The organism is Anabaena sp. FACHB-595 (genome assembly GCF_048568275.1).
Taxonomy (GTDB): domain Bacteria; phylum Cyanobacteriota; class Cyanobacteriia; order Cyanobacteriales; family Nostocaceae; genus Trichormus.
Genome location: NZ_CP183476.1, coordinates 1 through 57671, shown reverse-complemented (window position 1 = coordinate 57671; position 57671 = coordinate 1). Strand labels below are relative to the sequence as shown.

Annotated in this window: 49 protein-coding genes and 1 pseudogene (1 of these 50 running past the window's edge); 33 read left to right on the top strand and 17 right to left on the bottom strand. The window is 41.5% G+C overall.

From position 1 onward, the window contains the following. The 13 genes from ACN222_RS29980 to ACN222_RS29920 form a co-directional block, all read left to right on the top strand. Positions 1-1377: the 3' portion of a hypothetical protein gene (locus ACN222_RS29980; RefSeq protein ID WP_044520331.1), read on the top strand. 801 nt of this gene lie to the left of the window's left edge; the window shows 1377 of its 2178 coding nt (coding positions 802-2178); its start codon lies beyond the left edge, outside the window; the stop codon is at positions 1375-1377. 1114 nt (positions 1378-2491) lie between these two features. Next, positions 2492-2986, top strand: a complete 495-nt coding sequence (locus tag ACN222_RS29975; RefSeq protein WP_010994105.1) for a hypothetical protein — start codon at positions 2492-2494, stop codon at positions 2984-2986. Positions 2987-3321: 335 nt separating this feature from the next. Further along, a complete protein-coding gene (locus ACN222_RS29970; protein ID WP_010994104.1) occupies positions 3322-6378 on the top strand; it encodes a helicase HerA domain-containing protein in 3057 nt (1018 codons plus the stop codon). Next, positions 6375-6935: a hypothetical protein gene (locus ACN222_RS29965; protein ID WP_010994103.1), complete on the top strand. Its 561-nt coding sequence runs from the start codon at positions 6375-6377 to the stop codon at positions 6933-6935. Before ACN222_RS29970 ends, ACN222_RS29965 begins: the two co-directional genes overlap by 4 nt. After that, positions 6874-7632: a hypothetical protein gene (locus ACN222_RS29960; protein WP_044520330.1), complete on the top strand. Its 759-nt coding sequence runs from the start codon at positions 6874-6876 to the stop codon at positions 7630-7632. Before ACN222_RS29965 ends, ACN222_RS29960 begins: the two co-directional genes overlap by 62 nt. After that, positions 7622-8674, top strand: coding sequence for a type IV secretion system protein (locus ACN222_RS29955; RefSeq protein ID WP_044520329.1), 1053 nt, complete (start codon positions 7622-7624; stop codon positions 8672-8674). Before ACN222_RS29960 ends, ACN222_RS29955 begins: the two co-directional genes overlap by 11 nt. Then, positions 8671-9387, top strand: coding sequence for a hypothetical protein (locus tag ACN222_RS29950; protein ID WP_044520328.1), 717 nt, complete (start codon positions 8671-8673; stop codon positions 9385-9387). Before ACN222_RS29955 ends, ACN222_RS29950 begins: the two co-directional genes overlap by 4 nt. Before the next feature lie 4 nt (positions 9388-9391). Next, positions 9392-10933 (top strand): TrbI/VirB10 family protein, encoded by a 1542-nt coding sequence (locus ACN222_RS29945; RefSeq protein WP_010994098.1) that lies wholly within the window; start codon positions 9392-9394, stop codon positions 10931-10933. After that, entirely contained in the window at positions 10930-11907 is a 978-nt protein-coding gene (locus tag ACN222_RS29940) for a hypothetical protein (RefSeq protein WP_010994097.1), read from the top strand. The genes ACN222_RS29945 and ACN222_RS29940 overlap by 4 nt, the downstream gene beginning before the upstream one ends. Further along, positions 11907-13106 (top strand): hypothetical protein, encoded by a 1200-nt coding sequence (locus ACN222_RS29935; protein ID WP_084789059.1) that lies wholly within the window; start codon positions 11907-11909, stop codon positions 13104-13106. Before ACN222_RS29940 ends, ACN222_RS29935 begins: the two co-directional genes overlap by 1 nt. 2 nt (positions 13107-13108) lie before the next feature. Continuing rightward, complete coding sequence (locus ACN222_RS29930; protein ID WP_010994095.1) at positions 13109-14881, top strand: type IV secretory system conjugative DNA transfer family protein; 1773 nt, start codon at positions 13109-13111, stop codon at positions 14879-14881. A 10-nt stretch (positions 14882-14891) separates the two neighbouring features. After that, a complete protein-coding gene (locus ACN222_RS29925) occupies positions 14892-15293 on the top strand; it encodes a hypothetical protein (RefSeq protein ID WP_010994094.1) in 402 nt (133 codons plus the stop codon). After that, positions 15286-16683, top strand: coding sequence for a hypothetical protein (locus tag ACN222_RS29920; RefSeq protein ID WP_044520325.1), 1398 nt, complete (start codon positions 15286-15288; stop codon positions 16681-16683). Before ACN222_RS29925 ends, ACN222_RS29920 begins: the two co-directional genes overlap by 8 nt. Positions 16684-16962: 279 nt before the next feature. On the opposite strand, the gene mobF is transcribed toward ACN222_RS29920, so the two are convergent. Both mobF and ACN222_RS29910 read right to left on the bottom strand, forming a co-directional pair. Next, positions 16963-21462: a MobF family relaxase gene (mobF, locus tag ACN222_RS29915; RefSeq protein WP_010994092.1), complete on the bottom strand. Its 4500-nt coding sequence runs from the start codon at positions 21460-21462 to the stop codon at positions 16963-16965. Continuing rightward, entirely contained in the window at positions 21456-21983 is a 528-nt protein-coding gene (locus tag ACN222_RS29910; protein ID WP_010994091.1) for a hypothetical protein, read from the bottom strand. The genes mobF and ACN222_RS29910 overlap by 7 nt, the downstream gene beginning before the upstream one ends. 407 nt (positions 21984-22390) lie before the next feature. Here ACN222_RS29910 and ACN222_RS29905 point away from each other — a divergent pair, with 407 nt between their 5' ends. From ACN222_RS29905 to ACN222_RS29890, 4 genes are all read left to right on the top strand, one after another. After that, positions 22391-23509 (top strand): ParM/StbA family protein, encoded by a 1119-nt coding sequence (locus tag ACN222_RS29905; protein ID WP_010994090.1) that lies wholly within the window; start codon positions 22391-22393, stop codon positions 23507-23509. Further along, positions 23502-23954, top strand: a complete 453-nt coding sequence (locus ACN222_RS29900; protein ID WP_049942296.1) for a hypothetical protein — start codon at positions 23502-23504, stop codon at positions 23952-23954. Before ACN222_RS29905 ends, ACN222_RS29900 begins: the two co-directional genes overlap by 8 nt. A gap of 10 nt (positions 23955-23964) precedes the next feature. Then, the gene (locus ACN222_RS29895) at positions 23965-24744 is read left to right on the top strand and encodes a hypothetical protein (RefSeq protein ID WP_010994088.1); all 780 of its coding nucleotides are present in this window, start codon (positions 23965-23967) and stop codon (positions 24742-24744) included. 80 nt (positions 24745-24824) lie between these two features. Beyond that, the gene (locus ACN222_RS29890; RefSeq protein WP_044520324.1) at positions 24825-25154 is read left to right on the top strand and encodes a hypothetical protein; all 330 of its coding nucleotides are present in this window, start codon (positions 24825-24827) and stop codon (positions 25152-25154) included. A 109-nt stretch (positions 25155-25263) separates the two neighbouring features. Here ACN222_RS29890 and ACN222_RS29885 read toward each other — a convergent pair whose 3' ends face one another. Then, on the bottom strand, positions 25264-26016 hold the full coding sequence (locus ACN222_RS29885) for an antirestriction protein ArdA (RefSeq protein WP_010994087.1): 753 nt from the start codon (positions 26014-26016) through the stop codon (positions 25264-25266). 305 nt (positions 26017-26321) lie between these two features. On the opposite strand from ACN222_RS29885, the gene ACN222_RS29880 reads away from it, so the two are divergent. Genes ACN222_RS29880 through ACN222_RS29855 form a run of 6 tightly spaced genes read left to right on the top strand, consistent with a single transcriptional unit; the run spans position 26322 to position 28763 of the window. After that, positions 26322-26519, top strand: coding sequence for a hypothetical protein (locus ACN222_RS29880; protein WP_010994086.1), 198 nt, complete (start codon positions 26322-26324; stop codon positions 26517-26519). A gap of 9 nt (positions 26520-26528) precedes the next feature. Further along, a complete protein-coding gene (locus tag ACN222_RS29875) occupies positions 26529-26687 on the top strand; it encodes a hypothetical protein (RefSeq protein ID WP_158629528.1) in 159 nt (52 codons plus the stop codon). A gap of 58 nt (positions 26688-26745) precedes the next feature. After that, positions 26746-27000 carry a hypothetical protein gene (locus ACN222_RS29870; protein WP_010994085.1) on the top strand — a complete coding sequence of 85 codons (255 nt, stop codon included), beginning with the start codon at positions 26746-26748 and terminating at the stop codon, positions 26998-27000. After that, complete coding sequence (locus ACN222_RS29865; protein ID WP_419756920.1) at positions 26997-27146, top strand: hypothetical protein; 150 nt, start codon at positions 26997-26999, stop codon at positions 27144-27146. Before ACN222_RS29870 ends, ACN222_RS29865 begins: the two co-directional genes overlap by 4 nt. Positions 27147-27181: 35 nt before the next feature. Next, entirely contained in the window at positions 27182-28390 is a 1209-nt protein-coding gene (locus ACN222_RS29860; RefSeq protein ID WP_010994068.1) for an RNA-guided endonuclease InsQ/TnpB family protein, read from the top strand. A gap of 34 nt (positions 28391-28424) precedes the next feature. Next, complete coding sequence (locus tag ACN222_RS29855; RefSeq protein WP_419756919.1) at positions 28425-28763, top strand: type II toxin-antitoxin system VapC family toxin; 339 nt, start codon at positions 28425-28427, stop codon at positions 28761-28763. A gap of 66 nt (positions 28764-28829) precedes the next feature. On the opposite strand, the gene ACN222_RS29850 is transcribed toward ACN222_RS29855, so the two are convergent. Beyond that, positions 28830-29255 (bottom strand): hypothetical protein, encoded by a 426-nt coding sequence (locus tag ACN222_RS29850; RefSeq protein ID WP_010994083.1) that lies wholly within the window; start codon positions 29253-29255, stop codon positions 28830-28832. 165 nt (positions 29256-29420) lie between these two features. On the opposite strand from ACN222_RS29850, the gene ACN222_RS29845 reads away from it, so the two are divergent. The 5 genes from ACN222_RS29845 (at position 29421) to ACN222_RS29825 (ending at position 39690) form a co-directional block, all read left to right on the top strand. Continuing rightward, entirely contained in the window at positions 29421-30089 is a 669-nt protein-coding gene (locus tag ACN222_RS29845) for a hypothetical protein (RefSeq protein ID WP_044520323.1), read from the top strand. A gap of 630 nt (positions 30090-30719) precedes the next feature. Continuing rightward, entirely contained in the window at positions 30720-31928 is a 1209-nt protein-coding gene (locus ACN222_RS29840) for an RNA-guided endonuclease InsQ/TnpB family protein (RefSeq protein ID WP_010994068.1), read from the top strand. A 51-nt stretch (positions 31929-31979) separates the two neighbouring features. Continuing rightward, positions 31980-35012 carry a pentapeptide repeat-containing protein gene (locus ACN222_RS29835; RefSeq protein ID WP_419756918.1) on the top strand — a complete coding sequence of 1011 codons (3033 nt, stop codon included), beginning with the start codon at positions 31980-31982 and terminating at the stop codon, positions 35010-35012. A 295-nt stretch (positions 35013-35307) separates the two neighbouring features. Further along, on the top strand, positions 35308-35901 hold the full coding sequence (locus ACN222_RS29830) for a hypothetical protein (protein ID WP_149028795.1): 594 nt from the start codon (positions 35308-35310) through the stop codon (positions 35899-35901). 1467 nt (positions 35902-37368) lie between these two features. Then, the gene (locus ACN222_RS29825) at positions 37369-39690 is read left to right on the top strand and encodes a linolenate 9R-lipoxygenase (protein WP_010994078.1); all 2322 of its coding nucleotides are present in this window, start codon (positions 37369-37371) and stop codon (positions 39688-39690) included. A gap of 566 nt (positions 39691-40256) precedes the next feature. On the opposite strand, the gene ACN222_RS29820 is transcribed toward ACN222_RS29825, so the two are convergent. The 7 genes from ACN222_RS29820 to ACN222_RS29790 all read right to left on the bottom strand — a co-directional run bounded on the left by ACN222_RS29820 (position 40257) and on the right by ACN222_RS29790 (position 48095). Next, on the bottom strand, positions 40257-41489 hold the full coding sequence (locus tag ACN222_RS29820) for an ISAzo13-like element ISNsp4 family transposase (RefSeq protein WP_010994077.1): 1233 nt from the start codon (positions 41487-41489) through the stop codon (positions 40257-40259). A gap of 52 nt (positions 41490-41541) precedes the next feature. Then, entirely contained in the window at positions 41542-41694 is a 153-nt protein-coding gene (locus ACN222_RS29815; protein WP_231865451.1) for a hypothetical protein, read from the bottom strand. A 38-nt stretch (positions 41695-41732) separates the two neighbouring features. Beyond that, a complete protein-coding gene (locus tag ACN222_RS29810; protein WP_231865450.1) occupies positions 41733-41873 on the bottom strand; it encodes a hypothetical protein in 141 nt (46 codons plus the stop codon). Positions 41874-42234: 361 nt separating this feature from the next. Continuing rightward, positions 42235-42585, bottom strand: coding sequence for a four helix bundle protein (locus tag ACN222_RS29805; protein WP_010994075.1), 351 nt, complete (start codon positions 42583-42585; stop codon positions 42235-42237). 77 nt (positions 42586-42662) lie between these two features. After that, the gene (locus ACN222_RS29800) at positions 42663-44573 is read right to left on the bottom strand and encodes an ISL3 family transposase (protein ID WP_010994074.1); all 1911 of its coding nucleotides are present in this window, start codon (positions 44571-44573) and stop codon (positions 42663-42665) included. A gap of 228 nt (positions 44574-44801) precedes the next feature. Next, positions 44802-47237, bottom strand: a complete 2436-nt coding sequence (locus ACN222_RS29795; RefSeq protein ID WP_010994073.1) for an ATP-binding protein — start codon at positions 47235-47237, stop codon at positions 44802-44804. Positions 47238-47690: 453 nt separating this feature from the next. Further along, a complete protein-coding gene (locus ACN222_RS29790) occupies positions 47691-48095 on the bottom strand; it encodes a DUF4112 domain-containing protein (protein WP_010994072.1) in 405 nt (134 codons plus the stop codon). A gap of 161 nt (positions 48096-48256) precedes the next feature. On the opposite strand from ACN222_RS29790, the gene ACN222_RS29785 reads away from it, so the two are divergent. Beyond that, the gene (locus tag ACN222_RS29785) at positions 48257-48661 is read left to right on the top strand and encodes a nuclease A inhibitor family protein (RefSeq protein ID WP_010994071.1); all 405 of its coding nucleotides are present in this window, start codon (positions 48257-48259) and stop codon (positions 48659-48661) included. Positions 48662-48666: 5 nt separating this feature from the next. Here ACN222_RS29785 and ACN222_RS29780 read toward each other — a convergent pair. After that, positions 48667-49494 (bottom strand): annotated as a pseudogene (locus ACN222_RS29780) (DNA/RNA non-specific endonuclease). A 306-nt stretch (positions 49495-49800) separates the two neighbouring features. On the opposite strand from ACN222_RS29780, the gene ACN222_RS29775 reads away from it, so the two are divergent. Beyond that, entirely contained in the window at positions 49801-51009 is a 1209-nt protein-coding gene (locus ACN222_RS29775; RefSeq protein ID WP_010994068.1) for an RNA-guided endonuclease InsQ/TnpB family protein, read from the top strand. A gap of 383 nt (positions 51010-51392) precedes the next feature. Here ACN222_RS29775 and ACN222_RS29770 read toward each other — a convergent pair whose 3' ends face one another. Genes ACN222_RS29770 through ACN222_RS29755 form a run of 4 tightly spaced genes read right to left on the bottom strand, consistent with a single transcriptional unit; the run spans position 51393 to position 54069 of the window. Further along, the gene (locus tag ACN222_RS29770; RefSeq protein WP_010994066.1) at positions 51393-51653 is read right to left on the bottom strand and encodes a hypothetical protein; all 261 of its coding nucleotides are present in this window, start codon (positions 51651-51653) and stop codon (positions 51393-51395) included. Positions 51654-51689: 36 nt separating this feature from the next. After that, entirely contained in the window at positions 51690-52634 is a 945-nt protein-coding gene (locus ACN222_RS29765) for a ParB/RepB/Spo0J family partition protein (protein WP_010994065.1), read from the bottom strand. Continuing rightward, positions 52634-53386, bottom strand: coding sequence for a ParA family protein (locus ACN222_RS29760; RefSeq protein ID WP_010994064.1), 753 nt, complete (start codon positions 53384-53386; stop codon positions 52634-52636). Before ACN222_RS29760 ends, ACN222_RS29765 begins: the two co-directional genes overlap by 1 nt. A gap of 41 nt (positions 53387-53427) precedes the next feature. After that, positions 53428-54069: a hypothetical protein gene (locus tag ACN222_RS29755; RefSeq protein ID WP_010994063.1), complete on the bottom strand. Its 642-nt coding sequence runs from the start codon at positions 54067-54069 to the stop codon at positions 53428-53430. A gap of 260 nt (positions 54070-54329) precedes the next feature. On the opposite strand from ACN222_RS29755, the gene ACN222_RS29750 reads away from it, so the two are divergent. The 3 genes from ACN222_RS29750 (at position 54330) to ACN222_RS29740 (ending at position 56104) form a co-directional block, all read left to right on the top strand. Continuing rightward, a complete protein-coding gene (locus tag ACN222_RS29750; protein ID WP_010994062.1) occupies positions 54330-54677 on the top strand; it encodes a hypothetical protein in 348 nt (115 codons plus the stop codon). Between the two features lie 155 nt (positions 54678-54832). After that, the gene (locus ACN222_RS29745; RefSeq protein ID WP_010994061.1) at positions 54833-55243 is read left to right on the top strand and encodes a hypothetical protein; all 411 of its coding nucleotides are present in this window, start codon (positions 54833-54835) and stop codon (positions 55241-55243) included. Positions 55244-55249: 6 nt separating this feature from the next. After that, positions 55250-56104: a hypothetical protein gene (locus ACN222_RS29740; RefSeq protein ID WP_010994060.1), complete on the top strand. Its 855-nt coding sequence runs from the start codon at positions 55250-55252 to the stop codon at positions 56102-56104. 67 nt (positions 56105-56171) lie between these two features. On the opposite strand, the gene ACN222_RS29735 is transcribed toward ACN222_RS29740, so the two are convergent. Then, positions 56172-57140 carry a tyrosine-type recombinase/integrase gene (locus ACN222_RS29735; protein ID WP_010994059.1) on the bottom strand — a complete coding sequence of 323 codons (969 nt, stop codon included), beginning with the start codon at positions 57138-57140 and terminating at the stop codon, positions 56172-56174. Positions 57141-57671 lie beyond the last annotated feature (531 nt).

Genomic DNA, 57671 nt, shown 5'->3' with positions numbered 1-57671 from the left:
ACAAACGAACTGCTCAAAGACATAGCGTGTTACGGCATAGTATTTCGCCAATTAAGCGGACAGACATTAGTAGATCATATAGTGATCACAGCCTGTCAATCCCCAGGATATGTAAACTGGTGTCGCCACCAACAAGAAATAGAACAAAGAGCCAGAGAATGGGCAAGGTGCTGTGAAGGATTCTATACCCCCTATGCAGGCATACCGCAAAGAGCAAACAGTTATAAAGAACAATTCGGCAAACTAGATGAGAACAAAGTCATCAACCTGCACCCTAACGAACAAAGGCAGCAAGAGACAATAGAGAGGATTCGTGCGATAGTCGCACAGCTAAAAGAAACTTTAACATTTCCAGAACGGACAAGCGATCGCGCGTTAGCAATAATAGCAGTATCAAAAGCCGAGTATGGCAAAGGAGTAAGCCAAACCACCCTACACAAAGCCATTTACCTACCCCTATGGCATCCCGACCATGAAGAAAAACCCGAAACAAAACAGCGTGTAAATGATTGTCCAGAGAGCAACACAGCGAATTTAATCACCCAAAAATACCCCGAAATACCAGACCCGTGGTTAGAAAAGTCAGACGCTGAAATCCAGACAGAACAAGAGATACAAGAGCAGATAGGGCAAATTTACACACTCCCCCAATATATGAAGGTTTTGTACAGAAGAACAGCTAAAGCGTTGCCATCAGCAACGCCAATAGCTGTTCTTCATCAAGATCAAGAAATTTCTTCCAGCTCTAATTCCAGCTCTAACGATATTTCTAATTCTTCAGGTACCATTTCTGATTCTTCAAAGATTTCAAATCTTACCAATCATAAGCAAAACCAATGGGACTTTTCCGGCGGCGAATCGTTTGATGAAAATAAGCCAAACTTATCAAACGAAGAAGCGATCGCTGGTTTAGGCAATGCCGACGTATTAACAACCGCCAATAGCGATGTTGATAGCGTCTGTGAAAACACTTTACAGAGGGAAGATACTCCAGAAGGCCAACCCTCTGTACCAGTTTCTATATCAACAACCACACAGCCGAACCTCGAAAGTGAAAATTCAGTACCGATTGCTGTAGAAGCGGATGAGCCACTTGAACAACCAACCTTTAGCCCAGAAGATTACCGTCAAGCAATCAGACTGAAACTTCAGGCTACTGCTCAAGCACGTCATTGGGTGAAATTATACTGCACCATAGAAAACTTATCTTTAATGCCCCAGGAGCGAATCAAGCTAGAACATCTGGCCATACGCCTGCTGATGCTAGAATCGCCATCGCAGATTTTACAACAGGAAGCACAGCAATGGCTCTCCAGTAACCCCTGTGACTTCGAGATGGCAGAGCGGTTAAAACAAAGCAAGTCGTGGAGAGGATAAGTAACCGAAGAGGCGGAGGGGCAGGGAGCAGGGAGCAGGGGGAGTAATCCCTGCCTAGTAGCCGTGAAGCGGAGCGAAACATACAAGCCTCGCCCTTACAGGGCGCTCTTGCTGGGTCGGAGTACAAGCTCAGTCCCAGTTTTCCCTCTTGCTCCCTGCCCTCTTCTCCCCTGCTTCTTTTGACCTATTCGCCTTTGCAAGTACAGCAGATTTCACAAACTTTAACGAAATAGAACTCAGGAGTCAGGAGCCAGAATGAGCGCATGAATTCTGTGCGATTGGTGGATGTAGCTTGCTTCTCCGTTCGCTGTCTTCGTCTTCGTTAGGAGAAGGAGTACAAACGGTGGAACACCGCACGAAATTGAAAATTTGGTGATCTTCCCTTCTCCTGTCAAAAACGCTACGCGAACAATTCCTGGCGGGTATGAATTCCCCACTTTCTTGTTCTGAGTTCTGAATTCTGGCGGATGTATTCTTCTTCAAAGTTTGTATAGAGAATAGTCAATGAAAGAATGCTCAACCATATTCCTTCGCGTGGGTATAAAAGCAGAAACTAATAAAGCCAATAGTACCCTTTTTAGAAAAGTGAGGGGACAAATTTGTTTGGACAGTCACAACAGTAGAACTATTAGTTGGGAACTGTGACTAAAATTAGCTTTTTTGAGATTTTCGTCCCAAAAAAGATATTTATATCCTGAAAGTGGGAAATTTGACATCAAAGACTGTATTTTAATTGCAGAGTTCGCATAAAAGATGTTAAAAAGATAATATTAGTCCTAATAAAAGGGCTGTAACAAAAATATATAAACCAGCTTGAAGTAAGATTTATTTGTGTAGGAATAAAAAATAAAGAGCGATTTTTACATAATTGAAGTAACTTGTCAAGTGTTGTGAGTAATTACATCGTGATTTAAAGCAGTTTGAGTAGTAAATAAATATATAGGAAATTAAATTAATATTGCTAAAAATGTTTTGTTATAGTTAGTTGTAATAGAGTTTTTTTATTGTTCCTTTGCAGAATAATTTAGGTAAGTTGGTAAGAGAAGTTTATTTCTAGTAGTTGGAAGTTGTAAAAGCAAAGGACAGTTAAGCAAATTCACCACTCCTCTTCCTTATGGAAAGAAAAATTTTCCCTTGGACTTTGGCTAGGCTCAAAGCATCTACATCAGCAGTAGAAAGAGCAGATGATAGAGTAAGAAAAAATCAAGCTCAAAAAAGCTTATTTAAATCGGTTTTTCAAGTACGTTGGCAATTAGTTTCAGTGGGAACTACGCTTTTAATAGGATTACAATCTAGAGCAGCTAGAGCAGATTCAATATTTAGCAACGCTCAAAAAGCAATGACCTGTGTGATTACTAGCGCCTCATCTGGTGGAACTATTAATAATGCAGTGTTGACTAGCTTGCCAATGATTCTGTTTACATCACTGACTATCGTTTTGTTCGGCTACTTCTGCTTCTCCGTTTATCAAGGAGTGGCCTCTTACGGCCGCGGTGAAGAAGTAAGTAACGTCATACAACAGCCAATTTTCACCTTTATATCAGTGATATTGATTGTGGTGTTCCAGTCATTGCTGTTTGGTGGTAACGCAGGCTGTACTCAGGGTTAAAGAATTGAGGATTCAGAACTACCAAATATTAAATTTGGTGAGAGAGTTAAACCCGTTTATCAAAACAGAATTCAGTTTGGGAATTTTGTACAACTGATGAATAAATAAGTGGGTTTAAGCTCCTTACTCAATCCCTGATTCAGTGGTCTACTATTCGGGAACACCCAAGGCGAATACTTAGTGGAGGATTTAGGACCACCACTGATTAATTCTGATTCTTGAATTCTGAATTCTTAAAAAATTCGTCCTTGATATAACTCATCCATAATCCTCTTTTTGATAAGGGGATATGGATACTGATGTGCATGAATTTTCTCAATAAATGCTGAAGCTCTATGAGAGAAGAAATCAGAAAAGTCAATCAGAGCTTAGGTGAAAGTCCAAAGTTTGGCCCATTTACAGGCAGACAGTTTGTAATTTTTGCAGGTATATTCTGTATAGTATTCGGACTGCTGTGTTTAATAATCGGGTTGGATATTTTTTGGGGTCTAGGCTTTGCATTTTGGTCTAGTTTCTCAGTAGCATTACTATCAGGAGATCAACCATACATTTACTGGTCTAAAGTTTATCCAATTGTGCCAAGATGGACGAGAGGATATGCAACTTACACATCACCACACCTTAAGAAAAAAGTAGGTACTAGAAAAGTAAAACTAACACGTTCATCTAAACCAAAAACTCTCAATCCGTTTGAAGATTGGTTAGATTTAACAACCATAGTCAGATTAAAAAAAGATGCTTACACAGTTGGAGCTTACTTGCTGAGTAAAAAGAATCTGACTGATAGTAATAATACCCTGCAATTAATTTTTGGATTCTCATGCACAGGGATTCATCCCCTATTCAACTCAGAACAAGAAATAGAAGCAGTAGCAAAAATTTTTGAAAGTGGTTGTAAAGAAATCCCGCCAGGAGAAAAAATCACCTTTAGATGGAGTTCCTTCTGTGATGATAGTGATGCTGAACAGTATTTAATGCAGCGTATCAACAATTCATCATCTTTAGAATGTGAATTTCTAGATTGGGGAAGACTAGCCAGGACACAAAAACTAACGAATCAGAGAGCGCGCAAGGACATCAAACTAAACATTTACTGGTCATTTACAGTAAGCTCAGAAGCCCTAGAAACCTCAGACCCAGTAGATAAGTTTTTGGCGAAATTAGCCAACTTCGTACAAAGGAGGTTTACAGATTCAGGAGTGAACCAACTAACCAAAAAGCGGTTCACTCAGATTTTAACCAAGGCACTGGAAGCCTCATTAAGATACCAGCAGATTCTTACAGAAATGGGCTTAAATCCCCAACCCAAAACAGATAAGGACTTATGGCAAGAGCTTTGTAAAAACATCGGAGCTAAAACAGTAATCGCTCCCCATACCCTGGTATTTGATGAACAAGGTGTCAGAGAAGAAATCGACGAAAAAGCAGTATTTGATAAACCAATCGAAATTATCAACCAGCCACACTTAAGCTCAATCATCTTGAACAACGGAGTACCTTTTGCCGATAAGCGCTGGATATGTTTACCAACAGGAGAAAACAAGAAATTTGTGGGAGTAATGGTATTGACCCGCAAACCAGAAATCTTTGCCTCAACCAAACATCAAATTCGGTTCCTGTGGGATTTATTCTCACGCAACAATATTTTTGACGTAGAGATAATCACAGAATTCTCCCCGGCGGACAGAGGAATAACCCGTGCAGCCCAGCAAATGATTACCAAACGTTCCAGAGCATTGGACTTAAATGTGCAGCAAAAAAAATCAATAGATGTTTCTGCCCAAATCAATGTCGAACGTTCCGTCGAAGCCCAAAGACAACTGTACACAGGAGATGTACCACTAAACTTGAGTTTGGTAGTCTTGGTTTACCGCGACACACCAGAAGAAATAGATGATGCCTGCCGATTAATTTCTGGTTACATATCACAACCCACAGAGCTAACCCGTGAAGTGGAATATGCGTGGCTAATCTGGTTGCAGACTTTGTTAATCAGGCTAGAACCAATACTTTTACGTCCATACAATCGGCGGCTAACTTTTTTCGCCAGTGAAATCTTAGGACTGACAAATATAGTACAGAACAGTCCCGCAGACGAGCAAGGATTCGAGTTAATCGCCGATGAGAGTGATTCACCCCTTCATCTTGACTTATCAAAAACCAAAAATATCTTGATATTGGGGACAACAGGCTCAGGAAAATCAGTTTTGGTATCATCCATCATCGGCGAGTGCCAAGCTCAAGACATGAGCGTCTTAATGATTGACCTGCCAAATGATGACGGGACAGGAACATTTGGAGACTACACACCTTATCACAACGGCTTTTACTTTGATATTTCCAAAGAATCCAATAATTTAGTGCAACCCTTGGACTTATCAAAAATCCCCCCAGATGAATGGGAAGATAGATTGCAAGCCCACAGAAATGATGTGAACTTGATTGTTCTTCAGTTAGTGTTGGGTTCTCAAACCTTCGATGGATTCCTATCCCAAACAATCGAGTCTTTAATACCATTAGGAACAAAAGCCTTTTATGATCATGCCGATATTCAACGGCGTTTTGCTAAAGCAAAGAAAGATGGGTTAGGTTCTGCGGCTTGGGACGATACACCAACACTCGCAGACATGGAACGCTTTTTTAGCAAAGAGCATATCAGCCTGGGCTATGAAGATGAAAACGTTGACCGAGCGCTGAACTACATTCGTTTACGCTTTCAGTATTGGAGAAATAGCAGCATCGGCAATGCCATCTGTCGTCCCTCCACCTTTGATACCGATGCCAAGCTCATCACTTTTGCACTGACCAACTTACAGTCAAGCAAAGATGCCGAAGTGTTTGGGATGTCTGCATATATTGCTGCCTCCCGCCAATCCCTATCAGCACCCAATAGCGTTTTCTTCATGGATGAAGCCAGTGTATTGTTGCGATTTGCGGCTTTATCGAGGTTAGTAGGGCGTAAATGTGCCACTGCCCGTAAAGGCGGCTGTCGAGTCATGCTGGCAGCACAAGATATTCTTTCCATCGCTAATTCAGAAGCAGGGGAGCAGATTTTACAAAATATGCCCTGCCGCTTAATTGGGCGGATAGTTCCTGGGGCAGCTAAAAGCTTTACCGAGCATTTAGGAATCCCAAAAGACATTATTGATAAAAACGAAAGTTTTCGTCCCAATATTAAACAGTTATACACACTGTGGTTGTTAGATTACAACAACAAGTATGTACGCTGCCGTTACTATCCTTCCTATGCAATGTTGGCGTTAGTTGCTAATAGCAGAGAAGAGCAAGCAGCCCGTGACAGATTTAAAAGAAAGTACCCAGACAAATTCAAATGGGTAGCCGAATTTGCTAACTACTATGTGGAATGTATTCAGCAAGGTAAGCCTCTATGAAAAAGTTGGAAATTGCTACAGGATTGGCACAATATAAAGTCTTGCTGGCGATTTTAGGAGTTGTAGGAGCAGGACTGTCATTTGAAATGTGGAAATGGAATCAACAGCAGCATGAAAAGTATATTGCTGAAAAGCAGAAGGCTTGTCAACAGTCCTTAGATATTGCTAATCAATATGTAGAAAACAATCGAATATTAAGAAATATTTATTATGCAGCGATAGCACAGGATACTTTCAAAGCGAAGATGAATCAACCAGGGATTAATACAGATTTTCAGGCTGATAAGCATTACATTTTGATGTATTCCAAATCAGCTTCTTTAATACCAGAACAGCCACGATACGAGGGAAGTTTATTTAGAAGATTGTCTAAGTTAACTGATAAACGTCCTCCTGAACCGTTAATGGTAACTGGTAAAAAACTGTTAGGAAATAAAGCAGAAGTAATATCTGCTTGCTCTCCTGTAACTTTTACAGTCTCATTGGAGAATTTATATGAAATTGCCCAGCCAATTGATATTACACCTTATCTGCCGCCGTTTAGCAGTTTTTACTAGTTTAGTAGTTCTGTTTATTTTATTTTCAGCCTTACCTGCTCATGCAGGGTCTTCTTTTTTAGATCAACTTCAGCAAGTTATTGTTAGTTTACAGACATACATTGAACAACAAAAACAAGAATTTAGCCAGCAGTGGAAAGAATTAAACGGTGATTTAAGCGACGCTATCAGTTCTACGGTAGGAGATTTAGGAATACCAGATCCCCTAAAAGCAGGTAAAAAAATTAAGGTAATTATTCAACAGCAGGATACTGATTTAGTTGAAACTGACTCTCAAACTCAAGGCGAAAATGCTCAAAGAAACTGGCATCAATCTTATAGTTATGGTCTTTCTCAATCAGTTCTAGGTAGAGAAGGACAAAAGACTCAGGCACAAGAAGCCGAAATGAGTAATGAAGCATTAGGAACATCATCTAATAATGCTGATGCAGTACAAAATGATGTCATTACTCAAGACATCTTAAAAAAGATGGCAATACAGAATTTGCAAACAACCATTATTACTAAATCGATTCACAGCGAATCACAAAAACAGACTAGAGCCTTATCAGCAGCCAATATCAATTTGAGTGACATTTCCAGTAGGTTAGATGAGCAAGCAAGAAAAGAACAAGCTAATAGTAATTCAAGTGCCAAACAAATTATAGGTACGGCTGCTTTCGCTGATGCTTTTTGGGAACAGAACAATGCTAAATAATTTAACTAATTTCTTGTATTTACTAGCAGTGACCGGAGATACCAATGCAGAAGATATAGTAGATGGAGCTATTAACGGCTCTCGCATGGTTGTATCTTCATTTAATCAAGATTGGCAAGATTTAGCGAGTGGAAATAGTGAAGTTTTCAAAGCAGTAGTAGCTGTATCTGCTTTATGTGGAGTTGTATTTGTTTCCTTCTGGTCGTTAAGTTGGTATTCTAGGTTAACTCAGGAAGGATTTAGTAATGAAGTCATAAACGAGATGGTCTATCCATTATTAATCTGTTTAATGTTGACAGTTAATAATGGACAATTACTAGCGAGTACATCTCTAATGTTTCGTAATGTAGCAGTTGGTTTAAATGACAAAGTATTAAGTATTACGCGAAATGGCATTACTTTAAGAGATGCTATTCGTACTGCAAATATGGATCAGGCATTTGCACTTTCAGCCCAAGCACAAATGCAGGAGTGTGTACAGAAACCTACAGAAGCAAAAGATGAACAAGGGAACATAACAAATCCACAAGATATTTGTAAAGAAGAGAAAATCAAGCAAATCAAAAAAAATGCCCAAGAGTATAAAGAAAAATATGGATTACCTTCCTATTCAAATAGCTGGAATCCATTAGATATAGCTGGGCAGACTATTAATTCAATGGTACAAGCCTTGTCATGGATTATATTTAGTGGTTTACAAGCAGCCTTTCAATATGTGGTTCAAGTAGCATTCCTACTAAATGCTTACATTGCCCCTATCTTTTTAGTACTGTCACTTTTCCCCTTTGGAGCTAAACCAATCTATGCTTGGGTTTCAGGATGGTTATCACTGACTTTAGTATTAATGTCATACTCCATTGTTTGTGGAATTGCTGCCAGCGCAATAGTGAATGCTAGTAATAATAATCCCTTGTTCTTACAGCTAGTACAAGCAATTTTATCTCCAATTCTGGCATTAGCAATTGGTTCTGGAGGAGGGATGGCGGCTTTTTCCTGTTTCTCTAGTAGTGGCAGGCTAGTCTCAGGGAGGGTATTCAGATGAGATTACTAGATAAAAGGGAAATAAATTTTGCCCCTTTACTATCAATAGGACAGACCATAATTTTAATATTTGTTTTTTTAATCAGCATAGCTAATTCAGGTAGATTAGGTAAAATTGCCAGCAGTAAGCCAACTCTAGTTGAACTGCAAGATGGAACATCTATCAGAGCAATTCCCATTGGAGAGAAAGAGCGTACTGACAAAGCAATTATGGATTTTGTGGGTCGGACAATGATGAATTTGATGAGTTGGAATGCTCTACCAAAATCATCAGATGAAAATCTAGACCCAAGAAATCTAAAGCTTGATACTGGTGTACAGATAGCTGATAAAAAACTAACTACAAATACCTGGGGTGCAGGGTTTGCATTATCAGAAGATTTTCGCGCTAGTTTTTTAAGAGAAATAGCTGGATTGACACCATCTGATGTATTTACTGGTGATACACAGTCAGCTTTATTAGTACGTTATCTAACACCTCCTGAAAAAATATCAGAAGGGAAATGGCGAGTAGATATGGTAGCTAACTTGGTAGTTTTTAAAGGAAAAGACCAATCAGGTAACGCAATCTCTTTTAATAAGACTGTTTTTGTCAGAGCAATTGATACCCCACCATTACCAAATAATCCTTCAGAACAACTGTTAGCTGCTTACAATGCGCGAAAAGCGGGAATGGAAGTGTACCGTATTCAAGATTTAGACTTAGGAAGGTAGCTTTATGTCCAGTCAGGTTGCAGATAATCCAAATTCAGAAGCTACCCCCAAGACGGACAATCGTAGCCAAGAATTTGCACAGATGAATGGCGCAGAGATGAAAGCTGATTCAACAAAATCAGCAGAATCAACAGTCAATGCACTACAAAGTGAGCCAGAGGAAGTTGTTACTACTCGTCCAGTAGCTGGACATCCTTTATTAAAAGGACTAACAATCTCCGGTGGAGTGTTACTGTTAGTTCTCAGTTTTGCAACGATGATTGGCACATTAACAGGAGCTTTAAATTCATCCAGTAATAATCAAAGTGAACAAAACACAAAAACTACTCCAGAGGTGAAACCAGACACCGAAGAAAATGAGAAAGGAGAGCTAAAAACAGCAATAGCTATCACTTCCCAAAAAGGTGAATTGCAAGCCATTAGTAAAAAAGATCATGGGGATGTATCACCTACTCCATCACCAACAACCATCCCTACAACTACTGCCGTTACTGTGAGAACTCAGCCAATACCAAGGCAATCAACAACTTACCAAGTGCCACCGCCCCCTGCTCCCGTAACCAGACCAAGTAGAAGCTATCAGGCTGCTTATATACCTAGACAGTCGTTTTCTCCTGCCCCTATCTCTGCACCCCCCGCGCCTCAGCCGAAACCTGTAACCGTCAGACCTAACGTTAGCAGTTCCCAGCCATTACCTTTGGTGAGAACCACCCCCAAAGACCCGATGCAGGAATGGTTAGCAGCAGCAAATGTAGGAAATTACTCCTCTAGCGACTCTAGTAATGGTGAATCAAACTATGAACAACCAGATTTAAAAAATGCCCAAGTAGAGGGAGGCACAGGAGTTAGACCAGTAAATGCTTCTTACCCAAATCAAGATTCCTCTCAACCACCAATTAATTATGATGGCAAACGGGTACTAGTGGGGACTCGTGCCGCCGGGGTGATGGAAACTCCTATTGCTTGGGTAGGTAGTAGTGTCAGTAATCAGCAGGAAGGGCAGACTTCTTTAATTAGGCTCTCCCAACCCTTGAAAGCATTTGATGGAGAAGAAGTGTTACCCAAAGGTGCTTATATTGTCGCTGTTGTTAACCCAACGAATTCAGAAATAGCCCAAATGACGGCGGTAGCTGCACTGGTTAATAGTGGTGGCACAACACAAGAAAGACAATTGCCAGCAAATTCTATTTTGGTATTAGGTAAAAACGGCAATTTACTAAAAGCCCAATCGCGTAAAGGTGGGGATAATTTAGGTTCTTCACTGATGGCATCCTTGCTATCTGGTTTATCTAAGGTAGCGGAAATTCAAAATCGAGCTAATTCAGAGACAACAATTAGTTCATTAGGTACGACCACTACCACTACAAATAACGGTGAAAAAGATTTAGTAGCAGGTTTTGCTCAAGGTAGTATCAATGAAATTTTAGACAGGATGAAAAACTCAAACGAGCGGCAAATACAAGGGCTACAGCAGCAACAACAAGTCTTTGTAATTGAAGCAGGACAGCAAGTACAAGTTTTTGTAAATCAGTCTATTTCGATATGAAAAGTTTAGCTGTTTTACTGGCAACTACGTTAGTTATCGGTGGTAATATTGGCATATCTTCAGCATTACCACCAGCCAGAAATGTATATTCACAGGATGCTCAAGGAAGCAATAGTAGAGGAATTGATTTAAAAGTATGGAGTGGTTACGGATTAACCATTAACTTCATTCCTACAGGTGAAACAATCAAACAAGTCTGGCTAGGAGATCCATCACGTTTTGCCCTAACTTCAAATGGCAGCTTATGTCAACGCGGGGTATCAAATGATGAGAATTGCGGAACTGGAGGAGCTACAGTTTTATTTTTGAGGCAGATAAAACCGATTAGTTTCCCATCTTTAACTTCTAGTCAAGATGGCAGTACAGTAATTACAGTAATTACTGCTAGTGCTGAAGGTCAAAAACACTATCAATTCAAGTTAACACCGGCTGGAGGTAAACCAGAATACACAGCCCTAATTATTAAACCGGACTCTGACAGACCCAGGACTCTGTTAGTAGAAAAACCACCTGTAACTGCAATTAGTTCTCGACCAGTGCCAAGTTCTGGGAGTAGGAGCGGAGGGGCAGGGGAGCGGAGGAATAGGGGAGGTGAACAAGTAGTCAATAATAACTTTCTTAACGCCCCAGGCTCAAGAGTTTCGACAGCTGCAAAAATTAATCCTAATCAAAATTTATCACGGCGAACTACTAATAAACCTGTAGAAAGAACCCCTGAAAGCAAAGTAAATCTATCAGCCACCAATTCTCTACAAGTAGGTACGGCATTAAAAAGAAATGATGCTAATGCTGTGGCTTATGGATTAGGGGTAGCCGTTAGTAACGGTGTAGTTAAACCTAAGTCTGGAGAATGGCGTAAAGCACAAGATACTATCCGCTTACTCAGAAGGGGTAAAGCGAGAGACGAGGCTATTAAATTATCAGGTATTCCCCAAGAACTCTTCAATAAATTAATCCAATGGGGGCAAAACTAATGATTTTGAAGAAAGCTATTTTATCAATAGTATCTACGTCTTTACTTGCTGTGTCATTGTTAGAATTGCCAAGGGCAGCAGTGGCAGAGATTCCCACAGTTACTTACACATCAGGTAAATATCAACTAAAATCTCCCGATTGGTCGAAAATAAGCTGGAGTAGCTTAAATCCAGTTCAGGAGCCTGGATATATCAATATAACTCCAGATATTGCTAGTAAATTAGGCTATAACCTCTCCCGTTCTTGGTCAGCCGGACAGAATATTGATTCTGTAATTATGTTAGGGGATGTGGATGAAGCCTTTGCACAAAGTCAATTCACATTACAAATAATAGCTTCAAGAAGTGTCAACCAAAATAATCAGTTGACATTAGAAGATTTTGGATTGATGAAGTGGCAAACTATAGGGTCTTTAGTTAAAGCGATTCCTAGCCTAAGAAATATTAATGTTAGGAGAATGAAACCGATTCAGGACTTACTGCAAAAAGCCGGAATTTATACAGGTGGGACACTTTCACAAGCCTTAAATTATAACTCTAAAGTAAGTAAACTTTCATTAGGTCAATTAGATTTGAGCAAATATGCGTTAACCTCAATCCCCAAATTGACGGAAACAAGAATCAGTAAATTTCAAAACTGGCAGCAAAGTTTTATTAATCAAGTGCCACTTTTAAATCAAGTCCCCTTTGACAAAATGCCTCAGCCAATTAATTCTGGGCTTGATGTAGTAGGTATAGCCTCTGTGGTTCTAGGAAAATCGGAGCGTGGGGATTCAAGGGCAAGAGAGAATTACTTTGTGTCTGGTAAAGTCACTCGTTCTGATAAAACTGTTGTTGTTGCTTGTGGAGTAGGTCAAGAGTGTCCTTATTTGGAACTGGGAGATGTCGCCGGACAGCAAGGCAACCTCTACGGTAAGCGTTGGGCTTCTGGCTCCTCACAACAAGTAGACGGTGGTTTTGGCATATTGCAACGTGTCAACGGAGGTAAAGAACCTACAGGCAGACTGGTTTATGGTTCAGGTTTCAAAGTTGTGCTTACGGGTGTAAACGAATCCACGGGTACAGCTAACTTCGGGCTATTTTTTCGGATCTGCATGAACTTCTTCTTAGGTGGAAAATCCTGCACTCCCTACTTTATTGGGCCAGTCCCTTGGGTTCCAGTTCAAGAGAATGATTTAGTCATTCTCGGTAGGGGGTAGCGATGCCTGAAACATCTACACTGAAGACAGCCCCTCCCGCGCATAATGTCATTCCCCAAAACTTCTACGATGCCTTCTTCTCCCCGATGGGCTTGGGATTACTTGTAAGTGTTGGAGCGTTGGTGTTAGCCAAAACAATGGAAGGGCGAGGAGCAACAAACAAACTAGCACGGGCGCGATGGGCAGGAGGTAGGGAGAAAACAGCAGCTCGTAAGCTGGCCTGTAAACAGATTACTGAACGCAGACATAACAGAGTAGCTTTATATATCGGTACACCCAGAGGTACTAAATTCCAAGTTGTTGGCAACAAACGCATTACCAACATTCCAGAAGATAAAAACAGGCTTTATTTGCCAGATGTGCAGCGTGGCATTTTAGTTTCTGGAAGTGGGGGGTCTGGTAAAACCTTCTCTCTAATTAATCCTCTGATACGTTCCGCCATCGACCAGGGGCTACCAATAATCATCTACGATTATAAATATTGTCATCAAGAGTCAGAAAAAGCAGAAGCCAAAGGACAAGCGCCCAAGCTGGCAGGGTATGCAGCAGAGCGTGGTTATGAAGTAACAATACTGTCTCCAGGTTTTCCAGAGTCAGGAGTAGCAAATCCCCTTGATTTTCTCCGCAGTCCGACTGATGCAGAGATGGCACGTCAGTTAGCTATCGTCCTGAACCGTAATTTTAAGCTAACAAGCGGCGACTCTTCCGATAGCGGATTTTTTGCGAATGCAGGAGATCAGCTGGCACAGGCTATTTTTATGCTGGCACGCGGTACAAGCTTCCCGGACATTATGATGTGCCATCAACTTCTCAGTTTACCCAGACTGATTGACCGCATTCAGCAAGCAGACCTAAATCCTTGGGTGAAAGTTGCCTTTGACCAATTCTTATCCGTAGCTGGTAGTCCAGAAACAGCCTCCAGCATTGTTGGTACAACAAGCGGGTTGTTCACTCGCTTTATGACCCCATCAACCTTGTCTGCGTTCTGTGGAACAACAAATATCCCCTTGGACTTGACAGGACGGAAGATGGTCATCTTCGGCATGGACAAAGAAAAGCGTGATGTCATAGCCCCACTTTTAGTTTCCATTCTGCATCTTTTAGTAAGTCGAAATGTAGCTAAAAAGAGAACTGAACCCCTAGTTTTAGCATTAGATGAATTACCTACCTTATACCTTCCTGCTTTAGTAGATTGGCTGAATCAGAACCGAGAAGATGGTTTAGTTTCTATTTTGGGTTTCCAGAATATTTCACAGCTTGAAAAAGCATATTCAGAGGAAGTTGCTAACGCTATTTTTGGTGGTTGTGCAACAAAAGCCTTTTTTAATCCGCAAGATGATGTAGCTGGACAAAGGTTTAGTAACTTCTTAGGAGATGAACAAATTAAGCATAAAGAACGTTCTCGTACCTCTGGCGGGAAAGGAGGAGCCAGCACATCCTTATCTGAACAAAACAGCACTAGGAACCTGTTTGAAATTAATCAGTTTAACTCGTTACCAGAAGGTAGAGCCATAATTGTTAGCCCTGGATTTAGAGGAGGCAGAGAGGTAGGGCTACCGCTATTAGAACAAATTCAGATTCCCCAAGCTGATAGAAATTCTGAAGTAGAGAGCGTAAAGGAATGGTACAAATTACAGCAAAAATTCATAACTCAATCAACATTGAGAGAGCCATCTGGTGAAGAATTAGAAATCAGAAGATTAGAAGCCGAAAGGTTATTGCCTTTAGTAGAAGAAAAGGCGGAAGCTGAAAAGATTATGCAGAATGAAATTTAGGAGGTAATCGATGAATAAGTTTTCTGATTATGAATTGAGTCTTTTAGCTAAACTACCGCTAGATATTGCCGCCTTAGCTAATGAACATCGAATTGATATCATGAACGCAGCTGAATGTTGGGATGAACCGCCATTTCCCGATAACTATATTCCAGAAATGATTGAAATCTATTACGGCAATACCCCCAGTCCTCATGTGTTTATTGTCAATGGAGAATTAGAGGACTATAGGCTAGATGATTTAGACCTTAATACAAAGTCTATTGCTGTGCAGATTGATGACCAATGGGCTTATATCCAAATAGAAGGTCAAGAAATTCTTAATCGATTAGGTGGAGTGATCTTACCAGATGTAGTTATTGAACCAACCGCATTGTTAAATTCTGTTTTACAGGTGGAGAATCATGGATGAAATTAAATCCGAGAGTAAACAGATACAGCAAGATTATTTAGAAATCCTCAATGATATCTTGCAAAAAGTTATGGAGAAAGGGCAGTTTCAAGGAGCAGATGTCAATAAGGACATATCAATTTTTGTCGGGAAACAACTCCAGTATAAAGGTAATCCTCATGGAGAAGTATCGATAAATCTGGTCAAATCAGATTTAGTAGAGCAGTTGCAAAAGGCTATCAATTCTCCTCAAGAACTGAAAGGTTCTGTCCGAATTATGATTGGTAAGGACAAAGCTTTTCATGTCAAAGACGGAAAAGTTATAGCAGATAAGCTGGGACTAGCTACTAAGACGGCTCAAAACTTAACTACTAGCCAAACTAAGAATGTCGCTAAATCCCCTCAGAAATCACCAGTTAGTATCAAAGATTTACAAAGTCAAGTTGATACTTTACAGCGTCAGGTTGAAGCACAACAGAAAGTAATTGATAATTTCAGTAATCAGCAACAGAAATCTCCAGAAGAGATTAACTCACTATTAACTGAATTTAACAACCTCAAGGCAGCTTTTGATACACAACAGAGAACAATTGAGCAGTTACAGAAAGGGTTAGCGGCAGTCAATAATCGTAATATTCCCCATGTACAGAACCAATCTTTGAAAGACTGGATAGGTAAACTCGAAACTAATGTCAAAAAATCTGCCCAAGGCTTGTATGAACAAGTTAAATCTAGTTTAACTCCAAAAGTAGAGGAAATTAAAACACAAATTCAATCGGCACTGACTCCAAAGATCGATAAAATTAAGGCTCAACTTGAAAGTCAGATTGAGTCTTTAAAAACAGAAATGCAATCTCAAATGGAGGCGATGAAGAATGACTTAAAAACACAAGCCGATGTTGTCAAAACTGGTATTAGTGAAGTTAAGGGGCTTGTACAGAATGAAATTCAACAGGGTGTAGAACGTCATCAAGGCGCTTTAGGTGCTGTTAGTAGCAAAATATCTGAAGAAGTAAATACAGTTCACAAGCAAGTAACTCAAGCTGTTGGAGATATACATTCTGCACTCAATCATACTGTTAAGCAGAACTATGAGAAAGTAACAAATAGTGTGATGGAGGCTAAAGGGAAAGCCATTGCTAAAAGTGTTGATTCCATGCTGCGTCTTTTTGGTCAAACAAATGCAGATGGTTCAATGACTTATGAAAGTAAAAGTTTTAACTTTCATAAACAGGGTAATAATATTTCGATTACAGCTAAAGATGGTAGACCTGTCATGGTAGAAGGTGACTTAACAACTGCTGCAACAGAAAGCGACGTTGAATCTCTCAACAAAGTAGAAACTGTTGTTCATAATTATTTGAAACCCCAAGCACCATCTCACTCACAATCATCAAAACTTAGACGCTAATTTGATGAAGAATTCAGAAGTCAGAATTCAGGAGTCAGAATCAATTAGTAGGGGATTCAAACCCAAGACTAAATCAAAGATTTGCTCTGGGTCTTAAACCCACTTATTCATCCGTCAGCCATACAGAATTCAATTCTGAATTTTGACGACTGGTTCCTGAATTCTGTTTTGATTAAATCAAACATGATTCCTGATTAAAACTCTATCCCTTTATAGTTAGATTATTCTGGCTCTTGACTTCTGATTCCTGACTCCTGACTTCTGCCTTCTGGCTTCTATTTATCTTCTAAAACCTCGTCTCGGTTGTGGAGATGGTTGACGGGATATAGTCAATTTAGCTTTAACTTCTCGTTCTCTCTGTTTTTGTGTCTCTTTAATGGTTGTTAAACGCTCTTGTAATTGAGGAGTTTTGAGTAAATTATAAATGGTACTCATCTCTATAGTTTTCGGTTCTCTCTTCCAGGTTTCATGCTTTTGAACCTGGATTTCCCATTGGGATATATCTAATTCTAATTGCTGTTTCTGAGTAAATAATTCTTTGATAGTGCCGATAGTCTCTAATTGCTGATTTAACATTAACTCATACTTATTGCTCAACTGATGAAGCGGAATAAGCTCCATCGTTCTGATAGATTTCTCTTGTTGGGTGTGTTTTATCCACAAGCTATCAAGTTGTTGTTGTAACTGGCTAATTTGACTTTCAATAGTTGGCCTATCAATTGGAGGCGGCACTTGTGCTACTGTCTCTGAAAAATACTCCTTAACAGCTTGTTCTAAATACAGTAGCTCTTGGTTAGTCAGTCCATCAATTACTTTCTTAAATGCTGATTGAGTCGCTTGATTTGAAAAACGCTCTTGAAGTCGTTGTTTTCGTTCAAAGTCGCTTAATTTTTTGGGCGGGGCTGGTGGGGTATGTCGTTGTTGATTATTGTTATCTCGCCATGCTTTGAGGGTTGATGCTTCGTAATATACATTCTCGTATGCCAGTGGCCCCTGAGACACAATTAAATCATCAACCCCCTTATCCGGCCCTAACAAAGTTACAACTTTGACCTTAGCCCCCTGTTCCTCCAGTAGCCCACCAGTGCGTGAGATAGCAATCTCTATGTTCTGCTTCGTTTCCGGTCGCGTCTCGTAATCAAAGCAGAAAGTCATTTCACGTCCTGGTGTGGCGAAAACAGCTAACTCGTCCATGAGTCTAGCTTTCACCTTTTCCCCAAGCTCATCCTTACTGCAATAACCAGCATAAATTCCGGGTAGTCCAATTGCAGCATGACCTTGGCTTAACAGACTGGCAGCTTTCTTGGCTCCCTCAGTGATCGTGACTGGGAGGTTATATTTCCAAACACAATACCAGAACCCAGAGGCGCGATCGCTGTCGCTTGGCTGTACCCCATGTTTTTCATAGATACGGTCTGCTACCTCATCCGGTACATCAAGCAAGAAAATACTAAGTTCAGTTTTGGGCGGATGTTCATACTTAATGAATTTGCCGGGTTTGTCTGCCTTCTCTCTAGGATTATTGGGTTTGTAGCATCCCCACAATGTTCTATCAGGTTTATCCCCAGGCTGTAAGTTAGCAAAAGACTTGGGATTAACGCCAGCATCACACCACCAGCCGCCATCTTCAATATGAGTATACTTACTCATGATTCCCGACGATAACCTACCTGTATTCGTGCGTGGCAGATGGTCACTGTACATGAGATATTCCCAAGCCTCATGCTCCCAATCTCTGGTTTGGTGCAGACTTTTAAAGTTACAGGCAGCAAATAGAGGGTGAATGGCACTACCAAATACCAGTTCTTGCCAGTGTTGGCAGTCTAGCTGTTCAGGTACTTCAGCCACATGATCTGGAGTCCAAAATGCTACCTTTGGCTGTGCTGCTTTAGGGACTGGTTTTTTAATAACAGGTTTGGAGGTAGAAGTAGGTAAAGGGGCAGAGATGCTGGGGGGCAGAGTGGAAGAATTGGGCAGAGGGGAAGAATTAGTATAAGATTTCTCCTCTGCTCCGCCGCTCCCCTGCTGCCCTGCTCCTGGGCTTCGCGCTTCCTTCGCTACAATCGCAGTAGATGTAACCTTTTCTTTCTCTAGTTTTGACTGGCGTTGCTTCTCTAATTCTTTCTGCCGTAGTAGCGCCAGTGCATTTTCCTTAGCCCTACTTGATTGCGCCAGGGCTAGTAAATCGTCTTTATTTTCCGTGTACAGTTTTAATTCATACCTAGCACGGCTAACTGCAACATAAAAGCTTTCTTGCCCAATAGTGTAATCCGCCGCTATCAGCACTCGGTCTGCCGTTTTGCCCTGGCTACTGTACGTAGTGCTGACTGTTGCATAATCCAGGTGTTGGGCTTGTTGTAGGTTGATAAATTCAGTTTGACCGCTATGTAAATACTCGATTTGAGCGTTAGAACCAGCAATGGCCTTAACTACAAACTCCTGACCGTTGCGTCGTCCTAATTGACGATCGTTTTTTGTCCAGCGTAGGCGATCGCCCACGGCAACTTCAATATTTTGACGGTGGTAAACTGCTTTATTAAAACCTGTGTCTACTTGAAAGTGCTGTCCATTGGAAGCTTCAAGCTTTAGTCCGTCACCATCCTTACCCACTACTTTATATAGCTGACCTTTCTCCAGCCCCCGGCGCTTGTAACTGCGAGTGGGCATAACCACATCACCCAATTCAAAGTTGTGGGTGTAGCGCATCTGTACCGATGTAAGGTCTTTAGCTTGCAGTTGGGTGATGGTGGTCGCAGTCCCTAAACTACCTTCAGTTCTCAAATGCTCCCGAATCGCTTGCGTAATTGCCAAACGCTCCTTATTGGTTCCCGTTAATACTAGGGTTCGCGCTCTTTGTTCGGGTGTAGCTGTCACATACTCATGAGCGATCGCCGCAATTTTGGATTCTGCCGTTACAGTCTGGATACAACCGTTTTCATCCAAACGCTTAAATCCTTCCTCAATTTGACCATCAGCAATCAAGTCTACTGCCAATTTCAGCTTCGGCGCACGTTGTCTATTCGATTCGTTTAAGTGGCTGGTTTTAATTCCCGCCTGTTGCAGAGACTTGAACGGGTTGCCAGCTTCTACTGCTGATAACTGTTTTGTGTCCCCCACTAACAAAACTCTGGCTTGCTCAAGGGCTGCTCGTTCTAAAAGGGCAAGGGCATCTTTAGCACTCAGTAACCCTGCTTCATCCACTACCCAAATTTGATTGAGTTCAATCTCTAGGGGTAGTTCAGAAACTAGCAATCTAGCAACAGTCTCAGCTTGAACATCTAGCTCTTGACTCAGGACTTTAGCCGCCATCGAATTGGGAGCAAAGCCTTTAATGGTGTAGCCCGATGCGGCGGCAATTTCCTTCAATTCCTTGAGAGCGAAAGTTTTACCAGCACCAGCTACCCCTTGCCATGCCGTAAATTGGTCTGTTGTGGTTGCTGTTGTCAGTACCGCTCGACGCTGATCTGGGTTCAAAGCAGTTGTTTCCAAATGGTTTTCAACTACTTCCGGGTGGGCGAGAGGGCTAACTTTACCTTGTCCAGACTGCATTAGTTTAATAGTTGCCAGTTCTCGATTGACTGCTGCCAAGGTTGTAAAATCGCGCTTTTGCTGAGATAGGCTGAGTAATTCGGGATTGGCTTGCACTAGCGGCTCAATTTGGCTGACATCTGTAGCTAAACCTTGATTGAGAATGAATTTCTCCAAATCTTCCTGGGTGAAAGCAACATTTCTTTCTGAGCAGTGAGCGATCGCATCCTCTAAATTTTCATAACTCACTAACCGGGGTTGTAGCAGAGGTTGCGCCTCAATAGGTTGTACAAACTTCACACCTAATGCCGCCGCTTCCTCTCGCCACTTGACTTTCAATTCCGTAGGGTTGATTTTCTGCTTGATATTACGGGTGGCAGTCCAAGCCGCTTCACGCTCTGCCCAAGTTGCGTTTTCGCCTGCTGCACTTAATATCTGCTGCCGTCGTTTAGAAAACTCTCTTAAATCCTCATCTCGAAAGCCTTTAATTTCAAACTGCCCATGTTCTCTTGCTTTTACCTCGTAACCTAGCTTTTGTACTTCAAGAGCTAGGTAGTTCTGGTACACCATGCCCAGAAATTTCTTGTTTTTAAATATCTCATCATTGAAAAGACTGTACCACGAGCCATGAGCAGGGGAGGCAGGGGAGGTTGGGGAGGCAGGGGAAGAAAGAAAGTTTTTCCAGTCTTCTTCATCTTCTTCTGCTTTTTTCTTCTCCCCCTGCTTCCCCTGCACCCCCCGCTTCCCCTGCTCTAGATAGGTCATATTCATGACCAAAGCATGGGTGTGGAGATGCGGGTCTAGTTCCCTGGTTTCAATGTGGTCAAACTCGGCGATGACTAGGTTATTAGTTGGGAGAAGTTCTTGCCCTTTCTCGGTTGTGGCTCTGGTGTAGCTATAACGTTCTTCAATCAGTTTAATGGTTTTTTGCACTGCTAACTGATGGGCAGTAATCAGCCGTTCATCCCCACCTACCAACGCTTGCAAACTAACACTCTTCGGTGCAGAGAAAGTAAAGTCTGTTGCTGCTCGTCGTTGTGAAGAGTCTAACTTTCTGGCACAGAGGTTTTGGCTGCCATCAGGCGATCGCCCATTGACTATGTTAGAAAATGTTTCTTGATGATCAACCGCTCCTGATAATCCTAATTTCTTCGCACCTTTACCAGACCAGCGTGAAGTACCTTCTTGGTAATACCCTTCCATGAAGTAATGTACTGCTTGCTGGGGTTCTGTATTCTTTCCTGTTAACATCCTCCGCCTCCTGAGAAGAAAGCAGGGGGAGCGAGGGTAGATGGGGGAGCAAGAGTTTCTAACAAACTATTCTTTTCTTCTTTAGTTTTGCTAGTTTTAAAAGCTTTCTTCCCCTGCATCCCCTGCATCCTCTGCTCTCTTATGCTCCTTTCGTAGAATGTCAGGTTTAAAGGTTGGAACAGTTCAGGTATTTGATGAGGATTGCTGATGATAAATTCAAGTTCTATATCTGCATAATTGTTGAGTCCGCTTATTAAGTTTTCAAAGTGAATTTCATCAACACACCACACTTTAAATGAGGCGCAACGGTTGGGCTTTAGCTCACAAAAGAATTTTTCACTATTAGGCAATATCTGAAATATTTCTACTGCCTGTTTATGGTATTTACAAAAATTAAACCCTACCCAGTTAACTTGTTGGAAATCAGCTACCCGAATCACCACATCAGCCGAAGATGTGTTTCTGGCTAATGCTTGACTACTCCAGTAACGGCTATTTACCCAATAACACATCGACATCATTTGATGCGCTTGGGTCTTCAAAAGCGTTGAGGTTACTTTCTGTAGTGTTAGGTAATTCAAAACTTTATATTAGTTAATACATAATTTTTCTGCCCAAATAAATTTTAAAACAAGTGCTTTTTTCTGGCAAAACTTTTTTGCGTACTGTGCGAAAAGTTTATTTTTTTGGGGTGACATGGTTTTCACATAAAACTGACATGAATTTGCCGTGAAACTGCCATAGTTTTACCAAGGATTTAACATTGCTTCCATGTTAAGAAATTTAGAGTTCCCATAAAAATGACATGGTTTTCACATAGTATTAACATGATTTGCACGAGAGTTTACCATAGATTTCACATAAAACTGGCATCGCACGCTGATGTGTTTTGTTACCAAGATTTTCATCTACTGAGTCATCAAATTTTATGAACCCATTAACGCTGGCAGTAGATCCGGGTGGTTCGTTTCTCAAATGTTTTTACACCTTGGAAAGCTTTAAACCAGAACTGATTTTGATGGAGCCGGAAGTCGCTACAGTCCCTCTAGAAAGTTTACAAGCTTATGAACAAAGTAAAGTGGGTAGCTCTTCCCCTGAGAATAGTGCTTGGATTGAATATCAAAACAACTTCCAAGCTGTCGGCTTTCTAGCGAGGAAGCGCTTTAATGCAGATTTGCAATTGCAACGCCGCAAGTTTGAACTAGCTTTACCTAAAGTCTTGGCGATGGTAGGAGCGATCGCAGATAAACATGAGTTACCAAATAACTCCTCAATCAGATTAGGTATTTTACTTCCGTGGGGTGAGTACCAAGATAGGGCCTTATTTGGGGAGCTAATCACCAAAGCATTAGCTGATTATAAGTTCAAAGAACAGTCCAAATCCTTTGTAGTGGATGCTTTTATCTGCTTACCGGAAGGTGGAGGTATCCTAACTAGAGGTCGCGCCCCTGGTTCTAGTATCAAAGACCAGACCATTGCTGTGATCATGCTGGGATACCGGGATACTTCTATCCTAGTGATTGAACGCGGGGAAATGAGCAAGGGGAAAACAGAACCTTTGGGATTCTCCAAAATGATTGAATCGGTAATGGCGCAAACATCCGGCTTAAATGCCCATCAGTTAACGGCGGCGATTTGCAAAGCTGGGCGAAATATTAATCCTAAAGCCCTAGAAGAATTGGCGGTTGTCGATGCTGCTTACAAAGAACATGAGTTAGCCACAATTAGAAATGCTGTGACTAACGGCAGAAAAGAATACTGGATGATGTTGTCTAATTGGTTAAAGTTGCAAGTTCCCCGCGATGTTGATGAAGTGATTATTGGTGGCGGTACTGCTCACTATTTTCGCTCTCAACTAAATAACTTGTTTTCGGCAACTACAGTTAACTGGTGTGACCATTTGGAATCACAAATCACCAGTAATTTCTCTCAAGTGGCTGCCAAATCCCTGCAATACCGATTAACCGATGTTTATGGATTATTTTTCTACCTGTGTGGTAACAGTATGAGGCAAAAGAAAGTACAGGTAGGTACTGCCAATGGATAAGCCAATCGAGTACCGATGCCGTATTGCTTTGGAATCTCAAGAATCTAATGTTGCCTTGGTCAACTTTCTCAAAGCCAAGGAAAATTTAGTTCTTAGCGAGAGAGATAAACTATTTTCTGCCCTGTCCGCCTATTGGCTACCGTTTGCAATGAGGAATGCAGGGTGTTCAGATGAGGAATTAAAGCAGTGTGCTAAGAACGCGGTTTATCGCTTGAAGCTGCATATTAGCTATCTGGTTGAAAGTTTCGGTCTGGATTTAGAAGATGCTGTATTACAACCTGCCACAGCTACAAAACCTATTCGACCAGTGATCAAAACACCAAAGGTTGAGCTTGATTTGCAACCATTAACTGCTCCTGAAGCATCAGACCATGCTTCGCAGCCAGATTTAGAGCAGTTGATACATCACGAAGATGACGGCACTTTTGAAGGATTATTTAATTAGTGAGGGTAATATGCCTTATACCAAAGAGGCGTTACAGAATATGTACGCTCTATCAACAGAAGATGTAAATGCAACTTTGGAAGTTTGCGGGTTGCCTGTGGATAAACAAGAGTATGGTGATGAAGAAATTGCGGCGGTTGATTTTCAACAAGCAGTGGAGTTAATCAAACAACAGAACTCTGATACATCCACTACCCCAGAAAATGATGCTTCAGAAGGTAAGAAGAAAAGGAAGGCTGCCAAACCCCTTGATACTACTGAGTTACTAGCTAAGGCCCGTGACAAAGGGATTAAACTCAGCCTGCTAGAAACAATGCAAGTATTACAAGCCTGTGGGCTATCAGAAAAGGATGAATATTCTCAGGCTGAATGCGATCGCTTCCTTGAGGCTGGTGATTTAATTAAAAAGCAAGGTAAATCCGTTGAGGAAGTGGCGCAGCATTTTGGATTAAGTACCAATGATTCCACGCCAGAAGGGGATATAGATACTGATGCGCTTTTGCAGGAGCTTGGGGATACTACCGCTTTATTAGGTGAGGAGGAGCGAGAGTTAATCAGAGAAATGGTGCGACAGAAAGCTAAAGGTGATATGGCGGGACTGCCCAAGTTGTATTTGCAATCTTTATTAGAGGAAATGCAATCGCCCCAATTTCAACAGGAGTGGCAGCAACTACGAGAGGCATTTAAGGCCAAAGTCATGGGAAAAAAGCAGACTTCCCCGATATTCCCGTCGCCACCGCCTTTAATGAGCTTGCCGCCGACATCGGAGAATGGGTCAACATCCGAATAGCCGATGAAAAGCGTACTATTGAAGTCAAGGCACACAAAATTATTGAAGATAAAGCCAGGCTTCGGGCTACGCAAATAGCTTTGACTAAACTCAATGAATCTCAGCAATGGATTGAGGCTGAACAAAAACAAGCCCAATTGAGAAGTCAGCGCTCTCACGAATTCCGAGTAAATTTAATTTATTTTGCTCGTTGGATTGGATCTGGTTGGTCAGGCTGGTTAGTCTATCTGGGGTCGTTTGCAATTTACTTATCCTTGGGCTTCGCTTCGGGTCTTAACTTCCCTTCTGCGATCGCCTGTCCAAATACCAAAAGTTACTGTTACCTTTTGCGGCTGGATAAAAAAACTGTGGTCATCCCTAGTGATTACATCAAACAAACATCTCCAAAAAAATCCAATCGTCAACGTTAATTAATCGTGCTGTTTTTCAAGCTGACAAATAATTTTTCTCAAAATTGATTTGTCAATTAGTCACTTTTTAAATATAAAGGGGTAGTTATTAACTACCCCCTTAATTTTATTAGTGACGACTAAAAACGTAGACTTTCTTATAACTTTCTTCTACTGAATAGTAGGAGTCGATAAACCAATCACGGGCTATTGCTTCAAAATCGAGGTAGAAGCTAGGAATACCCATATCTTCTAAGTTCTTAATCAATCCCTGTTGTTCGAGTTGGTCATAAACAAAATCTTGTTCGCTTTCATACTCGCCCCAGTAATGTTCTTGAAAATCTTCTACACTGGCCTCACTACTGTCATACTCATAATAAGCGGCGTAGGCTGTGCCATGCTCTGATAATGTTTGAGCGAGTTCAGCTAGTTTTTCTATGCTTTCGTATTCATCAAGGTGAATACCATGCCAGTTCTGGAAATCATGGATTGCCCACTCTTCACAGGCTTCGTAATTACGACAGGGCGACCAAGATAACATCCATTCAATGTCTTCTTGAATGTCCGAAGCATCTTGTGTACAGTCAATCCACATTCCGTGCAATTTACCGTTATTGTAAGCAGATAGACAAGCTACATAAATCTGTGGTGCATCATCATCTTGACATTCGCGTTCATGCTTTGGAAAAGGAAGTAAACAGCTTGCACCTTTAACTATTGGTAAGTCAACACCAGCTAAACTAATTGCTAAATCTACTGCTCTTTGTTCTTGGAAAGGAACAGTTAAAATGTTGCCTTCAAGATAGCAGTTGTAAATTTGTTCAGCAACTAATTGAGCATCTAGTTCTGAGTGAAATATTAGAGTGTTAGAAAACAAATTCATGTGTTAGAATCCTTTTAGAATTAAAACTCAGAAAAAGCACCTTTAGATTGGTCGTCGGGGGTGCTTTTTCTGTTGTGTATGTAAGAGTTTTGGACTTGGCGCTACATCTAAAATTTCACGCTTCGGTTCGGTTCCGTTACCGGGAGTTTTTGTGGCGCTCCGTTCCTATTCCTTACTCTTTTATTATCCCATATATATATGGGATAAACCACAAAATCTAGATATTTCTTGATTAAAATAACTAATGTATTGCCATATATATACGGGCTTTGCTAAGATAAGCTTATAGAAAAAGGCTCATTACTATGGAAAGAAATGATATTGCTACTCGCTTTCAATCAAAAGGAGTAGGAGTAAAATCTGGTGCGAAACCTATATCTGTACTGTTGCCAGACGAATTAGATAGTTATGTGCGTAACAAGCCCAACCGTTCCGAATGGCTGCGGCAAGTTATAGCTGAGGCTGTGGCGAAAGAACAAGCTTTAACTTCCCAGAAAGACTGATTGTGAATCTTGTCCAGGCGATCGCTTCCTGTGGGGCGTAGCATCATTGCCTGCGGTCTGTGGAACGCCATCCCTAAATTTGTATATCTCTATGATGAAAATCCAAATAGTACAGAATTATGGTCGCCTGGAAGTCCTTTATTTCCTATTGTTGAGGGTGTTGAGTAAAAAACTATATGTCTTAGTGAAGAAACTTTAAAATAAATTCAGTGGTTTGGAGAAAACAATGCAAAGTATCAAGTTATGTTCTCATGTAGGCTCTGATGGCATTTTGCATTTAGAGATACCACTGGGTATAACGGACAAGGAAATAGAAGTGATGGTGATTTATCAACAATTAGAGTCATCGACAACAGTGACAACACCAGAAGAATTGGGCTGGCCAAGTGGTTTTTTTGAGCAGACCTATGGTATCTGCCAAGATGACCCGATTATTATCGATTCTGAGGGTGATTTTGAGATAAGGGAAGAAATAGTGTGAGGTATTTATTAGATACCAATGTTTGCGCTCGTTATCTCAATGGCAAGTCACCAGCAATTAGACAACGTTTACGAGCCGTGAAGCGTAAAGCCCCCGTATTTTTAATCGGGGGATATAAGCGAATGACCGAATTTATTCGGTCGTAACATGGTATAATTACGTCAGAGAGTTTGACGTAAAAATGCTAGTATTTGAGACAAAACTTGAAGGAACAAACGAGCAGTATCAATTGCTGGATGAGGCGATTAAAACTGCTCGTTTTGTCCGCAATGCTTGCCTCCGGTACTGGATGGACAACCAAAACATCGGCAGGTATGATTTGAGTGCTTATTGCGCTGTCCTTGCTGCCAATGAAAACTTTCCGTTCGTTGCCAAACTCAACTCTATGGCTCGACAAGCTTCTGCTGAAAGAGCGTGGAGTGCAATTGCTCGGTTTTTTGACAATTGCAAGCAAAACAAAACCGGGAAGAAAGGTTATCCACGCTTTAAAAAAGAACAGACGCATGGGAGTGTTGAGTATAAAACTAGCGGCTGGAAGCTTAGTAGTGACCGTCGTTATGTCACTTTTAGCGACGGATTTAAAGCAGGAACTTTCAAACTCTGGGGAACTCGTGACTTGCATTTCTACCAGTTGAAACAGTTCAAGAGGGTGCGGGTTGTGCGTCGTGCCGATGGGTACTACGCGCAGTTTTGCATTGACCAAGAGCGAGTAGAAAGGCGAGAACCAACGCTTAAAACTATTGGGCTGGATGTGGGATTGAACCATTTCTTGACCGATAGCGAAGGCAATACAGTTGAGAACCCTAGACACTTGCGTAAAAGCGAAAAGTCTCTCAAGAGATTGCAACGCAGATTGTCTAAAACCAAGAAGGGTTCTAACAACAGAGTCAAGGCAAGAAATCGCTTGAGTAGAAAACACCTTAAAGTAAGTAGGCAGCGTAAAGACTTCGCCGTAAAGTTGGCGAGGTGCGTAGTCCAGTCTAGCGACTTGGTAGCCTATGAGGATTTGCAGGTGCGGAACATGGTCAGGAATAGACATCTTGCCAAGTCGATTAGTGATGCAGCGTGGACGCAGTTTCGGCAATGGGTTGAGTATTTCGGCAAAGTGTTTGGTGTAGTGACTGTTGCAGTCCCACCCCATCACACTTCGCAGAATTGTTCCAACTGTGGCGAAGTAGTGAAAAAGTCGCTGAGTACAAGAACTCATGCTTGCCCTCACTGTGGACATATTCAAGACAGGGATTGGAACGCTGCACGGAACATACTTGAACTAGGACTACGTACTGTGGGACACACAGGATCTCAAGTCTCTGGAGATATCGACCTCTGTTTGGGTGAGGTAACTCCTCCAAATAAGTCGAGTCGTGGAAAGAGAAAGCCCAAGAAGTGATTCTTGGAATCCCCCGTTTTCTAAACGGGGGAGGATGTCAAGCTCAACAAATGTAAAAGATATTGCTGTGTGTTCGGTGGTCAAGGCAGAGTTGTTTTACGGCGCAATGAAAAGCAATAATCCCGAAAGGACTTTAGCTCGACAGCAGCAGTTTCTCAACTTGTTTGTATCTCTACCATTTGATGATGTTACAGCCCTAACTTACGGTAGAATCCGTGCAGCATTAGCAATAAGTGGTACTCCAATTGGCCCTAATGATTTACAGATTGCAGCGATCGCACTTGTGAATAATTTAATACTGGTCACTCACAACACATCTGAGTTTAATCGGGTGAATGGGTTACAAATTGAGGATTGGGAAGCAGTAGCTTAAGTTGTTCTTCAGTATGCAGTCTGCATCAGACAGGTATTTTACTTTTCTCTCTGGCACTGTCATCTTTTAAAATTTCAGATTTCCTAACAGCACATCCAGCCCTATTTCTAAGTCTGGCTTGTCAAGAACTTTTTCAATTGTCTTCTGTTTCAATTCGTCAGTCAGAGCCAAAATTGAAGCTACAGTTGTACTTAGCTGCTCTAATAGCCCCTCTAGTTTGATTATTTGCTCTCTCTGAGTGGCGTTAAGGTTTTCTTGTTTCCACCTTGTTAACTGCTCTGAGTAGATTTCAAGAAATTGCTGCTCTTCCCCAAACACCTGAATTACTCGCCCTACTGTGTAATCATCAAGAACATGGGGACGATTCTGAGCCTCTTGTAAGTTTTGGTACTGGGTTAGAGCATCTGACAATCCTTGCTCAATCATCTGTGCGATGAGGGGCAGTCTGCTAATAGGTTGCCAATTAGGTTGTCCTTGAGGGTTTTTTGACATTACTGCATGATTAATATGATCACCTGAAGGTATCAGAATAGGTGTAGCTTATACAAGCTACCCGAAATCTTTGTTACAATGCGGTTGAAGGCAAAAATTTCAACGAACATACCAACAAGCTGTAAGCTAACTAAAGATGAGTATTGCTGAAGCGTGGGTGTTTTAATGGCTATAGATCGGGAATCGGTAAATTTTAAACTTCCCAAATCTTTAGTTGAATCACTCAGAGCCGAGGCCAAAAAGCGCAACACCTCAGCAACAGAGTTGGTAGTTCATGGTCTGCATCATATACTAGGAGAGACGGAAGTTGTTGAAAACGGTATAGAAGATGTTCTACACCAGATAATTAACCGACTCTCAACACTGGAAGCAAATCAGGTTAATAACACTTCGAGTATAGAAAGTAGTATAGAAAATCGCTTACAGCGAATTGAAACTGTTTTAGGGCAACTCGCCCAGAGTATAGAACAAGGTATAGAATCAACATCCACCCAGCAACAAGCGCAACAACTAAATAAACTGGAAGAAAAGTTAGAAACTGTCGCCAAGAACCTTGCCCAACTCAACAATGCACTGGGGCAGCTTCGACAACAAGGAAATACAGGCAGAAGGCAATTTTCATCATCATCTCATCAGTTCCATGCTAAATCAGTGGAAATTCAATCCTTGGCTGGGGAAAATCTAGCTCGAAGATTGGGTGTTGATGAATTAAGTCTTTCCAGAGAACGAGAAAACAAAAGTCCGTCAGAGTTTGAATCATGGAGCCGACATCGAGATCCCGGTTCTCGTGGCTGGCGTTTTGGTGAAGATGGATTATATTACCCAGTTAAATAATATTAACTGAGGCGATGAACTACAACCCGTGCTAGAAGCGATCGCTTACGGTGAGGAGTTGCCTATTGCCAGAAAAATATCATTTCTTTAATTGTTAAGATAACGCTCGAAACCCGCATCCGTGCCGCGACCCGCCTAGATCGACATAGCCACCTTTCCCTTGGTAAAGGCTAAGTATTAAAAAATAGCAAGCCGAAAACATCTGTTTTCGGGATCAATTTAGTACTTACAAGTAAAAAAGTAAGACATGGAATTTAATTAGTCGCTAAACTGTTTTAATGATAAGGCTTTGAAGTAGGTAATGTGGCGTAAGCTTGTTGAGAGGTCGAGGTAGAGGGCGATCGCCTCAAGAGAGCAGAGAGAAATAATACTTTCAAAAGAAAGAAAATCCAGCCCCCAATTTCTTACTTTTATTTGCCACAGCCAAGACTATCAATGGTTTACAAGCAACTGTCTCGCATTTCTATTGCGTATCAATGGCTCAATCTTTTTTGGGAACACTAACTCCAGCCCTCCATTACGAGCCGTGAAGCGTAAAGCCCCCGTATTTTTAATCGGGGGATATAAGCGAATGACCGAATTTATTCGGTCGTAACATGGTATAATTACGTCAGAGAGTTTGACGTAAAAATGCTAGTATTTGAGACAAAACTTGAAGGAACAAACGAGCAGTATCAATTGCTGGATGAGGCGATTAAAACTGCTCGTTTTGTCCGCAATGCTTGCCTCCGGTACTGGATGGACAACCAAAACATCGGCAGGTATGATTTGAGTGCTTATTGCGCTGTCCTTGCTGCCAATGAAAACTTTCCGTTCGTTGCCAAACTCAACTCTATGGCTCGACAAGCTTCTGCTGAAAGAGCGTGGAGTGCAATTGCTCGGTTTTTTGACAATTGCAAGCAAAACAAAACCGGGAAGAAAGGTTATCCACGCTTTAAAAAAGAACAGACGCATGGGAGTGTTGAGTATAAAACTAGCGGCTGGAAGCTTAGTAGTGACCGTCGTTATGTCACTTTTAGCGACGGATTTAAAGCAGGAACTTTCAAACTCTGGGGAACTCGTGACTTGCATTTCTACCAGTTGAAACAGTTCAAGAGGGTGCGGGTTGTGCGTCGTGCCGATGGGTACTACGCGCAGTTTTGCATTGACCAAGAGCGAGTAGAAAGGCGAGAACCAACGCTTAAAACTATTGGGCTGGATGTGGGATTGAACCATTTCTTGACCGATAGCGAAGGCAATACAGTTGAGAACCCTAGACACTTGCGTAAAAGCGAAAAGTCTCTCAAGAGATTGCAACGCAGATTGTCTAAAACCAAGAAGGGTTCTAACAACAGAGTCAAGGCAAGAAATCGCTTGAGTAGAAAACACCTTAAAGTAAGTAGGCAGCGTAAAGACTTCGCCGTAAAGTTGGCGAGGTGCGTAGTCCAGTCTAGCGACTTGGTAGCCTATGAGGATTTGCAGGTGCGGAACATGGTCAGGAATAGACATCTTGCCAAGTCGATTAGTGATGCAGCGTGGACGCAGTTTCGGCAATGGGTTGAGTATTTCGGCAAAGTGTTTGGTGTAGTGACTGTTGCAGTCCCACCCCATCACACTTCGCAGAATTGTTCCAACTGTGGCGAAGTAGTGAAAAAGTCGCTGAGTACAAGAACTCATGCTTGCCCTCACTGTGGACATATTCAAGACAGGGATTGGAACGCTGCACGGAACATACTTGAACTAGGACTACGTACTGTGGGACACACAGGATCTCAAGTCTCTGGAGATATCGACCTCTGTTTGGGTGAGGTAACTCCTCCAAATAAGTCGAGTCGTGGAAAGAGAAAGCCCAAGAAGTGATTCTTGGAATCCCCCGTTTTCTAAACGGGGGAGGATGTCAAAAAACTTAGTATGGATGTTGAAGAGTTTTTGAGTCGTTTAGATGCAGGTGAAAATAATTTTTCAGGTGTCGATCTTAGTGGGGCAATCCTAAGCGAAGTTGACTTATCTGGCATTAATCTGAGTGGTGCTAATTTGAGTGGTGCTGATTTAAAAAGCACCATTCTGAGCAACACAGACTGGATTAATTTAAAAGAAGCACTCGCCACCATCAGGGAAATTCAGGATGAGTCAAATCGCGCCCATGCCCTGATTGCCTTAGCAGATAAACTGCCACCTGATTTGTTAAGTGAAGCACTCACCTCTGCCAGGGAAATTCAGGATGAGTATCTTTGCGCTGATGCCCTGATTGCCTTAGCACGGAAACTGCCACCTGATTTGTTAAGTGAAGCACTCGCCACCGCCAGGGAAATTCAGGATGAATATTTTCGCACCTCTACCCTGATAGAGTTAGCAGAGAAACTGCCTTCTGTGTTAAGTGAAGCACTCGCCGCCGCCAGGGAAATTCAGGATGAGTATTTTCGCGCCTCCACCCTAATAGCGTTAGCAGAGAAACTACCTTCTGTGTTAAGTGAAGCACTCGCCGCCGCCAGAGAAATTCAGGATGAGTATTTTCGCGCCGATGCCCTGAGAGAGTTAGCACAGAAACTGCCACCTGATTTGTTAAGTGAAGCACTCGCCGCAGTCAGGGAAATTCAGCCTGAGTATCTTCGCGCCGATGCCCTGATTGCCTTAGTGGAGAAACTGCCTTCTGTCTTAAGTGAAGCACTGGCTGCCATCAGGGAAATTCAGGATGAGTATCTTCATGCCGATGCCCTGAGAGAGTTAGTACAGAAACTGCCACCTGATTTGTTAGGTGAAGTACTCGCCGCCGCCACGGAAATTCGGGGTGGGTATCCTCACACCAATCCCCTGAGAGAGTTAGCAGAGAAACTGCCACCTGATTTGTTAAGTGAAGCACTCGCCGCCGCCAGGGAAATTCAGGATGAGTCCAATCGCGCCCATGCCCTGAGAGAGTTAGCAGAGAAACTGCCACCTGATTTGTTAAGTGAAGCACTCACTGCCACCAGGGAAATTCAGTCTGAGTATCATCGCGCCTCTACCCTGAGAGCCTTAGCACAGAAACTGCCACCTGATTTGTTAAGTGAAGCACTCGCCGCCGCCAGGGAAATTCAGGATGAGTCAAATCGCGCCTCTACCCTGAGAGAGTTAGCAGAGAAACTGCCTTCTGTGTTACCAGAAGCACTCGCCGCCGTCAGGAAAATTCGGCATAAGTCAAATCGCGCCTATGGACTGATTGCCTTAGCAGAGAAACTGCCTTCTGTGTTACCAGAAGCACTCGCCGCCGCCACGGAAATTGAGCCTGAGTATCATCGCGCCTCTACCCTGAGAGAGTTAGCAGAGAAACTGCCACCTGATTTGTTAAGTGAAGCACTCACCGCTATCAGCGAAATTCAACCTAAGTCAAATCGCGCCCATGCCCTGATTGCATTAGCAGAGAAACTGCCACCTGATTTGTTAAGTGAAGCACTCGCCGCTATCAGGGAAATTCAGGATGAGTCCAATCGCGCCCATGCCCTAATTGCCTTAGCAGAGAAACTGCCACCTGATTTGTTAAGTGAAGCACTCGCCGCTATCAGGGAAATTCAGGATGAGTCCAATCGCGCCCATGCCCTGATTGCCTTAGCACAGAAACTGCCACCTGATTTGTTAAGTGAAGCACTCGCCGCCACCAGGGAAATTCAATCTAAGTCAAATCGCGTCCATGCCCTGATTGCCTTAGCACAGAAACTGCCTTCTGTGTTACCAGAAGCACTCGCCGCCGCCACAGAAATTCAGGATGAGTCAAATCGCGCCTCTACCCTGAGAGAGTTAGCAGAGAAACTGCCACCTGATTTGTTAAGTGAAGCACTCGCCGCCATCAGGGAAATTCAACCTAAGTCAAATCGCGTCCATGCCCTGATTGCCTTAGCACAGAAACTGCCTTCTGTGTTACCAGAAGCACTCGCCGCCATCAGGGAAATTCATCATGAGTATCATCGTGACAATGCCCTGAGAGAGTTAGCAGAGAAACTGCCACCTGATTTGTTAAGTGAAGCACTCGCCGTCATCAGGGAAATTCACTATGAGTCAAATCGCACCAATGCCCTGATTGCCTTAGCGAAGAAACTGCCTTCTGTGTTACCAGAAGCACTCGCCGCCGTCAGGAAAATTCGGGATAAGTCAAATCGCATCTATGCCCTGAGAGAGTTAGCAGATAAACTGCCTTCTGTGTTACCAGAAGCACTCGCCACCGCCAGGGAAATTCATGATGAGTCATATCGCGCCGATGCACTGAAAGAGTTAGCAGAGAAACTGCCACCTGATTTGTTAAGTGAAGCACTCACCGCCATCAGGGAAATTCATGATGAGTCATATCGCGCCGATGCCCTGATTGCCTTAGCAGAAAAACTGCCTTCTGTGTTACCAGAAGCACTCGCCGCCGCCACGGTAATTCGCCCTGAGTCATATCGCGCCGATGCACTGAGAGACTTAGCACAGAAACTGCCACCTGATTTGTTAAGTGAAGCACTCGCCGCCATCAGAGAAATTCAGTCTGAGTCAAATCGCGCTCATGCTCTGATTGCCTTAGCGGAGAAAATGTCATTACATAATCCTAGCCTAAGCAATGTTAGTGCAAATTGTGTAAATCTCAATCATTCAACCTTAACTGAAGCCAAGCTCAATCAATCCGACTTGAGGTATGGCAATTTGAAAGGAGCAAATCTGAACAAAGCCAACCTGAGCCGTGCTTTCCTAAACCATGCTGATTTGAGTAATACAATGCTGGCTCAATCCAACCTGAGTGGTACTAACTTGAGAAATGCTAACTTGAGAAATGCCAATCTAATTGGTAGCAACCTTCAGGATGCCAATCTGAGTGGTGCAAATGTAGAAAAAGCCCGATTTGGAAACAATCAAGGAATTTCAAAACAGATAAAAGAAGACCTAATTCAACGAGGTGCAATCTTTGTTGGAGAACCTCCCACTGAAGATTGGGGGTAAATAAGCAATCGAACTGAAACTTACTGTCCTTTGAATCATAATGTGGTTCTTGGTAACTTTTGGTCAGGTTGGGGGAAGGCAGAAGACAGTCCCAATGAAAAAATTTCACAATCATAGATGAAAAATATCTTTCCCCCGCACCCTTACAGAATGTTTAAATCAACAAACTAAATTTTTAACATTTAACAGTATTTCAACAAAACTCTCCTACCAATATTTAAATAAAATTGCGGATGCAGCAAAGCTATTCTTTACACTAGCATTGATGACTAAACTGCAACTAAAAATTAAGTCAATGACTGAACAAATTTACGATACAGTCTTATATCAGAAGAAGTCTTTTACCCTTGCTAGTACCAATGGTTATAGGTTGTTTAATCCAGTAAAGTATGGCATCAATTTCGATATAATTTCTACTGCTTGCTGGCGAGGTTATTACTGCACTTATGAAGTCACTGATACATCTCTGTTTCTTACAAAACTTAATATTGGGTTAAGTGAAGCAGATCATTTGAAGCGGTTATTGAAGCTGTTTGGTAAACCAACTACTCAATATACAAAGTCTTGGGGTTGGGAGTCATCGGACTGTAAAATAGATGCTATACGGAAGTTGATTCCCTTTACTGGTGGTTTGTTACTGGGAAACGACTCCATCTGCGAGATGTATTATGGGATGGGCTTTCCCCCTGCATACGAGTTCAGAACTGTCTATGAGCTAATCTTTGATAATGGGAAACTTATAGAAGAACATGACCGTTCACCGCAGATGGCACAGTTACGAGAGATATTACCTATTGGTACATTAAACTCCAGAGTTAGTCCATCTCGTAATGAAATTAAGCAATGGCTCAAGCAGTGTTTTAATTTAGAGTACGAAAGATTGTATTAAGCAAATAGTTGAGCCGCGACGGGAGCAAGTGTCCTTTGAATCATAATTTAGGTCTTGGCAACTTTTGGTGATCCTTCCTGTTCGGGGATATTAGTTTAGGCGATGGCAAGGAACGCCCAGCGATAGAGATCGCACCAGCAGTTAATGGCTCCATTTACTACCTCTTTAGTGCGGTATCATATTTTACTATTAATACATTGTTTCTGTTCTCAATTACGCAATTAATGGAAGCAATCTCTCTTTAGCTTATTGTTAAGGCTCATAGTTCATGCAGGACTCCAAAAAAGGGCTATAACGTGTAATTCTGTATGAAAATGTCTGCTTTCACGGCTCATCGCCAAGGGCGATCGTCTGCCGTGGGCTGTAGCTCATCATCAGAAATTTCATCGCTCTATTTATGCTGTTAATGCTCGAAAATCTTAGTCGTGCTGCGTCCCGGTTAGATCGGCATATCCTCATTACACGTTCTGGCTCATAGGTGGAATCTTATTGAGCTTGTTTATAATTTTTAATAAGACTGGTGTTAAGCTTAATTATCCCGCAAGTATTTCAAATTTTTATGGATAGTAACTGTGCTGGGATGATCTACCCCCAACGTAAGTTCAGCAATTCTCAAAGCTTTTTGAAACAGTGGTTCGGCATCTCTTTATTACTTGTTTTGGACGATCGCTCTTGTTTAGGGAGAGGTTTCGTAGCGCCTGGAGTCAGAGAGCCGCATTTTTGCACTTTGCAAAGGGGTGCTATATCGGCGATCACTAAAACATAGTTGGGGTTTTTTATACAAACCCTCGGAAAGGGGGATTAAGGAATTTAATCAAGAATGGTGCTTGACCTTTAAAATAGTGCAAACCTTCATAGAGCTATAGGTTTGGGAGAGTCTCATTAGTCCTTAGACGATCTAAGAATTGCATTTTGAGACATAAAAAGAGACACAATACAGGAGTGTCTCAACTCGTATAGTTTCTGAGACACGTTGGGGGGAAAAGCAAAGCTTACAAGGATTTGAAGGTAATAATGCCAAACTTCGTTTTTGCTATTCCCCCTTTTCGAGGGGACGTACAAAAAACCCCATATTGTAGCTTTTTACGTTATTTTATTCAAAATTATTTGCGAACTTGCATAAATCTTGTACTACACCCCGATAAGTCTACAAATGTTTCATCAGGGTTTAACTTTAGCAAAGTTATGTTGCCAGATGGGTAGAACATAAAACAATACTTGGCTTGTGAAAAAATATTAATTATTAAATCACTCAATCTTTCACCAATATTAATCAAACGAGATCGGGACAGGAATACCATTTAACCATCTGAATAGATTTGAGGCTTAGTTTGCCTCTAGTGGCGGGATTAAGCGGGGATTGTACCGCCAATTGAGATTTGAAGGAGCCACTTTTGATGATTAGTAGTTGAGTTGAATTGAATTTACATCGCATTGGATAAGGTCAACCTATTGGGGGATTAGATCATGGATTTGAATACTTACTTGAAGTTGTTAAATTTATTGGATTCAGAATCTCAAAAAATCATGCTTGAGTTGCAAGCCATGTTCTCTGCTGCTGGTCTTGCACTAAGAGGCCGTGGAACGCATACCGACGGAATTATAGTCAAAGGGAACTTAACCGTATTGCATAGCAGTGATGTCCCCTCTCATTCGCTATTCACCCCAGGTAAAAAATATGATGTCATTTTTCGTCATGCAAATATTGTGGGTGGTGCAAAAGATGATGCTCTTATAAACGGTCGTGGTTCAGCTATTAGAATTGGAAATATCGGTGATGACCTAAGTAAGCCACGACTACTGGATCTTGTACTCAATACTGGTGAAGTTTTCGGACTCCCAACAGCCCGATTGTATCATCAATTTTTTGGTTCAGATTTTCATCAAAAAAGTGATATGCTTGCCAGTGGCAGTTTAAGAAGGTATGCAGTGGAGGCAGCCTTACGCAATCCAGATTCGTTTACTGAATTGTACTACCACACACAGCTTTGTTATGAATGGGTGGATTCCAAAAAGAAATCCCGTTACGCCCGCTTTCGCCTTTTAAATCCTAATCAAAGCACAGAAGGCGGTTTATTAGATGACAGTGTTGAAATAGGCCCTAGACTGGTATTACCCAGAAAACGGGGCGATACTCGCGAAAAAAATTATCTAAGAAATGAGTTTCGCCAACGATTGACTGACGGAAACATTGTGGAGTACGTCTTGCAAGCCCAATTCAGATCGATTGAGGATGTGGCTGTAGATTGCAGTAATATATGGGATCCAAACACCTACCCTTGGCTCGATATAGCAGCCATAGTGCTTAATCAAGATGAATCTGAAAATGATTATTATCAAGAAATTGCCTACAATCCGGGCAATACTCATTATGATTTAAAACTTCCAAATTCATATAGTGTAGATGATTTTGCATCACTGGGAGTGTCTGGTGCCTTAGTTCATTATTTTGGCTCCATTGTTCGTGCTGAACGCACTCAGTATTTGTATGGAAGTAAGGATGATTTGCCTGGAAAACCAGTTTATTTCCCTCTCCCAGTGACTGAAATTCCTTCTAAAAGATTCCTTTTTCTATTAGAGAAATATAATTTTCTTACAGATAATTCATACCCTTCAGACGGTGAACACGACAAGATTGAAGCACTTGTATCAGCCATGCCTACTACAGCTTTGGATTTGGCAGTTGGCACTACTGATCCCACCGATATCCCTGACAGCTACTTTTTAGAACGTCGGCTCAATGGGTACAATCCAGGTGCAATTCGCGAATCTTCTGGTCAAGAAGGCTGGACACATGAGCTTACTCACAATCTGGCAAAATATGACATCAAGCCAGGCTTGCACTTTCCTGATTTTGTTCAATGTCGGCTTTTTGTTGATAAACAAAATGGTGTCAAGCTGCATTCAATAAAAATAGATGATCATGAAATTACGCCATGCCAAGAACAATGGCAATATGCTAAACGTACTTACCTGCAAGCCGAATTCCTTTCACAAGAGCTGAAACTTCATTTAGCCCGTTGTCACTTCAACATTGAACAATATGTTATGGCTATAAAAAGAAGGCTCGCTCCCACTCATCCTGTGCGGGCGTTTATTAATCCTCATCTTGAGGGGCTGATATTTATCAACTCATCAGCTGTTCCAAAGATTATCGGTTCAACAGGTTTCATCCCTATCGCCTCCATGCTAACGCAGGGATCTATTGTTGATGTAATGAAAAATGAATTAAGTAAACTGAGTTATATGTGGAATCCAATCGCTGATTTGCCACGTGATATTCCCGGAGACCTTTTTACACCTGCGGCAACAGCCTATTGGGAACTACTTAACAATTATGTTGAACAGGGTTTACTACAACCATTTGAAGATGAACTTCGCACCGAAGTAAATGCGATTCAGGTTGACGAACTTTTTGCTGAATTAAAAGAACGAAGTCTTTACTCCGGAGACCAACCACCCAAATACGATTCATCAGAGCTTAAAAGTCTGTTAATGTACATCATTTACCATTCAAGTTTCCTGCACTCATGGGCTAACTTTAAACAATATGATGATGCTGGAAATCCTAATCATGTATCAATGGGAGATTATAGTCAATACGACCAACAGACACAGGACAAAATACGCTTCTCTCAACGATCTTTAACATGGGTACTTTCATCAATTCGATACAACTCAGTTGCAGTATATGGATCGGATTTACTCAAACAGCTCATTCGGGAAAAATCATCAATATTGGAACCAGGACTTCCATTAGAGGATCTCATGATGAGTATCAACATTTAGGCGATCTCCAGATAAGGTTATACCGGGTGGCCGCCGAGATACCGATATCGTTGGCGAATTCCCCAAGCAGCTAAACTGAATGGAGTAGTTCAGCAATAAAACGATTGAGAACCTTCTGAGCAGTTTTATACCCAGTAGCTTGCTTACCTAACTTCAGTTCAGACAAAACACGGTCACGTAAAATTTCTAGTTCCCTTACCGTACCATTTGTCACATCAGTATATAGTCAGCCCCATTACACAAAAGGGCTAGAACGTGTAACTCTGCATGAAAATGTCTGCTTTCACAGCTCATCGTCCTCGGCGATCGCCTGCAACGGAATGAAGTCTATCACCAGAAAGACTTCATTCCTTTATTTATGTTATTAACGCCCCAAATCCCTATTTCCAATACGTCCCCCCTAGATCGACATACCTGCAATAGTCCATCTAAATGGCAATTAACCCTAATCCCTGTTGTGAAATTTAGTTTCTAGGCGATCGCTGTTGATTCTGATAACAATCCCGACATATCCAGAACACGCTGCGACCATGAACTAAGGAGTTATGTAAAAATAACCTGAACAATTAAGTGCCTACTTTGGGTTTGATAATATAGTTCCACTCACCATGAAAAGAATTTCGTTCGATTGCAATAGTCTCAAGCTCTTGGTCTGTAACTTTGATTCCCGTTTTGTAGAGATTTGGATCTAATCTAGCCTCAACTTCTAATCCTTGTGTGGTGGTAGTATTGCGAATTAGATTAATCACAACTTGTAAGCTGGTCAATGGTCTGCCTCGCCAGTTTTGGGTAATGTGACAAAACAAGCGATGCTCAATCTTATTCCATTTACTTGTGCCTGGAGGAAAATGGCACACATGAATAGTTTTACCAGTTTCAGTTGCTAATTCTTGTAGCTTCAATTTCCACAATCGAGAGCGATAACTATTGCTACCACCGCAATCAGCCGTAATCATTATATGCTGGCTTTTTGGATAAACTTCTTTTCCCATTGAGTACCACCAATGACGAATAGACTCGACTGCAAACTCTGCTGTATCGTGGTCGATGCCAACATTCACCCATCCTTGATTTGAGGTTAAATCATAAATTCCGTAGGGAATTGCTTTGCCCAATTTGGGGTCAACAAAATCATGCATCTTCACCTCAATTGGCCGTGCCTTCTCACACCACTCGGTTCCGGAATTTTTAAAATCTCCAATTAATTCTTTTTTTTTAGTATCCACTGAAATTACGGGTTCGTTCTGGGATTGAAAGTGCAAGACTTGCTTGGAAATATGTAAAAATTGGTCGTCCCTATCTGGATGAGATGAGCCATCACGGGTTTTACGATTTGATTGTAAGCTGTAGCCCAGCGATTCAAGTAAGTTGTAAACACTTTTAGGACTAGTCCTATGTCCGCCAATGTTTAATGCCGCGGCCAGTTTCACTACACTTTTAGAAGTCCATTTTAGAGGCGATTCTGGATCTCCCAGCGTCACTGGTTCAATCAGCGATTCTAAATCTGATAACAGCATCGCGTCTTTTTCTTCCAGTAGTTTACGTCCAGCACCTGACGAACGAATTCGATTACTATCGCCATTCGAGGTTTCTTCCTCTGAAGCTTCTAACAATAACCTTATCCCAGCATGGATTGTAGTCCGGGATAGTCCAGTTGCGAGCGCAACCTGACTGATACCTCCCCACCCCAGGCTTCGGGCTTCGATTGCTGCCCAAACACGCCGTGTTTTCTCGTTCAAATAGGGCTTTAACGAATCATACTTGTCTTGAATGCTTTCTACTACTTGGTTATCAGACATCTAAGCCTTTAATTCGGTTACATTCTGATGATCTAACTATTCGGTAAATCGTTCAAGTTATTTTTACATGATGCCTAACTTCAGTTTGAACCTGGGTTAAAGCTGTGCTGTCAGTTCTAATTTTTTCCCAGCTAAATAACCAACGTGTTAAAGTCCGTCCCAATTCCACTAACTCAGCTGCTTGGTCAACATCTGTCTGCACCATGTTAGGTACAGTCCACTCAATAAAATACAAACTTTTTTTTAAAGACTGGCTATTACATCTTGAGGCGTTACATGATCACAAAAAGATTTAATTCGGGCTAAGTTAGCAGCTAAGTGACCCAAGCGAGTAGGGATATTATATTGCAGGAAGCGTTCTTGTTTTTGATTCCAGTCAGTCATACGTTGAACTTAAAAATGCTGAAGATAGATATGTTATTCAGCAGTTAACTCGTTATTATGACAACCTATTAGATGGAAAATTATTTGCAGAACAAATTGACTATGACCAGCCAGTTAAACTAATAGCAGCAGCACCATGCTTTCATAGACATAATCTGATTGACTGCAAGTATGATTTGCTAAAAATTGATTTATTAGAGGTTAGTGTGATTTGAAACAAAAAATGAGATTTTAACCCACGATATGCTTCAGAAATGAGTATCCAGTTTATAGGTTCTTGGCAACTTTTGGTGATCTTGGTAGGGGGAAGGCAGAGGGCAGAGGGCAGAAGGCAGAAGTCGGAAGAGTAGAAGTAATAATTTCAACCCTTGAGTTTGTTTAAAGTAGCAACTAATATACTTTGCATTTCCTCAACCTCATTCAAGATGGGAGTGAAAAGGTCTTTATCAGCTAAATCTACTTCTTTGGCAATGATTAATTGCGTATCAAGTTCTCTTAAAGAACCTAACGCAATATGTAAGAACTGGATATATTCTGGCTTGGAACGCCTACCATAGCCTTCCGCTATATTGGATGCTACAGATACAGAAGAACGTCTGATTTGACTGGTTAAGCCATACAATTCTGATTGAGGGAATAAGCGTGTAAATTTATAGCAATTAATGGCAAGTTGAACTGCCCTTTGCCAGATAAACTGATTTCTATAACTCATAATTAAGTTTGAAGTTTAGAGAAGTTTGAAGTACAAAGATTATACTGAAAAAAGTCAACATGGACACTTATAAATCTTTAATTTGCTAACAAGAATCGTCGCTCAAGCAAGTCTATCTTGGCACGACCATACATCTGCCGCTTTAACATTTTCAGTCGATTAATATGCCCTTCAACTGGGCCATTACTAACTGACATAGTTACACCTGCTCTCACAGCATCGTAGTCAGACTCTAAACTAACAGCAAAGGAGCGCAACAAAGAAACCGAGCTGTTTTTAGCTTTGTTTAACCAAGCATCGAGCTGCTCGCTCAGACGTTGACGCACAAGAGATGCAAACTGTTGAGCTAGTTCAATAGCTGACTTTAAATCCGAATGGGCTTTTTGTAGTTGAGCGATGACTTCACGCTCATTAGGCTGTATTAATTCTGGTCGTCGCAAGACTAAAGCGGTGACGCGACTGGGGGTGAGAGGACGATGGGAGGAAGAGCTAATCCTGGGGGAAGCGTTTTTTCTTGAACCTTTTGCTGGTTCAAATCCAGGCACGGTCTTGAGATAACGAGTGAAGCGAGAGACCGTGGCATAACTACCGGTATAGCCGCAGGCGCGAATTTCCTTAAACAGTTTTTGGGTGCTGTGGTTACCGCTATTCCAGCGACTGAGGAGGTAATCATGATAAGGGTTGAGAAGGCTCAGACCTTGGTCGCTACGTTCACGACGTTCGGTAAAAGTTGAGCTACGCAAGTAATTATATACGGTGTTTTTACAAACTCCCAGGGATTGAGCAATTGCTTGCACTGATAGGCCAATAGAACGTAAGCTCCAAACTCGCTCATGGATGTCCCTCCGTCTAGCCCGTGCCTCGGCAGATTGGACTTTCCTTTTTAGAGCTGTGTTTTGGGGAAACCTTGGCACAACTGAGCCGGGATGAGCCTCACTAATCAGGGAAAGGTTATCAGGAAAAGGCAGATGGTTGGCACTTAGGTTTTCCCGTGCAGTCAATCCGTCTGTACTCTCTGTCAAAAATGCTTGAAGACTACCACCCAAGTTTTGAATTTCAGTTGTCTGCAATTGGGTGGGGTATGTGTCCCCATCCAATTCCCGAATACCCTCTGTCTTCCCTACGGGACGCTGCGCGAACATACTTTTGCCTTCTTCAAGTGGTGTTTCCACCTCTAAATGCACTTTAGTATCAGTATTCAAGACTTGTTTTTCCACTTCTTTAAGTGCTTTGGCGTGAGTACCAAAGACTTGATGAAGCGTTTGAGATAAATTTTGCAATAGATGAAAGCGGTCTGCAACTTGAATGGCTTCTGGCGCGCCTTGGCGAATACCACTTTCATAAGTTTTTGACCGATCTCGTGAGACAACTTGAACACCAGGGTGAGATTTTAACCATTCTGTCAAGGTTTCAGCCTTTGCATCTTTGAGTAGAGCAATTGGTCGGCTGCGTTCTAGATCAATTAGTGCTGTGCCGTAAGTCTTACATTTACGAAAACAGAAGTCGTCTACCCCAAGAGTGTGTGGCGTTACGATTGGTGGTAGTGGGATTGAGCGGACTAAATTTAATAGCGTATTGCGAGAAACTTTTATCCCCAATTGCTGTGAGAGTCTTACCCCTGCTGCACCACCATTAGCTAAAGCAATCGCATTCAGTCGTTGAGCTAAACGTAGAGTTCTTCTCGCCCAAGGTGTGGTTACATTGGTCAGCCTTTCTGTAAAAATACGTCGTTTACACGACTTATTAAGGCAAAAAAACTTCCGCACCCTTAACTGTAAGGTAATGCTGTAATCAGCCCAGGGTAAATCTGCTAACTTTCGCTCATAGCGACTATGAATTTTGTGAGTTGGTTGATTACAAACTGGACAATTAACTACTCTAGTGATTGCGGAAACAATCACATTTATCTGAGTGTTTATCTCGTCAAGAACGCAATTTTCCAGTTTCAGGTTTGCTAAATCTGGTAATAGATAACTTAGCACTAACATAACCAAGCTGAGGATTATCCCTCAAATGTTTGATGGAGTGAAGTTTGACGTATCTTAATTATATCTTTCTGACTTCTGCCTTCTGCCCTCTGCCCTCTGCCTTTCCCCAGCCTAGATCACCAAAAGTTGCCAAGAACCATATTATGATTCAAAGCATAGTTAGTGTCCTAAAAAATCGGATTCCTATATTGAATACATCACTCAGAACTTTTCCAATATCCTCTGACTCTACTCAATTTCCCACTCTACTTTCAAACTTTCCAACTTCGCATTTTTTACACTCAATCTCTGACATTCATGCAAAAATTCTTGCACTTGATCTTGATTTAAACTTAACCCACCATCTTGGAGATTATGGATATAAGTAATCACATCTGAAGTTGTAAGAGATGAACTGATTTCTTCCAGTAAAATAGCATTATTCACCTCTCGACATACTAACTCAATATCAGATGAAGTAAATCTGACACTCTTCTCGGCTAACATCTCAAAATTAACCAACTGATTTAAATTAATTTGTGATAAGTAGTGCTGAAATAACTCCACTCTCTCTGCTTGATTAGGTGGGAAAATGGGAATTTTCCAATCCAGTCTCCCAGAACGTTTCAATGCACTATCAATCCCACTTAAATAATTAGTAGCAGCAATCACTATAACATCACTATCTTTAATATTGTTCAGTTCAATTAATAATTGATTAATTGTGGCTTTTTGGTCAGTGTGGGCATTATCTTCATGACGATTAAACCCAATACTATCTAACTCATCTATAAATAAAACTGAAGGTGATTTTTTCTTAGCTTGAGCAAAAATATCTCGAATATTCTTCTGACTTTGACCTATCCAAACACTCACAATATCAGCAGGTGAAAATTTAAAGAAATATCGCCCTGATTCATTAGCAAAAGCATTAGCTAGTAAGGTTTTACCACATCCAGGTAAACCATAGAAAAGAATACCACCAACCGCTCCCTTGTATCCTTGCGATTGCAGTTTTAGCAGCTTCCTTAATTTTTCCTTTTCTTCATAGAGTCCTTTGACTTGGCTAAAATCAAGTTTTACTGTCTTCGCAACTGGAACGATTTGATTGGTAATATTTTTTCTAGCTGTATATTTAAACGTCGGATAATTTATATTTTCAAAGGAGACAGGTACTAATTGATGTTTTTCATAATCCGGTGTCATGATAATCACTTTAAAGTTAGTACCATAGTATCCTGCCAATTTATATTCTAAAATTTCTTTTGTCTTTTTCAGTTGATAGTAATTGCGGGCAATTTCAAATCCAGGTACTACTAACCAAAAACTTTCCAGATTATTAGGCCATACCTGGGATTTGCGGATAATTCTTTTAATCATATCAAAAAAGAGATTATTATCGGCAAACTCTTGATATTTCAGGGTTTCTATCTCCACCACAATCTTATTTTTGACATAAACTTCTATGGTTTCGCTTTGATATTCTTCAGATTCCTGCTCATCATTTGTGTTTTCTTCATCTTGGGAAGTTAACTCTACCTCACAGCCTATATGAGATAATTCATATCCTAAACTTTCTAAAGTTTTAATCGCAAAATATTTGAGATAGATATACTCACTGCTTTCCTGTTGCCATTTAAGGTGATAAAGATGTTGGGGGTTCATTTTCAGCAACAATTGTGATTCAGCCTGAATCTGGGCTTTTTGCAGTTCTAAAAAATAATTTAGTAGAGATACATCATCTTCATCTGTCTCGTAATAAGGTAACTCTAATAGCAGACGGAAATGCGCTAATATCTCTTCTTTATACTCAATTTCAGCTTCCTGGTTATATTTACATCTCAGAGTAAAAGTGAAGGGGATTTTACTGGCAACTCTATCTACTAAATGTCCTAAAGTATCTTCTTTTTGTTGAGATTGAATTTCTAATAATGATGGGCAATGAAATAAAATAAATGATTGGGCTGAATTATATTTGTTTAAAGCTAAAGATATATGAGAAAATTGCTCGTCGAATTGTTCAGAATCTAGCAACTCTAAGCCAGTATTGCCCAAGATGACACTAGTCATAGTTGAGCTATAAAAATGAAATATGTTAGCTCCTTGAAGAGAGTCTTCTTTGTCATTTTCATGACTATCGTCCGAGTCAATGATATTATTAGAGAACTGTCGTACAGATGCAATAGGAATTTCACTACTGCCTTTATATTGAAATTTCCTAATCAATTCATAATTTAAGACTTTGACTACAATATCAGAAAAGAAATCCCCAGCTTGGGGAATGAGAAAAATCCCCATCGGTTGATTAGAATCTAAACAAGACTGGAAACGTTCATACTCCTGATCTGAGCCAAAGTCAAATAAATAGTAAAAAAAATCATGCTTGACTTGAATCAATTCTTTCAGTTTTTGATCAATTGGTTGAGTTGTTAATAATTCTTCAGAAATTGCTACACCTTTGAGGGAAATATTAATTTTAGTGTCTAAGGGAATGTATAAATCAAACCCTGGCTCGGTACAGAGTCCTAAGTTATCCAGAGTAGCATTAAACTCATCAATGAATGCCTGACTTCTCCGTTGATAGCCAAACTGTTCCATGATGGTTTTCACTCGCAGGCTTTTTTTTGGTTTACCAGTTCTTTGGAGTTCATTTTTAATAGAGCTTAAATAAGCTGTATATGACATTTTGTATCCTCACAGGAATTAACTTTATTGGCGTTGCATAAATGCGGGATGAATTAAGCTTTTCTAGCAAAGTAAACTAACGATTTTTTGCGGCTTTGCGCCTTTGCGCGAAACATAAATCATCCCATTAATCAGCAACGCCACTTTATTTTTCCCTAAATGAGATATACAGCTAACTCCAGCTTCCGGTAAATTGTATTTTTGTAGTCTGCTGCTAGTCAATCATGGGTTTGAACCTTCTTAGGACTTACACAGTGATACGAAGAATAAAGGGTTTGGGCGAGGATATAGGGGTATAGGGGTGTGGGGCTTAAGGTCATTGCTGACTTTTCCTCTAAGAAAATAGCACTCATCGCATCGGTGAATGAATACAACTTACGGGTGTGGTGAATATGCAGTCGAATGAAGATACTGTACAGGACAATTTCTTGATAACTCTATGTATTTTCCTACTTAAACTTGACTAACTTGTTTTTTGTAAAGTTCATCAGATACTTTTTGAAGTTCTGGTTCAACGTCTGTCAAATGTTTTTCTAAAATTGCTAAATTGCGAATATTGGATTTATAAAAAGCGTCAAATAAATCTCCCACTAAAGGCACAGTACCCACAACAGTTTCTAAACCAACATTAAAAATCATTTTGGCTAAATCTTGGCGTGATATACCAAAGCGGGTAGCTAAAAATATAATATAAGCTGAAAACGCTGTACTGATTAAATCACCACCACCTGGAATTAAACCAATAATTGGGTCTATTCCAATACGAAAACTTGTTAACGGAATGCGTATTGATGTATCCATCAAACGACTGAGTTGGCGGATGCGATTTAGAGTAGCAAGGCGTTTAGCAGCGTCCATAATTTACAAGATTTACACTGCTCTTAAATTGCACCATTTTTAATTATTTGTCTTGTACCATTAGAAATAATTAAGTATGAATAAAAATTCTGCTGCTTGACCTGAATGTAGATAAATAGACGATACAAATTATACTTTATTGAATTAGTCTATTATGGTTTATTACTAAAACCAACTCAGAAATTTTAGAACAGCTAAAACGAGCATCAGACGGCTTGCTATTTATGAGCGAGTCGGAATATCCCTGTGCAGCTTTCCTGTGGTCAGATATTGCACCTGCAACACCAGAGAAAGTCTTACAACAGACCAACCATCCCATAGACACACCCGTAGAAATCGTAGGAGTGGATGATTTTTTTGGTGTAGCAACAACTCCTGAAGATTGGCACAATGAAGAAGAGTTTGAAACCGTCAAACGATTTCAAACTCTTGTGCAGACACTCAAAGAAAACCTGAGTAATTTGCAGGTGTATCGACTGGGTGATTTAGCGATTGATGTTTATATTATTGGTGAAACTCCTACAAGAAATTTAGCTGGTCTTTCTACTAAAGTTGTGGAAACATGACCGATTTACTGGTTATCAACTTTACTCTCAATACTAGCTTGAATATTGGGGGAAACGTTAGAAAGAAAATCGTAACCCGTCAACGTTTCTAATTCATCAACACTGACTTTATAAGCCCTCCAATCATTATTTAATTCTGGTTCGTTGGGAATATTTACTGCGATAACGCGAGTATTAGCTGTAATACCCGTAAGCCCTGAGCCTGGGCTATCTAGTACAACAATAATCTTCCAAGTGGATTGAGGAATTGTCACTTTACCTTTGAGGGGTTGACCTTAACTACCGCTAGGGCCAGCGACAATATAAAGTTCTTTACCTTGGCTTACCAATTCTCGACAATAATCTTCTAAATTACCCCAAATGTTCCGGTTGTTATCGGGTGTTTGGGGCATCATGTTTGTCATGAGGAAAGTAGCCGCATTATCCTCTGCTGTTCGCGTGCGATCGCCCGATGGTGCAATATGTCCTCTGTCATATCCACTTCCAGAGTACATAGAAGGAGTCACTCGCACCCAACCAGCAGGCAATGTGTTATCTGGGCGGAAGTTATTCTGCCTGTCTGCATCTCCCAACCATGAGGAGTTAAGCTGCCAAGCTACCCAGTTAGCAGTTCCCTTGCTGTTGTTGTAGGAAAGTGCATATTGATTTTTGACCATCAGGTAATTATCTGGTGTAAGCTTTGTTGGCGTTGCACCACTGGGATTTCCCAAGAGTAAATGCACGCTGATTGATGGAGAAAGTTCAGTTAATGGTGGCACTTGGGATTGGACAGGCGAACACCCGACAATCAACGCCACCAACGCCGCTACACCCAGATTTCGACAAATTCCCATAAATTGACGCACCCCTAGAGATTGATTTCACTTCAGGATTTCTGATTGTATTTCCTGAGTTTCACTCAAATTTGTTGCAAATTGTCAAATTTCATGACCCATTGGACTGCACAGACTACGGCTGGATGGATACTAGCGAATAGGGCGATGCCAATTGTTGACTACTGCTAATTTTCAGAAAAATTTTACTAATTTACGAGCCGTGAAGCGTAAAGCCCCCGTATTTTTAATCGGGGGATATAAGCGAATGACCGAATTTATTCGGTCGTAACATGGTATAATTACGTCAGAGAGTTTGACGTAAAAATGCTAGTATTTGAGACAAAACTTGAAGGAACAAACGAGCAGTATCAATTGCTGGATGAGGCGATTAAAACTGCTCGTTTTGTCCGCAATGCTTGCCTCCGGTACTGGATGGACAACCAAAACATCGGCAGGTATGATTTGAGTGCTTATTGCGCTGTCCTTGCTGCCAATGAAAACTTTCCGTTCGTTGCCAAACTCAACTCTATGGCTCGACAAGCTTCTGCTGAAAGAGCGTGGAGTGCAATTGCTCGGTTTTTTGACAATTGCAAGCAAAACAAAACCGGGAAGAAAGGTTATCCACGCTTTAAAAAAGAACAGACGCATGGGAGTGTTGAGTATAAAACTAGCGGCTGGAAGCTTAGTAGTGACCGTCGTTATGTCACTTTTAGCGACGGATTTAAAGCAGGAACTTTCAAACTCTGGGGAACTCGTGACTTGCATTTCTACCAGTTGAAACAGTTCAAGAGGGTGCGGGTTGTGCGTCGTGCCGATGGGTACTACGCGCAGTTTTGCATTGACCAAGAGCGAGTAGAAAGGCGAGAACCAACGCTTAAAACTATTGGGCTGGATGTGGGATTGAACCATTTCTTGACCGATAGCGAAGGCAATACAGTTGAGAACCCTAGACACTTGCGTAAAAGCGAAAAGTCTCTCAAGAGATTGCAACGCAGATTGTCTAAAACCAAGAAGGGTTCTAACAACAGAGTCAAGGCAAGAAATCGCTTGAGTAGAAAACACCTTAAAGTAAGTAGGCAGCGTAAAGACTTCGCCGTAAAGTTGGCGAGGTGCGTAGTCCAGTCTAGCGACTTGGTAGCCTATGAGGATTTGCAGGTGCGGAACATGGTCAGGAATAGACATCTTGCCAAGTCGATTAGTGATGCAGCGTGGACGCAGTTTCGGCAATGGGTTGAGTATTTCGGCAAAGTGTTTGGTGTAGTGACTGTTGCAGTCCCACCCCATCACACTTCGCAGAATTGTTCCAACTGTGGCGAAGTAGTGAAAAAGTCGCTGAGTACAAGAACTCATGCTTGCCCTCACTGTGGACATATTCAAGACAGGGATTGGAACGCTGCACGGAACATACTTGAACTAGGACTACGTACTGTGGGACACACAGGATCTCAAGTCTCTGGAGATATCGACCTCTGTTTGGGTGAGGTAACTCCTCCAAATAAGTCGAGTCGTGGAAAGAGAAAGCCCAAGAAGTGATTCTTGGAATCCCCCGTTTTCTAAACGGGGGAGGATGTCAAAGTCTTCATACTTTAGTGCGTTTAAAGCGATCGCCTACGGTCAGAACATTGTGATCAAAGGTTTCTCAGCACTGGTTTTAGAGAGATTGCAACCAAGCTTAAGGAGGAAGTAATGCAATTTTTTGACATTTGGTGCAAGATAAATTCAATCTGTTGGACTTGACGGGAAACGTTTCCCGTCAACTTAAAATCACCTTGTTTGCATAGGATTAGTAATTTGTGATGTAAGTAGAAGAGTGTAAATATTGGTAGTTGAGATAAGGTAGTCCCAAGGAAATAAGTTTTACTGCCTAGCATAAAAGAGGCACTGGGGATTGGGGATTAGGATTTTCACTCAGCACGCTACTCACGCCCCGTTCCGCTAGCAGCACTTCGTACAGTAAATTCAAACTGACGCTGATGCAATACTTCCATTACATCTGCTGGTGAAGAGAGCAATGGCAGGCGGCTTGTCCCAAAGCTTGACGCATTAAATTTACCAATGCCAGCCAAGATAAATCCAATCTGTTCGAGTTGACGGGAAACGTTTCCCGTCAACCCCAAATGACGTTTTTTAGCATAGGATTGGCTAATTATTGATGTACATTCCTTTGGTCTATCCACCGCCAAGTAGCATTAAGGACTCAAGACTACCAATAATTAGTTATTCGACATCTCGGATTCGTCGAGCAGCTTTTCTAAGTCATTCAACAGCCGCTCTAACTTCTTGCGTTTTTTATCGTCCTTCCACAACTTTGTTTGTTGTAAACGCTTGCCTATTTCTGTATAACGTTTGCTCAATACCTTTTCTGGTGTCGCTGCTGCTGGTGTAGTCTGGGCTGATTCCAGTTGCTTGATTAATTCCTTAATTTGAGTTAATGACAGATTTTGAGTAATTGCTGAAGATAGAAGATCAGCACGCTGTTGCTGGTCTTTGACTCGTGCTATGGTTCGTGCCTTAGTAAATTCAAGCTGACCCTGACGCAACACTTCCATGACATCTGCTGGCAAAGAGAGCAACGGCAGACGGCTTGTCCGAAAGCTTTCCGCATTAAATTTACCAATGCCAGCCAAGATAAATTCAATCTGTTCGAGTTGACGGGAAACGTTTCCCGTCAACTCCAAATTACGTTTTTTTGCATTGGCAGCTTCGTTGAGAATTGATTTGACATCTTCAATGCTGACATCTAAATCTATCGCCAAAAGTTCCAGTATGGCTTCAACTTCTTCTACTGGGTTTAAGTCTTCGCGCTGTAAATTTTCAAGTAAAGCGACTTGCAGAGCTTGTTTATCAGTCAGTTCCTTACTCACAATTGGGACTTCAGCTAAGGAAGCTTCCAGGGCTGCCCTCAGTCGCCTTTCCCCTGCAATTAATTCATATTCTCCATTGCCGAGTGGACGGACTAACAAGGGTTCTAAAATCCCGTGTTCCCGTACCGACTGCACAAGGTGTGACATTTTTTCGGGGTCAAACCAACGGCGTGGTTGTTTGGCAACTCGAATTTTGTGGATAGAAATAGTAGTAATTGGAGATGCGTCCACATCCATAGTTAATAAATCTTCAACGCCGCGCATCTTGGGGACTTCCAGGCGTTTTTTCGTCATTACAACTTCTCCATTCCTTGAGCAATTTTCTTTAAAACTGTAATTGCTGGATGTTTTGGGGCATAAACTGCTAGAGGTTGACGACTCATTGCCGCATCCGCAAATGCGGTAGCGCGAGGAATTGCCGGATATACCTTAGCTAGAGGTGATAACTGCTGTTCTAAAGCTTCCAAAATAACTTTATCTTGATTGGCGTTGCTATAAAGTGTAGGAACTATTCCTGATATCGCTAACTGAGGATTAACGTGTTTTCGCACCTGTTTAATTGTATCGAGCAGCAATTCCGTTCCTTTGAAAGCTTTGAAGTGTGTCTGGATAGGAATTAAAACATGAGTTCCTGCTGTCAGACCTAAAATGCTTAATACTCCCAAGGATGGCGGACAGTCGATGAGGATGAAATCATATTGATTGCATATAGGTTCTAACGCTTGCTTGAGCCGAATCTCCCGCGCCATCACGCTAGCTAGTTGTAGTTCCACCGCACTCAGAGAAATATTGGCAGGTAATAAATCCATACCATGTAAATCATGATGAATTGGTAATGGCGTTTCTTCATTGAGAATCGCATCACCAACAATGTGTTCAAGTTCGTGTGGTTCTAAACCCATAAAAGTTGTCAGACTTCCCTGTGGGTCTAGGTCGATGAGCAGCGTTTTATGTTTTTTCAAGTGCAGGTGGTAGCCGAGGTTCATGGTGAGGCTGGTTTTCATGACTCCGCCGGCTTGGTTGAAGACGGTGATGACTTTAGTCACTGGTGTAATCTGAGCTTTTTGTTTTGCCTTTACAGCATAGTTTATGTTGAGATCATCAATTTGGGAAACTTCTGGGTCAGATTTTGTCTAAAATAATACTGACACCAAAACTCAGCCACTTCCAGCAGCATAGGAACGGAGTCGGGAATCAAACCTGTGCCATATTCAGGTTTATAGCCTTCTATGAATTCCCTAGCTAATTTATAAGCATAGTAGGAAAAATCCTGCTCAACAAAACAGCGTATAGCATAATCTAGTTTGAGCAGTTCACCGCTCTTGACAAAACGTACAGTAGCCCAGGGGACATGACGATAATCGTCTCCTTGCAACTCATCGATTTGTCTTAACAGCTGACGAAGGGATTGCTTTCCCTCAAGAGTGGGAGTTTCCAGGTAAAGTTCCATCTGAGCAATAGCATCAGTAATCAGATTTTTGTACGTCTCCCATTCTTCAGGACTCTTGTGGCTAGGACAGTCGGCATCGTTTATTTGCTGCTGAACCCGTTTTGAGAGGTAGAGAGCAAATTGCTCTGCGGCAATTTCATCATGACAAAGGCTTTTGATGCTAGTCAATCGTGTGATAGGTAGTGCTAACCTAAAATTTTCGGTGCGAAGTTCTTTAGCTGTTTCAACCCACTTTTTGATTTTGGTGGCGTATGCTGCCTGATAACTTTTCTGTTTCATGGGGGTATAGCAGTTAGCTTCTACAATGTTGTAGAAGCTAAGGTTTCTTTATTTAGGTGGCTCTCATCTTAATATTTTGAGAGCATGATTAACCATAGTGGGTGGTATGTCGCAGTGAAAATTGACCGTCACAGGAAGTTAAAGCTTTTCACCAATCTAATTTGGCAATCAAACCGTTTTTGCCCTGCTACTAAGAAACAGCCATCGAGCAGCAGCATTCCCTCGAATTCCACACGATGATTACTTAAAATAATTGTGTTATGACTCAATCTCAACCTGCATTGCCCCAACCCCAGCTAGAAAAAGCTGGTATTACCTTTGAACAGTATGTAGAATTTACCCCAGAAAAGCTGGAACTGAGAAACGGATATCTCGGCTATGGCGGACAAGACCAACTTGGGTTTCACTTGGCTGTTCTCACCAATATGGGGTTATTATCAGCAATTCAGCATACAGGCTTGTCATTATGGCTACAAGCCCTTGACCGTTGTGTACGGGAAAAACTAGCAACGGTCAACGCTGACCCAGAAGTAGCCCAAGCAATGTTAAATCGATTTAATCAAGCTATGGCAGACCTGACGGCGGTGGTAGAGTATCTTGAGGAATAAAATTAATAGACTAGAAAATAGAGTCACCTGTAGACTTAGGTATTGCCGCTAGGGTTGCTAGAGAGCATATCCCAACTGCGGTTTCATTCCAGAAATCTACCCTATAAAATGTCAATTAGCTCCAAATAAACTGAACTTACTGTTAAATAAAAACAATGAATACTGAACAGACAGTCTTAGAAGTTTCAGGAGTAGAAATTACCAAAACTCTCTTAGGAGATTTACATAAACTTCAGCAATATACTGGAGAACCAATAGCAGCCGTCTATGCAGACAATCTACTGCGTACCATGCGCTCGTTGCGCGATAAATTACCTTTTGACCCCTATACAGAAGTGGTAATGGCACTGCATGATGCACTCTTCTTTCAAAACCGATGGATTGATTATAATGTCAATCAGTACAAGGGAGTTTGTGAATTATTAACATCCCTAGTAAATCAAGAAACCATTAACAATTCCTCAGTCGAATCAGCCATTTTAACTTTAGAAAACTTAGGCTTTGATACCCTACCATTTGGTGTAAACATTGACGATAACCTAGATACAAATGAAGATGAGGAATAACTCAGAATGGATGATAATTCTATTCCTCAACACTTTTTAGACACCTCGGTTCTACGTTCTCTGCTACTAGGTACACAAGTTTATAAGCAGTATTTTAAATCTCAATTTACTGACCAACAACTTTACATCTCTAACTATGTGCAGATGGAGATGAAGCGCAGTTATCTAATTAATCTTATTTCCTTCTACTTTGTCCTGCGCCTAGAAACTATCAACAATATTGGAGATGCTATTACTCTGTGGAGTAATAGATTTAAAGCTAGCGAACTCAAAGCTATTTTACAACTTATACCCCAACTTTTTAGCACCCATCAACTCAACTTTAGCAGTCCCGAAGATAAAGAAAAAGCCCTAGCTGTTTTAGGAATTTATATTAAACGTTTTGAACTGCTACTCAGAAAAAAATTTAACAACACCAACACTGATGCTACCGCCTGCACCCGCGCCCTTGTACCCCTTAACCTTGATTTGCAAAATGCAGCAGCAGGATTAAAGCAATTTGCTGATGAATTTGGAGATGTAGAGACTTGTCGCAGCCAATGTCAAATTGACCAGTTTCTTTTAGTGCAATACCGTTCAGAAATTGAGCAATTAGTTCAAATTGCCTCCCAATTACCCAAGAATTCAAATACCAGGGGATTTATCAAAATTGTTGATAATCTCAAAGAGATATTGGCTCAAGGAGCAGCAGCCTGTGACTGCAAGCGTTGTGCAAAGATTGGTGATGCAGTTATTGCTTTAAATGCGCCCCGGAATATGCAACTGGAACATACTGATAATTCTTTTGACTATTTATGTCCCCCGATTAATCAACCTCATTACAAACATCCGTCAGAAAATCAGATAGTTACTAATATATAAAGTCGTGACAAACAATAATTGTGACACCCAGAACTAATCAACGAGCGTGCGGTGGAACTAGACCCCATCAAACCAAATCCGCCAACACACTACTCACCTTCAACTGGTGCTGCTGTCGATTATCGTCATAAATCATCAACGTCTCCAACTTAGTGTGCCGACTCAGCTTCTGCACCTCCCGCACACTCTGCCCCGCATCCAACGCCGCCGTAATCGAACTGTGCCGAATGCGGTGCGGTGATAACGGCTTAGTAATCCCGGCTTTTTTGGCCCGCGTTCTCACCATCTTGGCCAACCCCGTATCCGATAAAGGATGCCCCGGCGTATTCGGATCTAACGCCACAAACAACGCATCTTTAGTTGAAGCCAACCCCCGAAACGCCAACCAATAACAAATCGCATCCCTAGTCTTGGGAGTCAAATCAATCGCCTCTCGCTGACTACCCCTGCCCTTACCCAAAATCAACAGTTTGCTATTTTGACGGTCAAAATCCCCCATCTTTAACTTTGCAATCTCCCCCCGGCGCAGCGCATTATCCCAAAGCAAGCGCAGCAGAGCATAATCCCTAACCCCCTTCGCCGTCGTCCGGTCGCAAGTCAAAAGTATCTGCTTAAATTCCTGGGGAGTAATCCCACTGGTATCTCGGTACTTAATGACAGTCTCACCCTTAATATCCTCCAAGGTGTAACCACAAACTCCCAACAGCCTACCCTTATGCACCAACGCCCGTAGAGCTGACAACCGCCGGTTCACCGTGGCCTCCGATAACCCCTGCTCAATCATCTTGGCTTTATACTTGACCACCCACCCCAAGGCTTGCGCCCCCGGCAGTGCCAAAAATCGCACCACCCATTCCGCCGTCAATTCCACCCCAAACATCTTGGCAAAAAAATCTTGAATGTCCCGGTCGTAAGCTCTACGGGTAGACTGACTGCGCTTCTCTGCCAACAACATCGCCAGCACATCAGGCTGAGTCCACCAATCCAGCACGGAAGGTAGAGTATTATTATTGACTTTAACGATGCGACCAGACATAAAACGTAGGTGACGATAATAGGTATTACGTAACCTTATATCCTAAATAGGGATACAAGTCCTAAGTTTTTCACTTGTTTGCCCCAAAGTTGATCTATCTGTCCCAAAAAATTTTTAACAGTTTCAACTGGGTGATGAATACTTACTAGGCGTTGCGGATATTCGCAAATACTTTAACTCCTATGTAAAAACCCATAATATCTCTTAAATAGATTACTTCATCACGTCTATTTGCTGTGCGCTTACCCGGCTAGTTATAGCTATAACTAGCCGGAGATATTAAAACGTTGGCTTGCACCGTTATTCTGAGGTTTCCCTCAGATATTTTGTATAGGGGTGGCTCGATACCACATAAGTTGCTGTACCTAATCTTTTTTTAACCTAAAAGAACTCGATTCTTAACTTAACTTTTAAATAAGAGGTGAAAACTTATCTTTATCTAACTAAGGTTTTGATTAAATTTTCAAATCAATAGTTAGGGAAGTCAATGTAATGCGTGTGCATTGTAGAAGATAGAGGAATTTTCCTAGG

What these genes read in the sequence shown, in the direction of transcription:
- ACN222_RS29975 (WP_010994105.1), top strand. Translation starts at nt 2,492, where the DNA reads ATGGAAAGAAAAATTTTCCCTTGGACTTTGGCTAGGCTCAAAGCATCT.
- ACN222_RS29970 (WP_010994104.1), top strand. Translation starts at nt 3,322, where the DNA reads ATGAGAGAAGAAATCAGAAAAGTCAATCAGAGCTTAGGTGAAAGTCCA.
- ACN222_RS29965 (WP_010994103.1), top strand. Translation starts at nt 6,375, where the DNA reads ATGAAAAAGTTGGAAATTGCTACAGGATTGGCACAATATAAAGTCTTG.
- ACN222_RS29960 (WP_044520330.1), top strand. Translation starts at nt 6,874, where the DNA reads ATGAAATTGCCCAGCCAATTGATATTACACCTTATCTGCCGCCGTTTA.
- ACN222_RS29955 (WP_044520329.1), top strand. Translation starts at nt 7,622, where the DNA reads ATGCTAAATAATTTAACTAATTTCTTGTATTTACTAGCAGTGACCGGA.
- ACN222_RS29950 (WP_044520328.1), top strand. Translation starts at nt 8,671, where the DNA reads ATGAGATTACTAGATAAAAGGGAAATAAATTTTGCCCCTTTACTATCA.
- ACN222_RS29945 (WP_010994098.1), top strand. Translation starts at nt 9,392, where the DNA reads ATGTCCAGTCAGGTTGCAGATAATCCAAATTCAGAAGCTACCCCCAAG.
- ACN222_RS29940 (WP_010994097.1), top strand. Translation starts at nt 10,930, where the DNA reads ATGAAAAGTTTAGCTGTTTTACTGGCAACTACGTTAGTTATCGGTGGT.
- ACN222_RS29935 (WP_084789059.1), top strand. Translation starts at nt 11,907, where the DNA reads ATGATTTTGAAGAAAGCTATTTTATCAATAGTATCTACGTCTTTACTT.
- ACN222_RS29930 (WP_010994095.1), top strand. Translation starts at nt 13,109, where the DNA reads ATGCCTGAAACATCTACACTGAAGACAGCCCCTCCCGCGCATAATGTC.
- ACN222_RS29925 (WP_010994094.1), top strand. Translation starts at nt 14,892, where the DNA reads ATGAATAAGTTTTCTGATTATGAATTGAGTCTTTTAGCTAAACTACCG.
- ACN222_RS29920 (WP_044520325.1), top strand. Translation starts at nt 15,286, where the DNA reads ATGGATGAAATTAAATCCGAGAGTAAACAGATACAGCAAGATTATTTA.
- mobF (WP_010994092.1), bottom strand. Translation starts at nt 21,462, where the DNA reads ATGTTAACAGGAAAGAATACAGAACCCCAGCAAGCAGTACATTACTTC.
- ACN222_RS29910 (WP_010994091.1), bottom strand. Translation starts at nt 21,983, where the DNA reads ATGATGTCGATGTGTTATTGGGTAAATAGCCGTTACTGGAGTAGTCAA.
- ACN222_RS29905 (WP_010994090.1), top strand. Translation starts at nt 22,391, where the DNA reads ATGAACCCATTAACGCTGGCAGTAGATCCGGGTGGTTCGTTTCTCAAA.
- ACN222_RS29900 (WP_049942296.1), top strand. Translation starts at nt 23,502, where the DNA reads ATGGATAAGCCAATCGAGTACCGATGCCGTATTGCTTTGGAATCTCAA.
- ACN222_RS29895 (WP_010994088.1), top strand. Translation starts at nt 23,965, where the DNA reads ATGCCTTATACCAAAGAGGCGTTACAGAATATGTACGCTCTATCAACA.
- ACN222_RS29885 (WP_010994087.1), bottom strand. Translation starts at nt 26,016, where the DNA reads ATGAATTTGTTTTCTAACACTCTAATATTTCACTCAGAACTAGATGCT.
- ACN222_RS29880 (WP_010994086.1), top strand. Translation starts at nt 26,322, where the DNA reads ATGGAAAGAAATGATATTGCTACTCGCTTTCAATCAAAAGGAGTAGGA.
- ACN222_RS29870 (WP_010994085.1), top strand. Translation starts at nt 26,746, where the DNA reads ATGCAAAGTATCAAGTTATGTTCTCATGTAGGCTCTGATGGCATTTTG.
- ACN222_RS29860 (WP_010994068.1), top strand. Translation starts at nt 27,182, where the DNA reads ATGCTAGTATTTGAGACAAAACTTGAAGGAACAAACGAGCAGTATCAA.
- ACN222_RS29855 (WP_419756919.1), top strand. Translation starts at nt 28,425, where the DNA reads ATGTCAAGCTCAACAAATGTAAAAGATATTGCTGTGTGTTCGGTGGTC.
- ACN222_RS29850 (WP_010994083.1), bottom strand. Translation starts at nt 29,255, where the DNA reads ATGTCAAAAAACCCTCAAGGACAACCTAATTGGCAACCTATTAGCAGA.
- ACN222_RS29845 (WP_044520323.1), top strand. Translation starts at nt 29,421, where the DNA reads ATGGCTATAGATCGGGAATCGGTAAATTTTAAACTTCCCAAATCTTTA.
- ACN222_RS29840 (WP_010994068.1), top strand. Translation starts at nt 30,720, where the DNA reads ATGCTAGTATTTGAGACAAAACTTGAAGGAACAAACGAGCAGTATCAA.
- ACN222_RS29835 (WP_419756918.1), top strand. Translation starts at nt 31,980, where the DNA reads ATGGATGTTGAAGAGTTTTTGAGTCGTTTAGATGCAGGTGAAAATAAT.
- ACN222_RS29830 (WP_149028795.1), top strand. Translation starts at nt 35,308, where the DNA reads ATGACTGAACAAATTTACGATACAGTCTTATATCAGAAGAAGTCTTTT.
- ACN222_RS29825 (WP_010994078.1), top strand. Translation starts at nt 37,369, where the DNA reads ATGGATTTGAATACTTACTTGAAGTTGTTAAATTTATTGGATTCAGAA.
- ACN222_RS29820 (WP_010994077.1), bottom strand. Translation starts at nt 41,489, where the DNA reads ATGTCTGATAACCAAGTAGTAGAAAGCATTCAAGACAAGTATGATTCG.
- ACN222_RS29815 (WP_231865451.1), bottom strand. Translation starts at nt 41,694, where the DNA reads ATGGTGCAGACAGATGTTGACCAAGCAGCTGAGTTAGTGGAATTGGGA.
- ACN222_RS29810 (WP_231865450.1), bottom strand. Translation starts at nt 41,873, where the DNA reads ATGACTGACTGGAATCAAAAACAAGAACGCTTCCTGCAATATAATATC.
- ACN222_RS29805 (WP_010994075.1), bottom strand. Translation starts at nt 42,585, where the DNA reads ATGAGTTATAGAAATCAGTTTATCTGGCAAAGGGCAGTTCAACTTGCC.
- ACN222_RS29800 (WP_010994074.1), bottom strand. Translation starts at nt 44,573, where the DNA reads ATGTTAGTGCTAAGTTATCTATTACCAGATTTAGCAAACCTGAAACTG.
- ACN222_RS29795 (WP_010994073.1), bottom strand. Translation starts at nt 47,237, where the DNA reads ATGTCATATACAGCTTATTTAAGCTCTATTAAAAATGAACTCCAAAGA.
- ACN222_RS29790 (WP_010994072.1), bottom strand. Translation starts at nt 48,095, where the DNA reads ATGGACGCTGCTAAACGCCTTGCTACTCTAAATCGCATCCGCCAACTC.
- ACN222_RS29775 (WP_010994068.1), top strand. Translation starts at nt 49,801, where the DNA reads ATGCTAGTATTTGAGACAAAACTTGAAGGAACAAACGAGCAGTATCAA.
- ACN222_RS29765 (WP_010994065.1), bottom strand. Translation starts at nt 52,634, where the DNA reads ATGACGAAAAAACGCCTGGAAGTCCCCAAGATGCGCGGCGTTGAAGAT.
- ACN222_RS29755 (WP_010994063.1), bottom strand. Translation starts at nt 54,069, where the DNA reads ATGAAACAGAAAAGTTATCAGGCAGCATACGCCACCAAAATCAAAAAG.
- ACN222_RS29750 (WP_010994062.1), top strand. Translation starts at nt 54,330, where the DNA reads ATGACTCAATCTCAACCTGCATTGCCCCAACCCCAGCTAGAAAAAGCT.
- ACN222_RS29745 (WP_010994061.1), top strand. Translation starts at nt 54,833, where the DNA reads ATGAATACTGAACAGACAGTCTTAGAAGTTTCAGGAGTAGAAATTACC.
- ACN222_RS29740 (WP_010994060.1), top strand. Translation starts at nt 55,250, where the DNA reads ATGGATGATAATTCTATTCCTCAACACTTTTTAGACACCTCGGTTCTA.
- ACN222_RS29735 (WP_010994059.1), bottom strand. Translation starts at nt 57,140, where the DNA reads ATGTCTGGTCGCATCGTTAAAGTCAATAATAATACTCTACCTTCCGTG.